Raw genomic sequence first — 56,958 nt, forward strand, 5'->3', positions numbered from 1 at the left:
GCAGCGGAAATTTCCGCTGCGGGGCATCCTCCGGGGTCAACGCCAGGTACGGCAGTAAGAAGTGGTACGTCTCGTCATCGACATCACTCGGGTACGCACGGCGATCCATCGCTCCAGTTTGCCAGCGGCAAAATCATCCCGCCAAACTTCGATCCCGTCTCAACTAGCCTCTAGAAAACCTGGAAGATCCGAAGTATCCCGCCCGCTGGACATCCACCCTGCTTGAGGACGTGCGGCGCGCCGAGACCGGCCTGCCCTGTGCTGACGCCTGGGTCACGCATCTCGTCATGGACGGCTGGCTGCACAACCACGAGCGGCTGTGGTTCGCGGCGTACCTCGTCCACTGGCGCGGTGTGGACTGGCGTGCCGGGTACGCCTTCTTCCGCGAGCATCTGCTCGACGGGGACATCGCCAACAACGCCCTGTCGTGGCAGTGGGTGGCGAGCACGTTCAGCAACAAGCCGTACTTCATGAATCAGGAGAACATCGAGAAGTACAGTGCGGGCCTCTGGTGCCGCACCTGCCGCGTACACTGCCCCTTCCGTGCAGACTACGCAACGCTGGAGACACGGCTGTTCGGCGGCCGCGCATGACCTCCCGCGCCGTGTGGATTCACGGGGACAGTCTCTCAGTGACGGATCCCGCGCTGAGCGCCTGCCCCGGCGCTCCGGCGCTGTTCGTGTTTGACCGGCCGTTCCTGGAGCGGGTGCCCGTGGCGTTTCCGCGCCTCGCGTTCATGTACCAGGGCGTCCGTGACCTTACCGCCACTCGCCTTGGCCCAACGGAGATCCGTGTCGGGGCGGTGGCGTCAGAACTCTGCGATTTCGTGACCGGACATCATGCCGCCGAGCTGCACGTTACGCGGAACTTCACGCCGGAATTCACGCACATCCTGGATGACCTCCGTACCGCCTGCCCTGACCTGAGGGTGGTCATCCACGAACCGGAACGCCTGACAGGTTATGACGGCGCTGTGAGGCGCTTCTTCGGCTTCTGGAAAAAGGTCGAGCATGAAGTCCTGCACGGCCCGACCGCCCCCAACTTCCCTGGGCGTAAGCACCACTAGAGGCTGAACGGGAAGGGATCGAAATGGTTGTGTTGCCGTAACTTGGCCCGCGGCAGGCGGAGAGCAGGGGGGCCTGAACTTCAGGCCCCCCTGCCGCAACGGTGAACCACGTCTGGAACGCTCCCACCACGGGTGTAACCCCGGAGTACGTATAGTGTCCTTTGGTCAGTTAGGACTACCGGTACCTTTGGCGACTGGTAAAGCATGAACTATGGTGTACAAAATGAACCATGAGAGCACCAGCACGCAAGTTGACCCACGCCCGTATCGTGCTTGCGGTGGATAAAAATGGCTCGGCTCACTCTGATGTGAATGCGGCAGATTTCCTGCACGTCAGTGCCAACACCGTATACCGCGTGCGACAACGGTTTGCAGAAGGAGGATTAGAGCACGCCTTGAACCATCTTCACCCACAGCACCTCAAGCCCCACACGCTGAACCCGGCGGCAGAAGCGCACCTGATCGCACTGGCGTGTACACACGAAGAGGGACAGGCACGCCTGTCCCTGCGCCTGCTGGCCGACAAGATGGTCGAACTCGGATACGTTCCGGCAGTGAGTCACGAGACCATCCGGAAAACGCTGAAAAAACGTCCTCAAGCCGCATCTGAAGGAACAGTGGGTGATTCCGCCGACTGAAAACGCCGGGTTCGTTGCGGTGATGGAGGACGTGCTGGATCTCTATGCTCAGCCACTGGATCCGCTCTTTCCGGTGATCTGCTTCGACGAACGACCATGTCAGTTGCTGGCGGACGTCCTGACACCCATCCCCTTGAAGCCGGGCCAGCCGCTCCGTGAAAACGACGAGTACGAACGTAAGGGGACAGCCAATCTCTTCGGCGTGCTGGAACCGCAGACCTATCTCCAGGACCTGCAGGCGGTGCGGAGCTTCAGCGTGGCTGGAACGCAGTTGATCCTGATCACCCAGTCGGGGAAGCGGCTGGTATTCATGGTGCCGACCCGGTAGCCAGATCCCAACAGCAGCGAGGGGACGAACTGCACGACTGGACTGAGGCCCTTCAAATGGACACTGACCAACAGCTGGCGGACCTGACATTCTGGTCTGCCCAGATGCTGGTGTACCGGCCTTCAAGAGAAACGGCCGAGCCCCTGGCATTCCGGATGCAGCAGACAGGCCTCTGGAACGCGCAGGGTGCGGCGGACTGGGGTCCGATCAGCCGAGCCAAGCACAGAAGGACATGAGATCGGGAAAAAAGTGAATGGATTCACGAAAGTGGCGGCTCAACCGCTTTTCGTTTCCATACCTCTGGCTGGCCGTCACACACCAGTTCGAGGGCCAGCTCGATACTGGCCACCTGCTGGGCCTCGAGCGCCTGGTACGCCACCTGCATCCGCCGCCTCGACGGGCCAGCGCCGCTGCTCACGTTCGCGCGCCAGCTCACCGAACAGGGCCTCGTAGATCTGGGCATGGCGGCGCAGGGTGACTCGCTCACCCCGAGCGCTTGGGCCGCTTAGGCAGGGGTGAGCAAGTCACCAAGCTCGGACACAAAGACACACTACATGAACTTCACCCGGCCTAACCCAAGCGCTCGCTTCCTAGGCATCCTTAACAGGAAAGCCCGCCGAAGCAAGTTTGGGCAGTGCTTAGTGATGGTTCTTCGGCAGAGTAAAACTGAAGGTTGCGCCTACATCCACCTGACCTTCGGCCATCATCAAGCCGCCGTGCCGGGTGATGATGCGCCGGGCATTGGCCAGGCTCATCGCGGCACCCTCAAAGTCCGTCTGCTGGTGGAGGCGCTGGAACATCGTGAAGAGCTTGTCCAGATACCTCTGATCGAACCCCACCCCGTTGTCACGCACGAAGACGGCCCAGGTCTGTTCCTGGTCCTCGGCCCACACCTCGATCAAGGCCTCCTGGCGCGTCCGGGTGTACTTCATCGCGTTGTCCAGCAGGGCCATGAGCACCCGACGCAACAGACCAACGTCGCCCAGGACCGTGGGCAAGGGTGCGACCTGCCAGGTGATCCGGCGTCCTGCATGACCCAGTGTCAGCTCCTCTCGGGCCACTTCGATCAGACGGCCCAGATCGACCTGCTGGGCCTGGAAAGGCTGCCGGGAGGTCCGGGAGAGTTCAAGCATCCCGTCGATCAGCTGGCTCAGGTGCTGCGCCGCCTCCCCAATCACCCTGAAGTAGCGCTCTGCCTTCTCGCCCAACGGTTCTGGGAGGGTGCGCCGCAGCAGGCCCGTAAAGCTCAGGATATGCCGCACCGGAGTACGCAGGTCGTGCGAGATCGAGTAGGTGAAGGCCTCGAGTTCCTCGTTGGCCGCCTGAAGCATGTCGCGCTGGGCGGTGAGCTGCCGGGCCTGTTCCGCCCGCTCCAGCGCCAATCCCAGGCTCTGGACGGCGGTGGTCAACAGCGCCCGATCGGCCACGTTCCACTCCCGGTGGCCGAACAGTCCTACACTAAAGACCCCTATGACGTCTCCCTGCACCACCACAGGCAGCGAGGCGACCGACACCAGAGGCTTCACCAGATCAGAAACGGCGTCGTGGACGGGATCGTAGTGGCTCTGAAAGTACGGCTGCCGGCTCTGCCAGGGCTGGTCTAGGGTGGGAATCTGTCCCACCGGGAAGCCGCGCTCACGCGCCGCCTGCCACTCGGGGCTGCCAACCTCGCCCCGGTGGGCCGTCAGCCGCCAGAGCCCGTTGTTGATCTCCCAGAAGGAAGCGTACCCGGAGGGCAACAGCGAGAGCACCAGGTCCATCACCTGTCCAATCAGGTGCGGTGGTCCGCCGGGCAGGGTCAGGTCTCGGGTCAGCGCGGCGACGCCCTCCAGCGCCAGCGTCTGCGCGTGGAGTTCGGCGTTTTGTTCCTCGAGGCGCCTGGACGCAGCGGTGCGCTCCAGGGCCTGGGTCAGACCGTGCCCGACAGAGCGCACCAGCGCCTTATCGGCTTCACCCCACTGCCGCACCCCTCTCAGGCCAACCGAAAGGAGGCCTTCGACCTGCCCCTTGACGATGAGGGGGTAGTTGCCCACCGTGCCGTACTCGTCGGTATGCGCCAGGTGTTCGCGCTGCGGGTCCCAGGCATCGGTGAAGACCGGCTGCCGGGTCCGCAGCGGCTCGGCGATCATGGGTGTCTGCGGTGGGAGGCCCGCGCGCATCAGGGCGAGCACCTCAGCATTGACATCGTTCGTCCACAAGCGCGCTTTCCACAGCTCGCCTTCAGGCTCGTAGTACCCAACACTGGCCTCAGGGAAGCGGCCCTGCAGGACCTCGATCGCCTGCCGCGCGATCGCCTTGACGTCAGTCTGGGTCCCGACGGCTTCTGCGAATGCCGCGAACGCTTCCCTGGCCCGGCCCTCGGCTTCCAGTTGCCGGGTGCGTTCCTGCAGCTGCTGGGTCTGGTCTGAGCGTTCCAGAGCCAGACCCAGACCACGGCCGACCGACTCGATGATGGCTTTCTCCTGTGCCGTCCAGTTCGGCCGGTCGATCCCGCTGGCGAACAGGGCATAGGGCTGACCCTCCCGGAAGTACGGCGTGATGCTCAAGGCACTGGCGTACCCCACCGACTGCTGGCGGCCCTGATCGTGCTCAGCGAAGGCCACCTGCCGTTCCTGCAGCGCTTCAGTGACCAGGGGGGCCTGCAGCGAGAACCCCTGCTGACGAAGCGTGCGCACTGCCGGCGGCGTGTTATCGGAGAACATCAATGGGTACGCGGTGTCACCTCGAATCAGGTAGAAGCCGCTCGTGGCGCCGCTGATGACATCTTGGACACCTTGCAAGGCAGCACGGGCCAGCACCTCAAGGTCGGTGCTGCTGGCGACCTCGGTGGTGAAGCGCACGAAGGCGGCCAGCGCCCGCTCGTTGTGGCTCACCTGGAGATCGAGGTGGTCCGCCCGCTCGCGCAGGCGCTGTTCACTCACCTGGAGTTGCTGTTCGGCCGTCTTGCGGGCGGTGACGTCGCGGGAGATCGCCAAAAGCTGCGTGACGGTGCCGTCCTCACCCCAGATGGGCGAGACCCGCACTTCCCACCACTTGGGCGTGCCAGCGAAGGTGAGGGCCGGACCCTCGAAAGTCGAGGTCTGACCCAACCTGGCGGCTTCGACAGCGGCTTCGACCTGAAGGCGCGATTCGCCTTCCCAGAAGCTCGGCCAAACAACATGCTGACAACGGCCGAAGTCGTCGACCTCCATGGTGGCCATCCCACCGGCGTTCATCGACAGCAGGTGGGCGTCAAGGTCGAGCACCTTGATGCAGTCCGCGCTGGCGTCGATGATGGCCTGAAGTTTGCGTCGTTCCTGGTGACTGGAAGGATCGCTCATCGGCTGAGGTCCAGTGTCTCTTCTTGCCTGCGGCGCTGCCCGTAAGCGGTGATCCAGTCGCGCTCCTCCTGGGCCAGGCGACTCCAACCGTCTGGCCTCTGCTTGAACTGGGTCATGTTCCTCCCCGTCGTCCGGTCAGCTGAAGTATGGGCCCGCCCTTGGGGAGGGTGAAGCCGAAGGTGGCACCCTGATTCACCTGGCCTTCAGCGAACACCTGACCGCCATGCTTGAGGATCAGCCGGCGGATACTCGCCAGCCCCACGCCGGTTCCAGGAACTTCCTGAACACTATGGAGGCGCTGGAACACGTTGAACAACCGGCCCTGATACTGCGGATCAAAGCCCAGGCCGTTGTCCTGGACGAACACGCCCCAAACCTGGCCCTGGTCTTCCGCCCAGATGCGGATGATGGCCGGGTCGCGGGTCCGGGTAAACTTCAGGGCGTTCTCGGTTAGCTGGGTCAGCACCTGCTTCAGGGCGTCCCAGTCCCCCTGTACCGAGGGTAGGGTCATAACCTGCCACTGGACGTTGCGGGTCAAGAGGTCTGGAAGCACAGCGTTGCGGATCTCCTCCATCAGCTCGTTCAGGTCGACCATCCGTGGCCTCAAGGGTTGCTGCGCAGCGTTGGAGAGGTCGAGCAGGGCGTCGATCAGGGTGTTCATCTGCGTCCCCGCCTGTTCCACCACATCGAGGTAGCGCGCACTCCGTTCGTCGAGCTTGCTCCCGAGGGCCGTGCGGGCCAGACGCAGGAAGCCGAGCATGTGCCGCACCGGGGTGCGCAGGTCATGTGAGACCGAGTAGGAGAAGGCTTCAAGTTCCTCGGTGCTGGCCTTGAGCAGGTCGCGCTGGACCGTAAGCTCATGGGCCTGTGCAGCGCGGTCCAGGGCCAGCCCCAGGCTCTGGACCGCTGTCTTCAGCAGCGCCTGATCCGCCGCGCTCCACTCGCGGTGGCCGAACAGGCCAATGGCGAAGATGCCCACCACTTCTCCCCGGACCATCACCGGCAGGGTCGCCACCGAGAGGAGATGACCAGTCAGATCGGGGACCGCATCCTGGACGGGGTCGTAGTGCCCCTGGAAGTACGGCTGCCGGGTCTGCCAGGGCCGGTCGAGGGTTGGAAGTTGACCCACTGGCAAGCCGCGCTCACGGGCCGCTTGCCACTCAGGACGCCCGACGTCGCCCCGATGCGCCGTCACCCGCCATTGCTCACCTTTGATCTCCCAGTAGGCGGCGTAGCCGGGGGGCAACAGTGACAGCACCAGGTCCATCACCTGACCGATCAGTTGCTGCTGTCCGCCGGGCAAGGTCAGGTCGCGGGTCAGCTCGGCAGCACCTTCGAGCGCCAGCGTCTGGGCGGAGAGCTCGGTGTTCTGCTCCTCCAGGCGCCTGGCCTGCTCAGATCGCTCCAGGGCCAGGTTGAGGCTACGGCCCACCGCCTGGAAGATCTCCCTGTCCCGCTCCGCCCAGATGGCCGAGGTGCGGGAGCCGATCATCAACACGCTTTCCAGCTCACCCGCTACAAAGTAGGGATAACCAGCTACGGCCTGGTAGATCCCCGACTCTTCGATCAGCAGACCGGTGTCCTTCCAGTGGTCGATGAAGGCGGCGGTGTTCTGTAACAGAACCTGGGCAATGCCGGAGTATTGCAGCCGGAAGCCTTGTTGTAAGGCCGGTATGAGGGCTGGATCCGCCGAGGGAGTCCAGGCGGTCACCTTGAACAGCTCCCCCTCACGCTTGAAGTAGGCGGCTTCCACTTCGCAGGTCTCCTGCAGCAGGGTGATGGCCTGCCGGACCAGCACCTGAACGTCAGTCTCGCTGCCCACCGCCTCGGTGAAGCGGGTGAAAGCCTCCAGCGCCGCGCGTTCCTCTTCGATCCGGCGCGTCTTGGCCGCCCGGTCCAGGGCCAGCTCCAAGCTGTGCACCGCCGTCTCTAGCACCACCCGGTCCACACTCGACCAGGCACGCTGATGGAACAGAGCGATGGCCAGCACGCCCAGTGGCTTGTCGCCTCTGTGCACCAGTAAGGTGGCCGTCGCCCCGATGTGCGACACCATGTCGGGCGCAAGGTCATCGGTATGGTGATCGTAGACGTCCTGGAAGTACGGCTGTCCGGTGGTCCAGGGGACCACCAGGTTGCTGCTTTCCGCGTACGGCAGGCCCGCGTCGATGCTGGCCTGCAACTCGGGCGAGTGCAGATTGCCGTGCTGCACCCGATTGAACCAGCGGTCGCCCTCGAGGACGTAGAACATGCTCGCTCCATCGGTGAGCATCGACAGCACCACCTCCTGGGCACGCTGGATCAGCAGGAGGGGATTGGTCGTGAGTGCCAGGTCACGGGTCAGCTCCGCGAAGGCCTCCAGCGCCTGGGTACGGGCCTGCAACTCGGCGTTCTGGAGCGTGAGCTGCTGGGCGGTCTCGCGGCGTTCCAGCGCCAGGTTCAGGCCGCGACCCACCGCCCGCAGCAGGCCCTTGTCCGCTTCGCTCCAGGCGGGGGTGTTGCGCAGGCCGACCGTCAGCAGCCAGTGCAGTTGACCGTCCACGATCAATGGGTAGAGGGCGGCGGCCGCGTAGTCTTCACTCGACGTCACCTGCTCCCGCTGGGCGTCCCAGGCGTCGGTGAACACCGGCTGGCGGGTCTGGAGGACCTGCGCAAAGATGGGCGTTCTGGCGGGGAGCCCTGCTGAAACGAGGGCAACAAGTTCAGAACTCACGTCCTCACTCCAGATCCTGGCCTTCCAGAGGTCACTCTCCAGTTCGTAGAACGCGACGCTGGCACCGGGAAACCGGCCGACCAGCACCTGGACCGCCTGCTCGACGAGCTCGACGAGATCGGTCCGGATGCCGACCGCCTCGGTGAAAGCCGCGAAGGCCTCCAGCGCGGCCCGTTCCTCTTCCAGCTGCCGGGTCCGTCCTGCCAGTTGCCGGGTGCGCTCTTCGACCCGGGCTTCTAGGGTTCGGGTGGCTTCCGCTCGGCCGAGCGCCACCGCGCACTGGGCGGCCAGGGTAAGCAGGAAGTGCTCCTCGTCCGAGGTGAAGTCATGCGGCTCCTTGAAGTCCAGGATAATCACACCGAGGGGCCGCCCACCCTCCAGCATCGGCAAGACGGCCGTGGCGACCGCCGCCACACCGCTGGTCTGGACTTCGAGTTCCGGATAGGCGGCCGTCAGGTCGCCGTGGTGGCTGAAGAACAGCGGCGTGTTCGACCGCAGCGCGTCTGAACCGGGGAGGTGAGCATCCAGGTCGCCGTCCTGCCAGACGCTGGCGTCGGCATAGCCACGCCGGGCAGCGACGGAGTATGCCTTGTCCTTCACCAACAGGACAGCTCCACCGAGAGCTCCGAGAGCATCCAGAGCATCACGCAGGACGACATCGAACACCTCTTCCTGTGTGCGCACAGCGACCAACGTCCGAGTGACCCCTTGGAGGTGGGTCATCAGCTGAGAAGCCGCGCGGTCAGGTGGAGGTGTGTCGGGCATACCGGTGCTTAGTCTAGTCGGTGTTTGGTTGTGTCTCAGGTGTGTACCCTCGCCGATGTCGTGTAGCCGCGCTCGCTTCGACCACCTTGGTCGAGCTCGGTAGAGTGCCTGGGGCTTAGAAGAGCCTGCTCTATGTCTTGAGGGAGGCCCGGTGCTCGTGTTTCTGGAGGTACATGCGCTGATCGCTGAGCCGCAGCAACTCCTCGGCCTCGTCATCGTCGTCTGGGAACGTAGCGATCCCAGCACTGACATTCGCATGGTCGAACCCGCTGCTCCTGAACTTCTCTAAGGCCACCTGGACACGGGCCAGCGAACCACCCACCGCCGCGCCTCCTGGATCGGCATGTTTCACGAGCATCACAAACTCATCACCACCGACCCGGAACAGGGCGTCCTCACCGCGGAAGGCGAGCCGCAGCGCTGTGGCAAACCCGACCAGCAGCGCGTCGCCGCGGTGATGCCCCTCACGGTCGTTCACCGCCTTGAGCCCGTCGAGGTCCAGTGAGATCAGGCTCAGCCCCGAACGGGTCTCAAAAGCCGCTGCCACCAGACTTTGCGCTGGGGCCTCGCCTGCTGCGCCGCGAGGGTGGCGTGGGCCAGTACCCGGGTAGAAGGGCTCCCCGGCTCCTGCACTGCCTGGGGAGGTGCGGCTGATGCCGTGGCGACGCGCAGCGCCCGCAGGCTCCGCCACTCCTCAACCACCAGCTCGAAGTAGAGGTCCGGCGGCAGGGTCACGTTCGGGATCGAGGCCAGGTCTTCCAGCACCTCGCTCGACCGGTTCTGGCAGTGGCTGACCGTCCCGCACCATCGTCAGGGCGGTCTCCAGACTCCCCACCAGTCCGCCAGCGAGCGCCTGTTGGGCGGCCTGTAAGCGCCGCACGGCCTCAAGCGGCCAGCGCCGCTGGTCGCGCTCACGGGGCAGGGGGCCGAACAACTCCTCGTAGAGCATGGCGTGCCGCCGCAGGGTCGATGCGCCCACCCCCAGGGCCTGGCTGACCTGAGAGGGGGTAAGAAGTGACTCGGCATCGGCCATATCAGGGCAAGTGTAGCGCTCATGGGCGCAGAGTGAGCGCCGCCCACGCGCTTAAGCGGCGACTAGGCGGCGCTCACTCTGCGCTCTTGGGCAAGGTGAAGCTGAAGGTCGCGCCTACGTCGGGCTGCCCCTCTGCCATCACCGTACCGCCGTGCCGAGTCACAATGCGCCGCGCGTTGGCCAGGCTGACCCCTGCGCCCTCGAAGTCGGCCTGATTGTGCAAGTGCTGGAAGATCGAGAACAGCTTGTCCTGGTACTGCGGATCGAAGCCCACGCCGTTGTCACGCACGAAGACCGTCCGGCTCCGGGCCTCTTCCTTGGCCCAGACCTCGATTAGCGCCGGCTGCCGGGCGCGGGTGAACTTCACGGCGTTGCTCAGCAGCGCCACCACCACCCGCCGCAGCAGATCCGGGTCCCCTGTCACCGTGGGCAGATCAGTCACCTGCCAGTTGATCTGCCGCTCGCCCACCACGGCACTGAGTTCTTTGCGGGCCGCTTCGACCAACCGGCCCAGGTCGACGCGGCCTGGGTTCAGTGGTTGACGGGAGGTGCGCGAGAGATCGAGGATGCCGTCGATCATCTGACCCAGGTGGACGCCCGCCGACTCGATGACCTGGAAGTAGTGCTCGGCCTTCTCGCCCAGCGGCCCCGGTAGTGAGCGGCGCAGCAGCGTGGCGAAGCCGGTGATGTGCCGCACCGGGGTGCGCAGGTCGTGGGACACCGAGTAGGCGAACGCCTCCAGCTCCTCGTTCAGGGCTCGGAGCTGATCGTTCTGGGCCGTCAACCGCCGGGCAGTCTCGGTGCGCTCCAAGGCCAGGGTGAGGCTGCGCCCCACCGAACGAAAGACTGCCTGATGGTGCGCCGACCAGTACGGAAGGCCCCTGAAGCCCAGCACGAACATCGCCTGAATGCTGCCGCTAACCCGCAGCGGGTAGGTGGCGATGCTCTGGTAGGCCTCGGTCTGGGGGATCTGGCCCCGCTCGGCATCCCAGGCGTCGATGAAGACCGGCTGCCCCGTGCGGACCGCGTCCGCGAAGAGGGGGGTGCTCGACGGCAGCCCGGCGGTGAGCGAGGCCAGCAGCGCCGGGCTGTCCTCCAGGTCGCGGCTGTAGTCCTTGAGCTTCCACAGGCCGTCTTCCAGGGCGTAGTAGCCGTTGGTGCAGTCCGGGAAGAGCACGCTCAGGACCGACTCGGCACGTGCCGCCAGGGCCAGCACGTCCGTCTCGCCGTCCGCCATCTCCGTGAAGCGCACGAACGCTTCGAGTTCAGCCGTGCGGTCCTGGACCTGGCGCTCCAGATCGCCTGAGAGCTGTGCCCGGCCGAGCGCAACGGCGCACTGGGCTGAGAGGATCTTCAGGAAGCGGCGTTCGGCGGGGATGAAGTCGTGCGGCTCGTTGAAGTCCAGCACGATGACGCCCAGGGCCTGGCCATCCAGGAACATCGGCAGCACGGCGTTGGCGATCGCGGCTAAGGCCCCAGTTGCGGCTCTCGAGTTCCGGGTAGGCGGCCTTCAGGGCACCGGCGTGCTCGAAGTAGCGCGCCTCGCGCATACGCACGATGTCCGAGATCAGCTGGTGGTCCTCGAGTGGGCCTTCCTGCCAGATGGTGAGCGTCACGTCCTCGTAGTCCTGACTCCCGGCGATCTTGAGCTGCTGATCGGTCTGGTTGACCAGCAGCACGATGCCCGCGACCGCGCCGAGGGCCTGCACCGCCGGCGTGAGGATGATCTCGATGACTTCCCGCTCGGTGGTGGTGGCTGCCAGCGCCTCAGTGATCTCCTGGAGGTACTCAGCAAGCGGCGAGAAGGGCTCTGGATCCGTACCGGGCGGCGAAGTCATCCCCTAAAGTACCGGCTACGACCGACAGCGTGCTGTTGGTCAACCCTTCAGACCTGCACGCGGACGCTCGTTTGCACCGGGACTGTCGAAGAGCACGCTCTACCTCCGGCCTGCGGTTCTGTGCTGCTGTTTCTGGAAGTACATGCGCTGATCGCTGAGCCGCAGCAGCGCCTCGGCCCCGTCACACTCATCTGGGAACGTGGCGATCCCGGCACTCACATCGACCTGGTCAAACCCGCTGCTCCTGAGCTTCTCTAAGGCCACCTGGACACGGCCCAGCGAGCCACCCACCGCCGCACCTCCTGGATCGGCATGTTTCACGAGCACCATGAACTCGTCACCGCCGACCCGGAACAGCGCGTCCTCACCGCGGAAGGCCAGCCGCAGCGACGTGGCAAGCCCGATCAGCAGCGCGTCGCCGCGGTGATGCCCCTCACGGTCGTTCACCGCCTTGAGCCCGTCGAGGTCCAGTGAGATCAGGCTCAGCCCTGAACGTGTCTCACGGGCCTCTGCCAGGCTCAGGAGCAGTGCGTCCTCCAGGGCGCGCCGGTTGCCCAGCTGGGTGAGCGGATCGGTGAGGGCCGCGTCACGCAGTTGCTCCATGGCGTGCTGGCGTTCGTGTGCCAACCGGACGCTCTGCGCCGCGGTCAGGAAGAGTTCCCGGTCATCTGCGGACCACGGCACGTTCTCCCCGACCCGGGCGATGATCAACACCAAGCCCCTGCCCGGGTTTCCTGCCGTCAGCGGGACGAACGCCAGCGCCTGCACACCCTCGTTCGCCAACGCCTCGATGCGCCCAGGGTGGTCCGGGTAGCGGTCGATGAACAGCGCCTCGTTCTGCTCGAGACTCTGCCAGGCCAGACTGTGCGACCGGGGCACCCGCTGTTCGATCAAGCGAACGAGTTCTGCGGACACCGCCGCGGTTTTGAACTGCACCTGGCGGATCACGACCTCACCGTCCACATGCGCCAGGGCCGCGAGGTCAAGCCGGGCCGGCCCTGCCATGATCTGAGCGGCCTGCCGGGCCGTGTCGTACAGACTGAGCGGCAGCTCGGTGAGCCGGGCGACCTGAGCCAGAGCCTTCGAGAACCGGAGCGCCTGGTCGAGTTCCAGGACGTACTGCGCCCGCCGAACAGCGTGCCCCAGGGTCATGGCCGTGGCTTCCAGTAGGGTCCGTTCCCTGGCGGTCCAGGGCCTGGGTGCCCCAAAGCGGAACGCGGTCAGGACCCCAACCTCTCCGTCCAGCTGACCGAACGGCAGGTGTGCCACGGCGCTCAAGCCAGCGTGCAGCATGACCGGTGACGTCGTCGGGCTGTGCGGATAGTCGTCGACGAATAGCGCTTCGTCGGATCCGAGGCGCTCCCAGAAGACACCGCCCTCTGAAGGCAGAAAGCGCTGGTGCCGGAACACCTCGAACTGGGGTGGGGGTGCTTGCTCACCGTGCAGGACCACCACCCGAACGCCCTGGGAGGCCGTGCCGAAGCTGATACAGATCTGGTCGGCACGGCTAAGCTGCTGAAGACGTCCAGCCACCCGTTCACTGATCAGGCGGGGATCTCCAGTGACGTCGAGCTCGCGGCTCAAGGTGAGCAGGTAGTCCACATCATCCGCGCGGCGCAGGGCCGCCCGGAGCTGTGCCCTGACTCCGGTCTGCTTTTGAGCCGTGCGGCCCGCGGGCCGCAGCTTCACGGTGCGTCCTGCCGAAGCAGCTGAACGAAGGCCATGACCACCACCGGGTCGAAGTGGGTGCCGGCGCTGCTCTGGATGTGTTCCAAGGCCCGCTCCCAACTCCAGGCCGCCCGGTACGGCCGGTCGCTGGTCAGGGCGTCGTAGACGTCCACCACGGCAAACGCTCTCGCTGTCAGAGGGATGTCCTTGCCCGAAAGACCAAGCGGGTAGCCGCTGCCGTCCCACTTCTCATGGTGGTACTGCGGGATGTCCAGCGCCGGGCGCAGGAACTTGATCGGTGAGAGCAGTTCCACGGCGTGACCCGGATGCTTTCTCATCTCCACCCACTCCTCGTCGGTGAGTGGCCCAGGTTTGAGCAGCACCGCGTCCCGGATGCCCATCTTGCCGATGTCGTGCAGCAGCGCGCCCCGCCTTACATGCACAAGCTGCTCCGACGGGATCCCCAGCTGCCGACACAGGGCCACCGCCATCTCGGTCACCCGTCTGGAGTGCCCCTCGGTCTCCTTATCCCGCAGGTCCAGTGCCTGTGCCCAACCTTCAATTGTCTCGTCGTAGGCCAGCCTCAGCTCCAGGTTCTTCCCCTCGAGTTCGGCGAAGAGCTGGGCGTTGTCCACCGCGATGGCCGCCTGGGCGGTCAGCATCTCGAATCGCTCCAGCCACGCCGCTGAAGGATGAAACGGTTCCCGGTGCAGCACCTCGATGACACCCAGCACCTTGCCCTTGGATAGCAGCGGCGCGCCGTAGTACGCCATCAGCCGCTCCCGGGTCAGCATCTCGCGCCACGCCGGTCGGACCATAGTGCTTTGCAGGTCCGGCACATTCATGGCCTTGCGGCTGAGCACCACCTCACCCGCCAGACTACTGCTGAGCCGCACGACAGCGCCCTGCAGCGGGGTAGTGAAGCCCCAGGTGCCAGCGTACTCGAGGCTCAGGGTATGGGGGTCGAGCAGCAGCAGCGTGACCGCGTCGGCGCTGAGTTGCTGTGCAACGTTGTTCATGATCATGCTCAGCGTCACCGACAGCTCCTGCGTCGAGGCGATCGCCTGATCGATCTCCCGCAGCCCCGTGACATGGCGCAGTTGTTGACGAAGTTCTTGGTTGAGCGCCTGGATCTCGCGCTTCGCCGCCTGACGTACGGTGATGTCCTGCGCAATCTTAGAGATGCCGATCACCCGGCCAGCCGCATCGAGGATCGGCGATACCGTGACGAACACCGGGATGCGGCGTCCATCTTTGGCGATTCGAATCGACTCGAAGGGTTCGATGCGCTCGCCCTGCCCGGCCCGGCTGAGCATCTCGGCTTCCTCAGCGTGAAGCTCCGGCGGGACGATCAAGGTCATCGGCTGATCGAAAGCTTCAGCCGCCGTGTAGCCGTAGAGCGCTTCGGCACCCGCGTTCCAGGCGCGGATGGTGCTGTCGAGCGTCACCCCCAGGATGGCGTCGTGGCTGGCCTCAACGATGGCGGCCAGGAACGCTTGATCTTCCTCAGCCACTTTGCGCTGGGTGACGTCGCGCGCGACACAGTACATCACCGGGTCGCCAGGCAGGATCACGGCCGCCCACTCCAACCACACCACGCTTCCGTTCTTGTGGAGGTAGCGGTTCTGAAAGCTGGTCGTTGCCTGGCCTGCGGTGATGTGTTCGTCCTCCTGCACCGTGATGACCCGGTCATCCGGATGGACGAAGTCGAGGTACGTGCGGCCGATCAACTCCTCAGGCGTGTAGCCGAGGATCTGCTGGCAGGCCGCACTCATCGTGACGAAGCGCCTCTCAGCGTCGATCGAGTTGATCAGGTCGAGCGACAGGTCCAGCGTCCGTTGCAGCTGGGTCGCGATCTGGCGGTAGCGCGCCTCGCTTTCTGCCAGGACCCGCTGTGACTGCTTCTCCGGGGTCATGTCACGGATCAGTGTCATGAGGCAGGCTTCCCCATTGATCGTCACTGGGACAGCCGACACGGTCGTGTCGGCCACCGCGCCGGACTTCAGGCGGAACTGCAACTCGCGGTCGAGGACTTTGCCCTGCTCCTGAAGCGTGCGCCTCACGTCTTGCGGTTCCAGCGGGTTGACCCAGAAGTTGAGATCGCGCGCGGTGCGCCCGATCACCTCCTCGCGGCGATAGCCGCTCTGACGCAGAAACTCGGGGTTGACATCGAGGCAATGGCCAGTGCTGAGCTGGGAGACGACGATGGCGATCGGGGCCGCCTCAAAGACCCTGGCGAAGCGCTCCTCACTGGCCCGCTGCTCTGCCTGCGCCTTCTCGCGCGCGGTGACGTCGTTAAGGAAGCCCAGGTAGTGCGTCAAGGTGCCAGAAGCGTCGTGGACCGGACTGAGGCTGAGTTCGTTGTAGAACAGCGTGCCGTCCTTATGGTAGTTGCGCAGGGTCACGGTCGTACTCCGCTGCTCGACCAGCGCCTGCCGGATCTCCTGGACGCCAGGCTGGTCGCGGTCCTGGCCCTGCAGAAAGCGGCAGTTGTGCCCGAGGATCTCGTCAGCTGTGTAGCCGCTGAGCGCCTCGAAGGCCGGGTTGACGTAGACGATCGGGTGATCGTGCTGGCGGGCATCGGTCATGACGACACCGACCGTGCACGCCGCGATGGCTTGACTGAGCAGCTGGGGGTCCGGTGCGGATGTGAGTGTAGGGGTCATGGCGTGCTCCTCGGTTGCCCCTCAAGCGTAGTGCCAGGTGAGTTACATTAATCTATCATGAAGGCATCAAAGCGAGCCGCTCACATAGAAGTTCGCCTAATGGCCAGATATTGTTGGCGAATTCAGGCTCTCAGTACAGCGAAACGCGAGGTCGGTGTCTGGGTGTGAGATCTCCCTTGCCGCCAAGCGATGACCCGTGCCGCATTGACCGCAACCGCAGTGACCACATGCTGGAAGTGCGTTTTGGCCAATCCACGGTACCGGGCTTGGCGCAGACCACATGATCGTGTGGTCTGCGCAATAGTGCCCTCTATTCCTGCGCGTGCTTCATAGACTTTTCCCAATCCCTGTGACTGTGCAGCACGAAGCGCTTCGTGCGCTTCGCGGGAATGCAGCTTGAGGCTTCTCGGGCCGTATTTCGCCCGCGTACACTGCGCTCTGACGAGGCAAGGCTGACAATCACGCACCAAAAAATGAACGGTCATCGCTGGTCGATCCTGTCGATCAGGGGTGGTTTGCCAGCTGGAAGAACGCTTGCCCTGTGGGCAAGTGACCTGCTGCGCGTCCCAGTCAATCGAAAACGCACGGTCGTTAAAGGCGCCTTCGACCTTCGTTTGCCAACTGGTATTTGGGCGTGGCGGCCCAATGAGCGTGATTCCTCGTTGATGACTCTCCGCAAATAGTCCTGCATTGACGTAACCGGAATCCACTAGATGCTGTTGCGGCTCCAGTCCTCCAGCAATCAAGGCTTGCTGAATCTCACGGGTCTGACTCACATCTTGACCTGTGGCGGGTGTCGTCAGTACGTGCGTGATGAGATGCACTTCGTTGTCGTCGCATGTTTCCGTCAGATGCGCCTTATACCCCAACCACCACATTCCCCGTTTGGTGCTGCCTCGCGCTTCTAATTCATAGGGTGAAACTGGTCGCTCGGCACCGGGAGGGAGCTCTGGGCCATCTCGAAGTCGTGCCTGGCCGTTCCAGCATTCGAAATGCTGCGTCCACACCAGATTCAGCGTTTGAACCAACGGTAATTCCCGCAGGCCCGCAGGGACGTTGATGGCGTCCAGAGCAGCCAGCAGTTGAAAACCATCATTCCCCACGGTCGTGGCATACGCAGTCCTGGCCGCTTGCCCTTTGGGCAAGCGAAAATCGAAGACCCGTCTGCCGTAGCGTTCAAACCACTCCGGTTCAGCCATCCCACGCGTCCAGTCTGGAGCCTGAGTGGCCAGTTCGTTGAGCGCTGCCCGCAGCGTCTCGGCGACCAATTCGAGGTGGTTGAGCGCACGAACGTGGGCGAGAACATGCGTAGAGTCGGTTCGCTGCCTGCCTTTCGCCTTGACCAGACCCTGCGCTTTGAAGTGGGCCAGCATCTTGTCCAACAGCAGGTGGTCGGCCTTCACATGAATCAGACGTGTCCGGAACTCACTGAGCACACTAAAATCGAAGCCGGGGTCGTCCAGCTCGAGTCCAAGGGCATATTTCCAGTCAATTCTGGCCCGCACTTGATCTGCCGCTTGCCGATCCGTGAGGTGCTCTAGAAACTGGAAAACGGTGACCAACGCCAGACGCCAGGGTGCCAAAGCACGCTGGCCCCGAACGGGAAAGAGATGGGCAAAGTCGACGTCGGTATAGAGTGCCCCGAACTTATCGCGTAGCCGCATGATGGTGTTACCTTTGCGGAACGCTGCCTGTGCAATTCGGGCCGTCATTTCGGGAATTTCGCCGATGGGCTGGGGATGCAGGCTCATATCCCATCATGCAGCTCGGTCATGAGATCCAGGCGAATTCGCCAACAATATCTGGCCATACTGCGAATTTTCTCTGCTACTTGGCCAGTCAGAAGCGAGTTCGACGAGCACCACAGCGGCGAGAGTTCGGGGTCAAATCGGAAGTGCGAACTTACACCTCGCTTTCCAACATGCCAGTCCCTGGTTGTGAAAATGACGACTGGAACAACGTTTAAGCCCTTAAAGTGCGTTTTGAAAGTCGCTCTGGTGGGGTTCAAAGGGCTGCGAACCGGCGGAGCATCAAGCGAATCATGACCGCACGTGTGCTGCGCACTCGGCCCAGCCCTTCCTGAGCTTCGTTCAGTTCGCCTGCATCCTCATGCTGCTCCGCCGAATTTCTGGATGATTCTTGGCGCTCGACAACTGCCCATCGTGCAGCTGCCAGGTTGCCGTCACCGTGCTGCGTTACGGCACAGAGCCTTGCGGTGACGCAGCGGTTACGCCCTGATTTCTAAGCTCCATTCAGCTTCGGGGCCGAGCCCGATTCCCTGCCTGAAAGGAGAACACCATGAACCGCAATCTGATGGGTGCCGCCCTAATCCTGAGTCTCAGCCTTGCCGCTTGCAGCGCCACCTTACCGCCTACGCCTGCCACTGATGCCTCCAGCGAGCTTGTGACACTCCAGGGCCAAGCGCTTCCAGCGGGGCCAGCCAGCAGCCAGGCCAACCTCAGCCTGAGCAGCCAGGTCAGCGCGCTAAGCCTGACCGCAGGAACGCCCACCAGTTTTACAGTCAACGTTAAGAGCAACAACGTGACCGGCCCTATCAAGCTGCATCTGAGCAGCCTGCCCATCAACGTCACCGCACCCGATGTGACCCTCCTGGCAGGCACGAAGAGTGCTGTGCTGACCCTCACCCAGACTGGCAAAAGTCCGGCCCGCACCACCACCTTACAAGTGCAGGCCAGCGCCAGTACGGTCAGCGCCTCATTGGGTCTGGCGCTGACCGTACTGGCCAGCGATGCAGGAGAGCCAGCCCAAGCTGCTCCTGACGCCCCAGGAAACACGCCAGGCGGTGACTTCGTTGCGCCCACGACTCTGAAGTTCACGCCCACTGACGGCACAGTGGGCATCAGTCACGACGCTTTCAAGACCACAGTGACCTTCAGCGAAGCGATGAACAGGGCCGCGACCCAACAAGCCTTCCAGATGATTGTGCCCAATTTTAACGCCTCCAAGCAAAGCTTTAACTGGAACGCAGCAGGCACCGTGATGACCATGACCTACAGCGGAGCAGTCCCGTATGGCAGCACGGTGTTCTGGGGCATGAGCAGCACCGCTGCTGATCTGGCAGGCAACAACCTCATCAACGCCAGCAGCATCGGCGGCACCTTCAGAATCGTTCGGCAAAAAACGGTCAAGCTGCTGAGTGACGCAGGTAAAGACCTAGACTCCATGTATCTGCCCACAGACCACGCGTTTTCTAGCGTGAATGGATTTGGCGATACAGAAGGGAACATCGGACAGATTGCCCATTCACCAACTTACACGGATCGCGCTTTTATTCAGTTTCCTTTGAAGAACCTCTCCGATCTTGGCGTGATGACCAAATTGAATTCGGCCAAACTCGGAATCGTTACCATTGCGGCTGACAACCATCCTGAAGATTTGGGAGGGGTGATGTTGGATCAACTTTCCACGCCGCTTTACTGGCAGGAGAGTAGTTTGTGGTTCGCCCCCATTATTAACGCGAGTCAGATTAACCATATATTGCCTGACGCTCTCCATCCAGGTGTCCACGAATTTGACATCACGGCAGCATTTGCGAGCAATATTAAGAACCCAGCTCAGTTTTATGGCCTGTCTCAGTGGCGCATTAAGATGGAACATGACGAAACCAGTCAGTCTATGTCAAAGGTTCTGAGGTTGGGTTTAGGCGGCAATGCAGACCTCAACAAGCGCCCTTATATTCAAGTGACTTACGAATACCCTTAATTCTATAAAAGTGACTGCTCAGCACATGAACGAGGCTTAATGTGCTGAGCAGTCACCAAATATCATCTTCATATCCATTATTTTTTAGAATTATCTGCATTCTCGCCTTCTCTTTCAGAGATATTCCATTTTTCGATACAACTGTATATACACGGTTTAGACACATAGCATAATCTTCACCAGTAGCGTAGCTTAACGATTCTGCCAAATTCCTATCAGACATTTCGTCGTAAAGTATAGAAATAATTGTATCAAATTCCATACTTGTAATATTATTAATTCCTATTCTTTTAAGCAAATCTACAATATTTGATATGTAGCTTGGAGGGTTAGAGCTGTGATTGTTTGACATATGCTTATCTTCCTGTGTCTGCTCAGCATGTTGACGCGTTGATTTTGATGCATTACAGTCATTCGACACAGTACAACCCCCTAAATGCTAGAAGGCGGGCATCAGAACGTCGCCAGCGAAGATGCTGACTAGGCCGTCCCATACCGATAGGCCCTGCTTCTGCAACGTCGCCACGTAGCTCCGGATCCGGCAGAACACCGCCCCACCCTGCTTCGAACGAAAGCCGCCCGAGATCTTGCGCTTGGCACACATCATCCGAATCCCCTGCTCGGCCAGGTTATTGTCGAACGGCATCCCCTCGTCATCCAGAAACCGCAGCATCTCCCGTTTGTACCGTTGACAGCGCAGCGCTACATTCCGCGCTCGGTTCTGCTTCACCCGACCTCGCTGCCCCTCCACCCGTTCCATCGCTGGGTTGGAGACCAACCCAGCCGTGACCAGCGCATCAAAGCGGGCCTTGAACGCGACGATGCTGTCAGCCGTCAGGATCTTGGTCTTGCGCTGGTGGTACACGAGTTGCAGCGCTTCGCGCAGCTCGCCCGCCCACCGCTGCTGGAAGTATTCGCTGAGTCCCCGCAGCTCGCGGAGCAGATGGGCGTTGCACAGCGCGTGATCCATCGGCAGTGCCAAGTACGTGCGCCACGCATCGTGCATCAACAGCCCCCGGTAATCAGGCAGCACACCCATGGCCACCAGCGCATCATGTCCACGGCTTTGATGATGCCCGTAGAGCGTGTACGACGCGCAGGTCACGATGTGCAGCCAGTGCAACTTGCCATTCACCTTGCTGCCCGTCTCATCGGCGTACAGCACCGGTTCAGCCCGCAAGGCATCCTTGAGCTGCGCCTCGAAGGCTTCGAGGCGCTCAGCCGCCAGGTTGAGATTTAGCACTACGGTGCCTTCACACGGGGCACTGCCGTACAACGTGCGGATGAGTTCTGCGGTGCGGGCCAGCGGGATGAAGTGCACGGTGTTCAACACGGTCGTCAACGCATGAACTCGAGGACCGTACTGCACCTGGCCCGGTACTGTAGTCGGAAAGACCGCCTGCTGACGAGCCGTGCAGCACGGGGAAATCTTGACCTCCGCCTGGTATTCCGTGACGTGCAGCCGTGCCTCTGGCAGGTCAAAGACCTGCCGAGCCAGTCGGTCCTGCACCGGCACTGCGTCCCACGCCTGACCACATCTACAGTGCCCAGTGACTGGGAGAACGATGACGTCATCCGGCTGCGTGCTCATTTCCAGCGTCTTCCCGATGTGACCCAGTTGAGCGCCCGAAGACCGGTCGGTCTTCATGCGCTCGCTTTGCGGCTTCCACGGTTTGTCGGTGCTTGGCGGGGCGCTTGAGGTCGTGCTGTCGGCCTGCAATTGTGCCTTCAAGTCCTGGACCTTGGCCATCAAGCGGTCACGCTCAGCCCTCACGTTCTGCAATTCTGCGGTCAGGATTTGGCAGTGGGGGCAGGCTGAGGGTTCGATAGCGCCTACTCTATCCCACTCTTTTCGGCAAGACCCCCCGGTGAGCAGTCACCTATAAAACATACTTTGACGACTCAAATTCCTGTGGATCCACAGGAATTTTTTCGACTCAAAGGGGAAGCAGAAAGAACACCACGAATGTTGTTGGTCTAAAGTGGCCCGCCTCCCAAGCGAGCCGGACTTCTGCCGGAAACGCATCGCTCAACCCCTGCTCCAGCGTCCACAGCAAGGCCTGGCCCACTGCTTCGAGCAGCAGGGCTCAGGACGTCTTTCAGCAGACGCGCCGGAAACCACTGGAACGGCTGCCTGCTCTTAAGGCGTCCTGGGCAGATGCACTGCTGGCAGGTCGCCGTCACCGTGCTGCGTTACGGCGCAGATCCTCACGGTGACGCAGCGGTGACGCAGCGGTTACGGCCTGATTTCTAAGCTCTGTTCAGCTTCGGGGCCGAGCCCGATTCCCTGCCTGAAAGGAGAACACCATGAACCGTACCCTGATTGGAGCCGCCCTGATCCTGAGTCTCAGCCTCGCCGCTTGCAGCGCCTCCACCCCGCCGGTGGTTATCCCTGATCCGATCGTCGATCCCGTGCCCCAGGCCGACTTCACCTTCAACCTGACCCCCGCCATGGTCAGTCTTCAAGCAGCCGGCACGGCAGAGTTGAGCGCCACCCTGCAGCGCAGCGGCGGCTTCACGGGTGCCGTGACTTTGACCCTGCTCAATCCGCCTGCGGGCCTCAGTGCGGCAGCCGTGACAGTTCCGGCTGGAGCAACCACCGCTAAGCTCAACCTTCAGGCGAGCAGTGCCAGCGTCCCTGGTGAAGACACCCTGACGTTTGCCGCCGACGCGGGAAGCCTCCACAAAACCGTGCAGGTCAAGGTGAAGGTGAGCGCCGCTCCCGTGCCAATGGGACAGGCGGCCCTGATGCTGGTCGCCACGCCAGAGAGCCTTAAACTCAAGGCCGGACAGCCCACCACCTTCGCGGTCAAGGTGACGCGCAGCAACTTCACTGGGCCAGTGAAGTTGCACCTGAGCAACCTGCCCGCCAACGTCACATCAGCCGACGTGGTGCTCGACGCGGGCCAGGACAGCACCGAGATGACGCTCACTCAGACCGGCAAGACTCCAGCAGGCAGCACGACCGTGCAGCTTCAGGCCACTTCAGGCACGGTCAAGTCTTCGCTCAACCTGCCGCTGACGGTGGAAAGTGCTGAGAGCCTGCCCACCGCGCCCACAGTGATCGCTGCCGACGCCCAGGTCTTCCAAGGGGTCGGCTTGAAGCTCAACCTGAAGTTCTCGCACGAGATGAGCGCAGACGCGGTCAAGGCCATCAGCGTGACGCCGGCGATTGACAGTTTTCAATGCGTGATCAACGGGTCAGCACAGTCGGATGTGCTGTGCAGTGGCGACCCGCAGTTCGATACCGCCTACACCCTGACGGTCAGCACTGCCGCCAAGGACAGCGTGGGAACACCGCTGGCTCAGCCGTACACGTTCAACTTCAAGTCGCCGCAGAAAGACGCCATCCCCGATCCCTTGCCGCAGAGCCTGACGCTCAGCAGCACCCCAGGAAGTCTGACCGTCAAGGCCGGCTCGCCGGCCTCCCTGACCGTCAAGGTGACGCGCAAGAATGTCAGCGGCCCGGTCAAGTTGCACGCCGTGAACCTCCCTGCCAATGTCACGGCACCGGACGTGACCATTCCGGACGGTCAGGACAGTGCCGCGATGACGCTGACCCAGACGGGCAACAGCCCGGCGGGCACCAGCCCCATTCAGGTGCAGGCCACGAGCGGGAACGTCAGCGCCTCGCTCAATCTCCCCCTGACGGTGGAGAATCCAGCGCCCGCTGCGCCCATCCCCCAAGTGATTGGGACGCTGCCCAATCCAGCGCAGCAGAAGGTGGACCCCGCCGGTCTGGGCGTGATGGTCAAGTTCTCGGAGCCAATGCAGGCCAGCGCCGCCCAGGCCATCAGTTTCTTCCCGGTCGTGGCGAACCTGAAGTGCAACGTCGTACATAACGAGTTCGAAGCCGTGTACTGCACGGGTGACTTTGCCGGGAACACCCTCTACAACGTGACGATGAGCACCGCCGCCAAGACGACATCGGGGGTGGCGCTGGCGGCACCGTACTATTTCTCGTTCAAGACCGCGCCCTTTGTCATCATCGTGCCGCCGTTCGGCGACCTCGTCCCGCCCAAAGTGACGGGCTTTACGCCGACCAATGGTGCGCTGGGCGTGAACCATGCGCCGCTGAGCATCACGGTGAACTTCAACGAGGCGATGGATAAGGCAGCGACGCAGAAGGCCTTTGAACTGGTGGTGCCGAACGTGACCGACAGCAAGAAGAGCTTTGCTTGGAACGCGGCCGGGACCGTGATGACCATGACGTACAACGAGGTCTTGCCGTACGGCACGACGATCATCTGGGGCATGAACAATATCGCCACCGACCTGGCCGGCAACCCCCTGGCGCAGGCCAGCAGTGTCGGCGGCACCTTCCGCCTGATGCGGCAAGATACTATGAAACTGTATAGCGAAAAAAACTTGAGTTTTGCCATGAGATATAATGTAGAACAGAAGGAAATTGAGCCAAATGATTCTACCGGTAGCGACTATAGGATTGGACGTTTTTCGGAAAATTTTGATGGCAGCGGCGACAGATATTATGAACGTGCCTTCTTTCAGTTCAATATGAGCGTTCTCCCTGATTATACTAAGATCGCCAAAATTAACTCGGCGGTGCTCAATATCTATACCGTCGAACGCGCCTTTTATAAGGATAATAGCCCTGAGCTTTTGGGAGATCTGGATGCGGTCAATATCAGCACTCCATTGATTGGCCAAGGTGTTCAATTATGGAATGCGCCAATCGCCAATTCAGGTCAGACTTTGCGGCATATTTATCAGAGTCCAGGGCCTTCTATCGGTTACCACTCTCTGGATATTACAGTGCCGTTTACCCATAACTTCAAGAACCCCGGTCTATCAGCTTTTATGTCGCAGTGGCGTATCCAACGAGAATTCGACAATTATCTATCAAGCCAGGACTTCAAATTCCGTGTAACGACAATTGGCTCACAAGAAGAGAGCGATATCAACAAGCGCCCATACATCCAAGTCACCTACGAACATCCCTGATTCTAAAGTCTGAGCACCTTTTCACGTAGAGAACCTTCTTTCATGTTCAAGAAAGAGGGTTCTCTCTCATTCCATTTGGATTCAAGGAGAGTTATGAAGAACGCTGTCAAGGTCTCTGGTCTGCTGGTCTTGCTGCTGGGTGCGTCGAGTGCACGGGCCTGCGCTGTCAATCCACACAAGATGTTCAACGGGCGTGTGGCCATTCCCAAGCCGCTGGTGCGTGAATGTGGCTACGCCTGGCAGCAGTGGCAAAAACACCCCGGTCAGGGCCGCAAGCTGCTCCACTGGGCCGAGATGTGGAGTGCCCCCGCCGCCGACGAACAAGACTTCAGCAGCTTGTTCACGCAACTGGGCTACCACAACACCGACAGGAAAATCGGCAGCACCGACGCGGTGTTCAAGGGCGTTGAAATCTACTTTGAGGGCAAGAAGCAATCGTTCATGGTCGTGAAACTGTTCTTTGTCGGCGACCGGGTCAACATGCTGATCGGCGGGAATTGATTCCGGCTTCCTCAAGCAACGTCAAAGCGGCACACCCAGTTTCGGGTGTGCCGCTCTTTCAGCGCTGCTCAACTCAGATGAGTGAGCGGCGAACCGGGGATGCTTCAAGTGCAGTCATACGCCGCGCAGCCTGCTGCATTGTCTCGGCCACCAGCCCATACACCGCTTCCCAGGCCAGCCGGACTTCCGCCGTGAAGGCGTCGCCCAGGCCTTGCTCCAGCGTCCACAGCAGGGCCGCGCCCACCGTGGCGTAGTGCGCGTCGGTCACGCCGTACCCCGCGTGGCGCTCACCGAGCCGTTGCAGGGCGGGCATCACCACCTCGGGCCTGTTGAGGTTGGCCACCGCCACCCCCAGCATCATCATCAGCTTGTGGCCCTGCGCCTGCATATTGCCTCGAAAGAGGGGCTTGAGGCTGGGATCGAGTTCGAACAGCCGGGCGTAAAACAGGTCGCTGGCGATTTCGGCGATCGGCTGCACCTGCGTGAAGGAGTGCTGCACCAGCTGAACCTGGTGGGCGTTCATGGCTGCACCTGGGAGACGGGCTGAACGATCTGAGTGGGCTGGGGCAGGGTACGGTGCATGGGGTGTTCCTCCTGCACCGAGCTTAGAAATTCAGCCGTAACCGCTGCGTCACCGGGCCTCCGGAGAACGACTCTGATTCCTTTCTACCGTTCTCCAGAGACGGAAGAGGAGAGCGTGAGGCACTTCTTGACCGCGATCTGCACGAGCAGCCGAACGATCTCAGTCATCTCAGGCCCCCGGCACGCGCACTCACGTTTCTTCCCAGCCGAGCGGCTCGTGCATCGTGATCTCGACAGAGATCGTGAATGTCTTGGTGCTGGTGCTCTCTAACGTCCGGTAGACCAAGTCGAGGTATTTGTTGAGTCGGAACAGCGGCGGCGTCATCTGAACATTCAAGAACACCACGTTGGAATCACCCTCTTGGATGACCACGACCCCGACGTCGCGGTCACTGACGATGATCTTCTGTTCTTGCAGGGCGAGGATGGCCTGAAGGGTGGCTTCAGGGAGGACCAGGTGCTGTTCGCTCACGCGTTCTCTCCTCCTTCAGCTCAGCGTTCTCTGAGTGGCACGACTTCAATCATTCTGGACCGCCAGCACCCCGCCCTTCCTTCCTATGCTCCCGTCGCCACTTGTGCTCTTCCCAAATGGCTTGGTACTCGAAGTCCCAGGAGAGGATCTTCTTCTGCCGGCGCTCAAACTCCTCAGCTTGGTCTCGAAGACGCTCGATCCGAAGCTGGATGATTTCGGCATCCGAGGGGTTCACCAGTTCACTGTGATCCATTGACGTGCTCTCCTGGTGCTCCTCAGTCATTCCAGACCGCTAGTGCCTGCGCTTCACCACGCCACCGTGCCCGGCCCTTTCTCCGAATGGAGCGCTGACGGTGAGGTGGGTCAACGGCGCAGCTCCAGTTCGGTGACCTGATACTGCATGGTTCTGGCCCCGATCTGGACTTGAAAGGTGTCTCCCTTCCGGCGGCCTTCCAGCTGGGCACCCACCGGGCTGGCCTGGGTGATCTGGGTCACCCCGTTGATCACGCCCCCGGCTTCAAACGGTGAGACCAGATGCACCCGCAAGGTGCGGCCTGACGCCAGATCCGTCAGTAAGGCCGTGCTTCCCAGCACGACCCGGCCTTGTTCGGAAGCGTCCTGGGTGATGACCTGGGCGTTGGCCAGCAGGTCTTCGAGCTCGGCGACCTGCGTTTCAAGTGCGGCCAGTTGCTCCTGCGCTTCGACCAGTCCGAGGTTTTCGGCTTCGTTGGCTTCCATCTGGTCGCGGACGTACTCGCGGGCTTCGTCCATGCGGACACGCTGGCGTTCGAGTTGCTGCTCCAGGCGCTGGTAACCATCCTGGGTCAGTTGTGGAAGGATCGGTGGTGCGTTCATGATCTCCTTTTCGATCTCAACGTTCCTCTCAGGGAGACGCCTCAATGGCCGAGCAACGTTGTGGACGTCGCCAAGCTGTCCAAGAGCATCCAGGTCTGTTGGGCGACTTCCAACGGCACGGCATCAGTCAACGCATGCGGTGCTCCCGTCAAGGTCACGCTGCGGACGCCCGGGAGCGTCGCGGCCAGGCGGGCCAGCGGCCAAGGAGCAACAACGGGGTCGGCCGTCCCGGAGATCAGCAGCAATGGCACGCTCAGATGGGCAGCCAGGGGACGGCTATCGCGCCCTTTGATATCGCGGGCCAGCTGGTAAAAACGCAGCGGCCCGGCGCGGAGGTAAGCGGCGGTTGCAGGCAGCAAGAAAGCGCTACGCTCACCCGGCATGTCGCGTAGCAAGCGGCCGATCTGAAGGCGTATCCGGGGGTTGGTGGGAATGCCGGTCGGTGAGCAGGCAATCAGGGGACCGGCGAGGGACGGGTAGCGTACCGCCAGATCGAGCATGACTTCTCCGCCAAGGGAGTGGCCCAGCAGCGCCGCGCCGCCCAAGCGATTGACCTGCAACCAAAGCGCCAGGTGGTCCGTGAGTTCGGCTGTGGAAGTCGGAAAGCTGAGGCGGCCACGCGAACGGCCGTGGCCGGGCGGATCGTAGGCGTAGACGCGGGAGCGGCGCGATAAGACCTGAGCCAAACGGTAATACATCCACGAAGCGCAGCCCATGCCGGGCAGAATCACCAGTGTCTGGGTGTGGGACTTGCCGTAGAGCCTGGCATGGGTCCGGAGTCCCCCCACCATGCTGAAGTGCGGGCACCCTCGATCAACAGGGCCGATAGCAGGTTCGTTCATGGGCGAGCGGTTTATATCCAGCCTCTTTTGAAAAGCAGAGCCTGCTGGTTGTGTCGGCATGAGCGGGCAGTGCCGAGGGTGTTCGCCCCCTCATTCCAGTTGAAGAAAATCATTCGTGGCGTTGCCTCATTTCGTTGGTGTGTTCCCGTCGCCACTTGTTCTCTTGCCGAATGGCTTGGCGCTCGAAGTCCCAGGAGAGGATGTCCATCTGCTGGCGCTCCAGCTGCTCAGCTTGGTTCTGAAGACGCTCGATCTGTGCCTGGATTGTTTCGGTGTCAGCAGACTTCATCAGGCCACCGTGCCGCGACTCTTCTTTTCTTTGATTTCCATGCAGGTGGCGCACAGGACTCGCAGGTTCTTTAGCACCGTTGCTCCACCCTGGTCTGTCGGGATGATGTGTTGAAAGGTAAGGGTATCCGTTGCGTCGCAATGACTGCATTGCGCTCCGTCGCGCTGCAAGACAGCCAGGCGCACGACTGCGGGAATTTGTGCATCCATGATCTGTTTATTCAGCGTCATCCCTTTTCTCGTCATGGCTTCGCTCATTGCCGGGTTGCTGAGCAGAGACAGACCGTTTCAAGAAGGTGACCAAACTGGTTTTTCATGCCCTCACGGTGCCATGCCTGGACTGACAATGGACTTTCGGCGACCTTTGGTTAATCATTCCAGACCGCCATGACGCGCTCACGCTTCGTCCCAGCCAACCAGCTCGTTTGACGTGATCTCGACAAGGACCGTGTACATCTTGGTGCTGGTGCCCTCTAGCGTCTGGTACACCAGGTCAAGGTACTTGTTGATTCGGAAGCGGCGTAGCGGCATCTGAACATTCAGCGTCACCACGCTGGAATCACCGTCTTGCGTGGTCGTGACGACAGGATCACCGACGATGAGCAATTGTTCTTGTAGGTCCAGGATGCCCTGCAGGGTCGCTTCAGTCAGAATCATGTGGTGCTCCATTCACGGCCCCCTCCCAGTGCCTTTAGTCATTCCAGACCGCCAGCGCTCGTGCTTCGACACACCCAGCATCCACATCACCATCTTCCTTTGATCACCATGCAGCTGGCGCACAGGAGTCGGAGATTGCTCTCTACCATGGCCCCGCCCTCAGCGAGCGGGGCGATGGCGTCCAATTCCAGGGATTCGGTCGCCCCGCAGTTGATGCAGCGTCCCTCGTCGCGCTGTAGAACGGCCAGCCGCACCACTTTGGGAATCTTCGCATTGATGGTTTGGTTGCGGATATTGGTGTCGGCTCTGGGCATCTCAGACACTTAACGCTGGACGGACTTCCAGAATGTCAGAAGTTGTACGGTGCTGTTCTGCTCAATCATCCCAGACCACCAGCACGCCGCCCTTTCATCATGCCCTCGCTCCAGCACACGCCCATCATCCAGGCTGCTCAGCCCATTAGACCTCCTGCGAAAGTCATTCTTCCATTCTTCTGATGGCCAGGTTTGACGTCCAGGACAGAAAGATTGTGGACCCACCGGGGATTTTCACAGGAGAATGAGGAAACGGTCAGACGTGCTTCTTACACTGGAACCATGCCCGGTGCTCCAGTTCCCACAAATGAAGCTGCACGTCTCCTCGACCTGGCGCGCTACCACGTCCTCGACACCGAAAAAGAAGAAGTCTTCGACCGCATCACGCGCCTCGCCTCCCAGCTCCTTCAGGTGCCCATCGCCGCCATCAACTTCATTGACGTTGACCGCCATTGGAACAAATCCAACGTCGGCTTTGATGTTCCCGAACTGCCCCGTGAAGCGTCCTTCTGCGCCTGGGCCATCCTCCGAGACCAACCCCTGGTCATCCCTGACCTCACGCAGGACGACCGCTTCGACGAGCATCCCGCCGTCACGGGCGAACACCACCTGCGGCTGTACGCTGGAACGCCCCTCCAGACCCCCAGCGGCCACCGCATCGGAACGCTGTGCATTATGGACACCCAGGTGCGGACGCTCAACGATGAGGCGCTCCACGCCTTGCAGGATCTCGCCGCACTCGCCACGCGAGAATTGGAATGGCGGGCGTTTGCTGTTTCTGTGCAGGGGCAGGTGAATGCCCGTGGTGAGTACGAAGCCGATCTGCGGCGAAGCCTCACGCATGCCCACACCTTGGACGCCATTCATGAACTCATGGATTTACCGCTCGAGCCTCAAGAAGTCGCGCTCCAGGCCGCAGCGCTGGTCGGTCAGGCACTCCACACCGATTGGACGGGGCTGGTCACCGTTGAGCAGGGCGTTCCTCAGACCCAGATCGTTCATGCCAGCGACGACCTTCACCCGACACTGCAGCAGTTGACCACGGATTTGAGCCAGACGCACAGCAGTGTCACGACAGGCCTGGCGGACCTGAACACGCCCTACTACGTGGAGAGCTACCCGGATCATCCCAGCGCGCTTCCGGAGGCCGTGGAGGCAGGACTGCGTTCCATGGCGTGGGTCCCCCTGGGCCGATGGCTGGGGACATCATTCCTGCTGATGACGGGACGGACCGGTCAGGCGCGCCGTCTGCCCTGGCGCAACAGCGACCGGGTGTTGTTGGAAGCGGCGGGCCGGAGTGTTCGGGCCGCCATCCTCCGCCGCGCCGCGCTGGACGCCGAGCGGCGCACAGCCCGTCAGGACGCCCTGACCACCCTGCTCAACCGCCGGGCGTTCGATGAGGATCTGGCGCAGTACTGGGTCGCGGGAACGCCGTTTACCCTGGTCATGATGGACCTGGACGGCTTCAAGGCCTTGAATGACACGGAGGGACATGCGCAGGGCGATAAGATTCTGCGCCTGTTCGGGCAGGGGCTGGTGTCCGAAGTGGATGACCGGGGGCAAAGTTACCGGCTGGGTGGCGACGAGTTTGTGCTGCTGCTTCCTGGGGAATGGGACGAGGCGGCCGTGTATGAGGTCACGGACATGGCGGTTCTAAACGCCCGCCAGGGAACAGTGCGTTCCATAGGAACAAGTGTGGGTATCGTGCAACGTGAGGAAGCGGGGAACGCCGCCAGGGTCGTCGAACTGGCGGATGCACGAATGTATGAGGCCAAACGTCGGCGCAAGGCATTGAGGACAGAGGCTTAACAACCAGAGCGCGTCGCTGATGCTCCGCACCATGCGAAGTGAGGTGGGCAACCAGCTTCATAGCCTGGTGTGGCTCATCGGGCTGATCTGTTCGGGCCACGTCACTGACTGCGCCTTCAGCCAGAACTGCACCAACCCCTCAATTTGTTCGACGAAGGTCGCGAAGCTCGCTGACTTGATGACGTAAGAACTGGCGTACAGGGAATACGCTTGAGCAATGTCACCAGTGTTACTGGAACTGGTCAGCATCACTACAGGGATGAGGCGAAGCCGTGCGTCTGCTTTTAGAACCTTGAGGACGTCGAAGCCGTTCATCTTCGGCATGTTGATGTCCAGCAAGATGACGTCCGGTACAGCTGCGCCTGACCGCTGCATGGCTGAGATGGCACTCTCCCCACCCTGATATCCAGTGAGCATGACGGGGCTCTCCAGCTGGGAAAAGCCCTCTTCAGCGAGAGTGAGATCCGTAGCGTCATCGTCGATCAACACCACCCGTAGTGGCCTGGTCATGGTGCACTCCTCGTCGCTTTCCGCTTGGCCGTATCGGGCTTCGACAACCTCTATAAACCGGCGTGACATACAGGAAGGTGTCGGGTGCACCCGAGCTGCCCGCAGATTACACTGCTCAATCCTTAGGGCTTGTTTTCGGCAAGGTAAAGCCGAAGGTCGCGCCCTGGCCCAGCTGCCCTTCGGCGAACACCTGACCGCCATGCTTGAGGATCAGCCGGCGCACGCTGGCCAGCCCCACACCCGTCCCAGGGACTTCCTGAACGCTATGGAGCCGCTGAAACATGTTGAACAGCCGGTCCTGATAGCGCGGATCGAAGCCCAGCCCGTTGTCCTGCACGAACACCCCCCAGGCTTCGCCCTGATCCTCCGCCCAGATGTGGATGATGGCCGGGTCACGCGTTCGGGTGAACTTCAGCGCGTTCTCGGTCAACTGGATCAGCACCTGCTTCAGGGCGTCCCAGTCCCCCTGCACCGAGGGCAGGGAATCGACTTCCCACTGGACATTGTGGGTCAACAGGTCAGGGAGGAGGCCCTTGCGGATCAGCTCCAGGAGCTTGTTCAGGTCGACCTGCTGCGGCCTGAAGGGCTGCTGCACAGCGTGGGCCAGGTCGAGCATGGCATCGATCAGGGTGTCCATCTGCCTCCCTGACTGTTCCACCACGTCGAGATAGCGAGCACTTTTCTCGTCGAGCCGGCCGTCCAGGCTTTGGCGAGCCAGGCGCAGGAAGCCAAGCATGTGCCGTACGGGGGTGCGCAGGTCGTGTGAGACCGAAGAGGAGAAGGCGGCGAGTTCTTCGTTGGCGAGCGAGAGCGCCCGGGTGCGGGCATCCAGCACGTCCCGTTGAGCGGTGAGCGCCTGCGCCTGACGTGCCCGGTCCAGGGCGAGGTCGAGGCTGCGGCAGACGGCGCGGAAGATGCGCTTGTCCCGCTCCGTCCAGGTGGCGGAGCGGCGCGTCCCCATGAACAGCACGCTCTGCAGTTCATCTGCCACGAAGTAGGGGTATCCGGCCACGGCCTGGAAAATGGCCGACTCCTCGAACAACAGAGGCGTCTGCTGCCAGTGGTCGATGAAGGCGGCGGTGTTCTGCTGAAGCAGCCTGGCGATGCCAGAGGTTTGCAAGGTGAAGCCGCGCTGTAAGCGCGGTAAAAGGGCGGCATCCGCTGAAGGATTCCACTCGGTGGCCTTGAAGAGCTCGCCCTCCCGTTCAACGTGGGCCACTTCAACATCACACGTTTCCTCCAGCAGGGTCATGGCTTGCCGGACCAGCACCTTCACATCGGTCTGGCTGCCGACCGCCTCGGTGAACGTCACGAAGATCTCTAGAGCTGCCCGCTCCTCTTCCAGTTGACGGGTGCGTTCTTCGACCTGGGCCTCCAGCGTTCGGAGGGCTTCCACCCGGCCGAGCGCCACGGCGCATTGGTTGGCCAGGATGGTCAGGAAGCGCCGCTCAGCGGCGGTGAAATAGTGTGGTTCCGTGAAGTCCAGCACGATGACACCCAGGGGCTGACCGTCCAGGAACATCGGCAGCGCCGCATTGGCGATTGCTGCCCGCCCGCCAGTGCGGCTTTCAAGTTCGGGGTAGGCGGCCTTCAAGGCACCGGCGTGCTCGAAGTACATGGCCTGGTGCATGTGTAAGATGTCCGCGATCAGCTGGTGGTCTTCAATCGGTCCTTCTTGCCAGATGGTGCGGGTGACGTCCTCGTAGCCCTGGCTCCCGGCGATCTTCATTTGCTGGTCGGTGTGGTCGATGCGCAGCACGATCCCGGCCACGGCACCGAGCGCCTGCACGGCAGGAGTCAGGACGATCTCGATGACGTCCCGCTCGGTATGGGTCGCTGCGAGTGCTTCGGTGATCTCTTGCAACCGCTCTGCGAGAGAAGAAAACGGCTCTGAGTCGGAGGCAGGCGACGAAGGCATGACTCACCGTAGAGGCTCTGCCCTCAATTTGCCGTTATCAGTCCTTAAGGCCATATGGGGACGGAGGTAAGAGTAACTTCATCTCCCCAAGAAACCGACTTGACTCCAAGGCCAGAATCAAAAAACCGCTTTTGATTCTGGCCGTTATCAGAGCGGCTCCTGTTGATTTCTGATGATATCGGCCTGCTCCTGAGCCTTCTCAGACATTCGCTCCAGGGCGTCGATCTGTGTCTCAGGAGAAGCACCGTTCACCTCAGTGATCTGCATGATGGTCTCTTCCCCTGTCGCACTCAGTGAATGAACTTCGCCGCCGGCCTTGGCTGCATCTGCAACATCGAGGTGAACGGTAGCGGCCTGGGCTTCATCCTCGGCTCGCTGGTAAAGCCCCTTCTGTCTCGCTGAAGAACCGTCTTGAGCCCGCTCGATCAACGCTTCGAGAGTGGCGATCTGTTCCTTGACTTCATCGCACCCGGCCTGCAAGCCTTCTCTTCCCTGGGTACGTATCAGCGCCCACAGTTTCAGGGCACGAAAACGGCGTCCCAGCGGGATTCCCCAGTCACGCAGATTCTTGACCTGGTTGTCGGCTGCGCTTTGCAGGTAACTCGGGTTGGTGCTCATCACCCGGATCAGGTGCTGCGGGTCACGGACGTAGTAGATGCTGGTGTCGAAGACGGCGCCCAGCCACTTGTGGGCGTTGACGACCAGTGAATCGGCGTTCTCTACACCTTCCCACATCCACCTGCACTCGGGAAGGAGCATGGCACTTCCAGCCATGGCCGCGTCCACATGCAGCCACAGCCCGTACTGCTGGGTGAGCGCACTGATCTTCTCAACTGGGTCGAGCGCGGTGGTGGTGGTTCCGACCGAAGCGACCACCGCGCAGGGTTGGCGGCCCGCCGCCAGATCCGCTTGAATGGCAGCCTCGAGCAGGTCCACGCGTAAGGCAAAGGTGCTGTCTGAAGCGACCACCCGCACGTTGCCGGCTCCAAATCCCGCCAGCATCGCCGCTTTGGATAGCCAGTCCACCAGCCTCTAGATGGGGGAGCTCTGCCACCTCAGAGATAGTCAGCAGCGCATGGGGTTGGTGCCGAGCGGTGGTCATGGCTCAAAATACCGCAAAATCCGCAAACTCTCGTTTGGAAATAATGCTGCGTGCCTGAAAGAGGTGATGGCAAACGGGAAAGCTGGGAGACGCAGCGGCTCATTCCAGAGCGATATTTTCAAAGAGGGTGCCCCTGGGGCGGTGGCGGACGCTATTGAGCATCTCGGGAAAGAGGTGGATCTAGCTGCGGCGCTCCTGCCTCAGCACGTGCTCGATGTGGGCATGGAAGCGCTGGCTGGACAGGACCAGAAGGTTTTCAGAGGCGTTGTTGGTGCTGTCGCCGTCGAGATGGTGGACAACCTCGCCGAAAAGCAGCAGGCGGCCCAGTCGCGCGGCGGCGCGGCGATGAGCGAGATCCATCTTGCCCGTCTGCTTGTTTCTAAGTCTCAGGTATTTTTGCGCTTGCGCACCACGGCACTCCCGTCGGGAAGAAGAGCCAAATCGAGTGGATGTTCACTCTTACCCTACGCGGCCCAGGGTGAATATCCTGGCGTTATATCCCTCGAATGTGCGTTTGAGTACTTTTACATCGGGAGCAACCGATCCATAGGCAGACAACCAAGATCCCATGCCCAGACCCCATAAGCTGAACTCCCCAGTGAGCGAACGACAGTTGGGTCGCCTTGCCAGTCCAGCTGAGCATCTGCCGTATTTCCCTTTTTGGCACACTGCATGACGTTTAAGCAGATAGACCGAACTCCGCTGGCACAAGCAGGAATCGGGAAATCAATCCGGGAACAGGCGCGGGTAAAGCAGATGGTCATCGCGTTTTTCCTCGTACATGTGCCCGCCCGAAGGCAGCGCAACGGCTTAAGCCAACTGCAGGATGCGCTGCACCTGACCGCCGCAAACGCACATCGGCGAGTCGCTTAAGGCTTACTTTGATGCCGTATGAACGACTTGGAAATCTAGGGTAAAGGCCCTGCCAAGTTCCCTTTAGACAAAGGGGGGATAGGAGCCTCACCGAGAGATTTAACTGGAGTCAGAACCAGTTGAGCGCCTGATCCAGGAGGAAATGCATGTTTTATCACGATAAGCAATTACAGTACACCGTCCGCGTCGATACGCCCAGTCCCGTTTTCGCCAAGATGCTTCAACAAGCCATCGGCGGTGTCGAGGGTGAAATCAGGGTCGCCTTGCAGTACCTGTTTCAGTCATTCGGGGCCCGTGGTCCCGCCAAGTACCGGGATATGCTGATGGAAACCGGCACCGAGGAACTCGGGCATATCCAGATGCTCGCCACAGCCGTCGCCATGAACCTCGAAGGCTCGCCTGCCTTCTTGAAAGAGGAGATGGCCAAGGCAGATCCGCTGCTAGCCGCCACCCTGGGCGGTATGGAACCCAGGCAGTTTCTCTCTGCAGGGATGTCAGCCCTGGCCGCCGATGCCAACGGCGTACCGTTCAATGGCTCGCATGTCTACGCCAGCGGCAATATCGCCGCCGACATGTATTCCAATGTGGCGGCAGAAGCGACGGGGCGGGTGCTCGCGTGCCGGTTGTTCGAGATGACCGACGATCCCGGCATGAAAGATATGCTGCGCTTCCTCATCGCGCGTGACACCATGCATCAGCAGCAGTGGCTGGCGGTCATCGAGGAATTGGGCGGGCATACAGGAACGTTACCGATCCCCAACAGCTTCGATCAGAGTCAGGAATTGACGGAAGTCAGCTATGACTTCTTCGCGACGGGGATTGACGGGGTGCAGCCTCCCCAAGGGCGCTGGACGAGCGGTACGTCACTCGATGGCAAAGGAGAGTTCCGCACACGTATCAATGTGCCGATGGGTGAGGAACCGAAGCTGGCGCCACCCATTTCAATCGGTTATGCGGAAACCCAGCAGATGGGAGAGAGCGATACCGAGACGGTCATCCGACCTCAGTAAGGAGAGGGTGAGATGAGGCCGTTGAAAGCTGTTTTTCCTGGGTAAGCTGACGCGTCTTAAGTAGCGTAGAGAAAGAAGAGGCGTACCACGTCGAGGTGGACCCGCCCGAAGGCAGCGTAATAGCCTAAGCCACCTGCGGGACGCGCTGCAATTAGCCACCGCCTCGCCTGAGACACACCTGTAAGATCACCTCCATGACCTGGACATGCCCCCCTCACCTGCTGAGGACGGCCCACAACAAAAAAAGGCCTCCTGCACGACCGCCGGAGCGGGTGCAGGGGGCTTCTCGTTGCGGACTTGAGACCCCGAGTGTTGGTAGAGAGCAGACCGGCTTCTTGGCTGACACCTCACGCGGACGGGTGGAGTTTCCCGACGCTCCTACAATGACGCATGCTTCTTGTGCCCTCGACATTGCTGCTCCTCTGGTTCACTGGCCTTTTCTCTCTTGTCCTCTTGGGGAGCGGCGCGTGGCTGGTGTGGGAGTGGTATGACAACTGGGCCGTCCACCTGCCCGCCAACCCCCGGTACCTGATCTGGGGCCTGCTGCTGCTCATCACGGCTTTCCTGGGTCGGCCGATCGTGACCCTTTTTGTCGGACGTCAATCTCGTCCTGGCGAGGAGCCTATGAAGCCACTGACAGGCGGCACCGTCCACCGGGTCGTGCGACCAGACGGAACACAACTGCACGTCGAGTCGTTCGGCCCAGCGGGGGCTCCTGTCCTGCTCTTGACCCACGGTTGGGGGTTAAGCAGCGCCGAATGGTGGTATGCGCGTCAGCACCTCAGTGAGCGTTACCGACTGCTTGTCTGGGATTTGCGGGGTCTTGGCCAGTCGGCAGGCCCGCACGATCACCAGTATGGTCTTGACCGGATGGCGGGTGATCTGAACGCTGTGCTGGCGCTGGCCGATGGGCAGCCGGTTCTGTTATGCGGACACAGCATCGGTGGAATGACCACGTTGACGTTCTGCGGCCTGTACCCGGAGGTCCTGGCTGCCCAGGTGGCGGGTTTGATCCTGACACAGACCACGTTCACCAATCCAGTTCAGACCGCGCTGGGTGCGCCTCTGAACCGTGTTTTGCAAGAACCACTGCTTCGTCCCCTGTGCCACTTGACCATCTGGCTCTCACCCCTGGTCCGGGTGATGAACGCCCTGAGTCTTCTCAACGGAAGTCTGACCTTGGCCAACCACCTTCTTCAATTCAAAGGTCAGGAAACCCGGCAGCAGCTCGGATTCACCACCGCCCTTCTCTTGCGGGCCAATCCGGCGGTGGTAGCACGCGGCATGCTTGGGATGCTGGAATATGAGGCCAGAGGCGTCTTGCCGGTGATCTCTGTTCCGACCCTGGTGATCGCTGCCTCGTCTGATCGGGCAACCCTCCCAGCGGCGTCAGCGTACCTCACAGCGCATATTCCAGGCGCTAAGCAGTTCATGCTCAGCCCGGCAGGCCACATGGGGCTGATTGAGCACCATGAAGCCTGGGCGAACGCTGTCGACGATTTTGCCACGCGGTGCTTCGAATCGGCAGCCTCCAAAACGCCGTCGGGGGTCAACGTTTAGAGAAGAGTTGACCGGCTGAATCAGCTCGGCAGGCCAGAGTCATGAGCGTTCGAAAAATACGAGTGCATCCTGCTGTACTCGTTTGGTGGGAGTCAGAAAAGGCTAGAGGCTGGTTGAGACGGGATCGTCGTTTGGCGGGATGATTTTGCCGCTGGCAAACTGGACGGATGGATCGCCGCGCGTACCCCAGTGATGTCGATGACGAGACGGACCACTTCGTACTGCCGTACCTGGCGCTGACCCCAGAGGATGCCCCGCAGCGGAAATTTCCGCTGCGGGAGGTGCTCAATGCGCTGTTGTGGATGAGTCGCACCGGAGCGCAATGGGACTTTCTGCCGCATGATCTTCCACCGGCCGAGGTGGTTCGCAGCCAAGCGAAGCGTTGGTTTGAAGCCGGGTGTTTCGAGAACGCTGTCCATGACTTGCGCCTGCTCAGCCGCGTTCAGCAGCAGCGCGGTGGTGAGCCCACGGCCATCATCATTGACCGCCGCACGCTGCAACGTACGCCGGAGCGTGGTCACCGCGCGGGATTTGATGGCGCAAAGAAGCGCAAAGGCACCAAGGTCCATCTGGCGGTGGATACGCTGGGTCACCTGTTGACGCTGACCACGTCGCCCACCAATGAACAGGACCGGACGCAGGTAGAGGCACTGTGCCACAACGCCCAGGAGTTGACCGGTGGGATGCTGGAAGTGGTGTTTGCCGATCAAGGTGACACCGGTGAACACGCGCTTGAAGCCACGCGCAAGAGCAACATTGAGTTGGTCGTCGTGAAGCGTCCGGACGCTTCACGAGGATTCGTGTTGCTGCCAAAACGCTGGGTGGTGGAGCGTTCGTTCGCGTGGTTGTCACGTTTTCGTCGATTGGGACGAGATCTGGAACGCCTCTCCTCGACCTTAGTCGGCTTTCATTTCGTCGCCACTTGCGTTCTGTTGTTGACGAAACTCAGGCCCTTCTTTGGATAGCCAATCCACCAGCCTCTAAGCTGGACTTTGGCCATTGACAGGGGGAGCAGGCTACTGCTCCCCCTGTCAAACTTGAGCATGTCAGTGCTTCCGAAGTGGTTCACCGGGGTCATGGAAGGATTCGCTCCGCTCTTTTCAGCACGGATCTGGCCACAGGTACAGCTTCTGGTGGTCGGGGCGCTGCTCTCTCCAGGGAAACGGACAGTGACAGCAGCGTTGCGGGTACTCGGATTGGCGGACGATCCGAGGTTCGGCACGTTTCACCGCCTGTTGAACCGCGCACGCTGGTCGAGCCTCCAAGCCAGTCGAGTCCTCCTCGGTCTGCTCTTGGCCGCCTTCGTTCCTTCAGGACCGCTGGTTCTCGGTCTGGATGACACCATCGAACGACGCACCGGAGCCAAGATCAGCGCCAAAGGCATTTACCGCGACCCAGTGCGGTCCAGCCGAGGACACTTCGTTAAGGCCAGCGGAGACCGCTGGCTGAGCCTGATGCTGCTCACACCCATCCCCTGGGCCAATCGCGTCTGGGCCTTGCCGTTCCTGACGGCACTCGTGCCGTCACAGCGGTACAACGAAGAACGCGGTCACACGCACAGGACCCTGACGGACTGGGCTCGGCAGATGCTGCGCGTGGTGCAGCAGTGGTGTCCTGGACGGCAGCTGATCGTGGTCGCGGACAGCGCATACGCGGTCATCAAATGGCTCTTTAACCTCCAACAGGGCCATCCGATCACGGTCATCACCAGGCTCCGCCTGGATGCCGCGCTTTACGAGCCGGCGCCCGAACGGCAACCGGGCCAGAAGGGTCGAACCCGACTCAAGGGCAACCGTCTCCCGAGCCTCGCCTCGCTGGTCAACGATCCAAAGACGCGCTGGGAGAGCATCCGCGTACATCGTTGGTACGGGGAGACCGACCGGGAGGTCGAAATCGTCTCACAGACTGCCGTGTGGTACCACGCTGGACTCCCACCCCTCCCCATACGCTGGGTGCTGGTTCGCGATCCCAACGGGAAGTTCACTCCCCAGGCGTTGCTCTGCACGGACCTGCTGCTCAGCCCAGCGCAGCTCCTGGAGTACTTCGTGCAGCGTTGGCAGCTCGAGGTCACCTTCGAAGAGGTCCGAGCCCACCTGGGCGTAGAAACACAGCGGCAGTGGACCGACCTGGCCATTGCCAGAACAACCCCAGCGTTGCTGGGGCTGTTCTCTCTCGTGACACTCATGGCGCACGAACGTTGGCAAGGCCGTGAACCTTGGGTTCGTCGTGCCGCTTGGTATGACAAAACCCTGCCGACCTTCGTCGATGCGCTCGCTGAGGTTCGGCGAGCGTTGTGGAAGGCGCCGACTTTTCAGATGTCTGCGCCAGGACGCGAGATGGTTCAAGTCCCGCTTGAATTTATCGAGCGCCTCGCAGACGCACTCTGCTACGCTGCCTAACGCTCCTCAATGGCTAAAGTCGAGCTCAGGATGTGCTGCTTTGCCCAGCTGAGGACGGCCCACCAACACAAAATGCCCCCGCTCCCGGCACTCGGCCAGCGCGGGGGCTTCTCGTTGCGGACTTCTGCTTGCAACCCCTAACCTACCTACAAGGCAGCTTCTCATCGTGAACGGATGAAAACCCTCACCACTGCCCCGAAGGCAAGAGCAGGTCACTCGTCTCCACAAGACGTTATGACTGCTGTTTGATGACCTCAACCTGTTCATGCACTTTCTCGGCCATGCGCTCAAGGGCCTCGATCTGATGCTGCGCCGAAGCGCCCTCCACCTGCGCAATCTGCTCGATGGCATCCTCACCAATCCCGCCTAGGAGTTGGAGCTGGCCACTGATCTCGTCTTGCACCGAGCGTTCTCGCGCCATCTGAACCTGCCCTTCGACCCGATCCAACGCCACTTGGTGGGCGGGCGATGGGTTGGCCTGCGCTTCCTTGATCAGGGCTTCGAGATCCTTGATCTGCGCTTTGACCTGGTCGCCAATCTTCGTCAGGGCGGCCACACTGATCTGCTCCAGTGGCGTCAGTGTGACGTTTTGCAGGGCCAGGGCAATCACATTTTCAAGTTGGTGGGCGATCGCGAGCTGTTCTTCGCTGGCCAGCCGTAACTCAGCCATCGCCAAATGCTGCGTCGCTGTTTCGCCCGGTTGATCGTCTCGCAAGGTTCGACCAAGCAATTCCAGTGCCTGGGTCATCGAAACTTGCTCTCGACTAACGGTGATCATGCGCTCCAGCGCGGCAGTTTGCTCCAGGCCAGCGGCACCGACATGTTCGCGGGCAGCGGAAATATGACGGGTATTGATGAGGCTGAGTGCACGGATTTCGGCCAAGGTCAGGGCAGGGTGCGGCAGCTCAGTCATTCATGCACTGTACTGGAATGGGAAAACGGAAAACGCCCCCGCTCCCAGCATTAACCAGGGCGGGAGCTTTTTTGTGTGGACTTGTGGAGTTTAGCGGGATTCGCCCGTGACATTCGGGGCGTGCGGCACCAGGCGGCTGCCGGACTGGGAGCAGGCTCCGAGCGCCACCAGGCCGGTCAGGAGCAACAGCATGCACTTCTTCTTCACGGCAGCCTCAAGTAGATCGGGCGCGTGCCGGTGGACGCCTTGTAGAACGTCACCGACCCTGCCTTGACCTGGCCCTGGTCGATGATGACCCGGTATAGCTTGCCAGCAGCCACGTCCGGCAAGGTGCAGCCGGTGTACCCGCTAGAGGCTAGTTGAGACGGGATCGAAGTTGCAGGCCCGGAACGTTTCAGCGTTGGCACCGGTGAGCGGTGTGATCAGTTGACTTGCCATAGGGCCTCCAGCCGGGGATACCAAGCACCCGGAGACGGCGTGCGGAATCACCCGTTCTATAGACTTCTACCTTAGCTCGACTTTAGCCATTGAGGAGCGTTAGGCAGCGTAGCAGAGTGCGTCTGCGAGGCGCTCGATAAATTCAAGCGGGACTTGAACCATCTCGCGTCCTGGCGCAGACATCTGAAAAGTCGGCGCCTTCCACAACGCTCGCCGAACCTCAGCGAGCGCATCGACGAAGGTCGGCAGGGTTTTGTCATACCAAGCGGCACGACGAACCCAAGGTTCACGGCCTTGCCAACGTTCGTGCGCCATGAGTGTCACGAGAGAGAACAGCCCCAGCAACGCTGGGGTTGTTCTGGCAATGGCCAGGTCGGTCCACTGCCGCTGTGTTTCTACGCCCAGGTGGGCTCGGACCTCTTCGAAGGTGACCTCGAGCTGCCAACGCTGCACGAAGTACTCCAGGAGCTGCGCTGGGCTGAGCAGCAGGTCCGTGCAGAGCAACGCCTGGGGAGTGAACTTCCCGTTGGGATCGCGAACCAGCACCCAGCGTATGGGGAGGGGTGGGAGTCCAGCGTGGTACCACACGGCAGTCTGTGAGACGATTTCGACCTCCCGCTCGAGGGGGGGTTCATTCCAGGTACGTTCCCAGGGGAACATCGTTCTTTTTCCCTAAGCCGAGCATGGTCGTGTAGAACCTGAGCGCCTTCTCCTGATCGTCCACGAACACACTGGTCACAGCAATTTTCGTATGTGATTACCGGGTGTTCTGTTCTCTGCGGTGGTCGAGCAGCATTTGGAAGGGATCCAGTCCGCGCAGGCAGGCGGTTTGGGTCAGGGACTTGAAGATGGCGAAGGCTTCACTGCCAGCGGTGGTCTTGCTGCACTGCGAGACCTTCCGGGCGATCACCGCTGGACGCAACGCTCGCTCAGCGGCATTGTTGGTCGGCTCGATGGACGGATCACCCAGGAAGCGCAGCAGATTGCTGCGCTGGTGATGCTTGACCAGGCCCTTCTGGAGCCGGAGATTTTCCTTGGAACGGCAGGGTTTCTGCAGACGCGTCTCGATCTGCGCAGTGAGCACCCGTCCCTGGCGTAGGTACTCCAACAGCGTGCAGTAGCCCTGATGGAAGCGTTGATACAACTGAAGCGCTGCGTGGAAGTCCTCCAGCAGCTTCTGTGGGTACGCACGCCCCCGTCCAGCGTGCTGGAGTTGCATGTTCAGAGCCTGTTTGCACGAACCAATGACATGATGCAAGCATTTCTGCTGCTTGACGTCCGCTAGGCTCACGTGGTCGTACGTGCTCAACCGATCGCTGCACAACGTGCCCGTGTACGTGGTGGGCACGAGTTCCTGCAGCTGAACGTGGGTATGGCGCGTGCGGATCTGGTACACCACGCTCTGAGGGGTCTTGAACACCTGTAACCATGCAGGCTGGCCGTGGACGCGCCACCCGGTGTCATCCTGGTGCACGTAGGGTTGGTGCTGTACGTCATCCCGCAACTGCTGGTACTGCTGCTGCGACACGTGCCCATCGCGGGTCACCCTCAACGCGTCTCTCGTCAGCGCACTTTGACTGACGCTCAGCCCCGTGGTCAGTTGCAGCACCTCGGGCACCTTGCGGACAGGAATGCCCAGATCATAATGCAAGCTGTGCGCCAGGCAATAGACCTCGGCACTCAGCCGGTGGGCACTGGCGCCGCGTTGGTCAGCCGCCACCTCTGGGTGACTCGCTCGCACGTCCCGACCGCACACCTCGCAACGTCCCACCTCCAGGTGGTATTCGGTCACTTGCGGCGGCGCTGCGGGCAGCGCCGTGATGAACGCGAAGTCCGTCTTGAACGGCCGCAACTCCCCGCCACACACAGCGGTTCTGCAGCGTGACGTCCACCACCCGGGTGACCTGTTCACGTGTGGGGCGCTGCTTGGACACAAACGGCCCTTGACCAGCGTGTCGACCCGGCGGTTTGGGATCCGCTTTGGGTACTTCGCGGCTGTAGGGAGCCACGTATTTTTTGCTCTTGCGTTCCAGCTCATCGATTCGCTTCTTGAGCCGATCATTCTCCGACCGGAGCGCTTCGTTCTCTTGCCGTAATTGTCGGTTCTCCGCCTCGAGGGCGTCGACGCAAGCAGTAAGGGTACTGGTGCTCTCCGGAAACTCCACCGTCTTCGGATCGCTCTCTCCAGCCACGCTTCACCGTAACCCGCCGACCGCCTCAGTGCCAGTACTCCCCGGTTTTCAGATACGCCAGAATGAACTGCATGACAGAGTCGCAAACGGCGCAAGAACGGGCAACGTTTCCTACGAGCGCTGCAGGCATTCTCCGGGCACGCTCCCTCTCAGCGGACTACAGTCATCTCGCTGGATCTCTTGGTTCAGGACTGCGTGTCCTCGATGTCGGGTGTGGGACGGGTGCTCTGACGGCAGGAATTGCGGAGCTGGTCGCACCTGGCGAAGTGATTGGTCTGGATGCGAATCCCGCGTTATTGGCTGAAGCGAACCAGACGCACCCGCACCTTCAGAATCTGTCGTTCTGCTCTGGCAACATCTATGCATTACAAGACCATGGGAACTTTGATGTCGTCGTGGCTGCCCGCGTCCTCCAGTGGTTGGAGCATCCTGTCCGCGCCATCGAACAGCTGGTTGGGAAGTTAAAGCCTGGTGGAAGGCTCTTTGTGCTGGACTATAACCACGTCAAGGCACAACTCATCCCGCCCCCTCCCCAGGAGATGCTGCATTTTCGTGAACGCTATTTGGCTTGGCGCGCTGAGGCAGGAATGGAGAATGAGGTGGCCGATTCCCTTGCCCAGTGGATGCAGGCGGCGGGCCTCATCGACGTTGAGGTGATTGCACAGCATGAGGTCACCCGGCGCGGTGAGGATGATTTTAATCGGCGCATCCGGTTATGGGGAGATGTTGCACGGACACGAGGACATCAGGTGGTGGCCGCAGGCTTTGTTTCTGAAGGAGAAAGGCAGGCCGCTGTCGAGCGATTTCAGGCCTGGACGGCAGAAACTGCGGAGGAACAGCACTTCTATCTTCTCAGTGTTGTTGGAACGAAGCCTGTACCTACACAGCACAGCAAGCATCGCGCTGAGTAGGTACGGAGACCGCTCAACCCGTCGTCTGGCGAGTCGCACTTGTTCAGCGGTCTCCGTGCCGCCTTGCGGATGAAGCCCAGCGCTTCGCTTCGTTGATGGCCAGCATCGGCCTGTTCGTACTGTGGCTGCCCTGGCTCGTGTGACGGCACAAACTGGTTAGGTCAGTGTGGAGCGTGTCAGGCTGCTCGGGGTCTTCACGGTCCAATTCGCTCAGTCCGACCCAGTCGCCGGTCGGATCCACAGCCACCATCAGACCATCAGAACGGTTGATTTTCTGAACATAGAGAGCAGAACACTCGGTAATCACATACCAATTTTCATGGTTCTCCTTGCTGAGGTACTGGCTGCTTGGGGCTGCGCCAACGTCCCACGACTGCAGCGCTGAGAGGCGTCGTGTCGAAATGTCGGAAACGCTCCTAAATTATGCATAAGCTTAAATAATTTTAGACTATTTAGCCTTGAGATAACAAAAACAAAGTAACATGAGTCACTAAACCCTTAACCTGACAGAACCGTCAGCACTGCTGGTCCTCTGGACCGAGCGCAGAAGAACGAGGACCGAACGATATAACCACCTTGGAGCGAGCGGACCGTCCCGAGCGTGGGGCTTGGCGTATGGGCGTGGGTACAGTTCGCCCAGGCCAGCTTCATTCTCCTGGCCTCCATGGCGGCTCACGCTAGAAGTCTAACGGGGATAAACCTCGGCCGTTACCATGCAAATTCAACCAGGCCGGCACGGCCTCCGCCGCCAGCGGGCGACTCAGCAGGTACCCTTGCGTGCGGTCGCATTCAAGCGCTTGTGTCAACTGCCACTGGACTGCGCTCTCTACACCTTCGGCAACCACCATCATTTCCATGTCGTGTGCCATGTCAACGATGGCCTTAACGATGCGCTGAGTCCGGGCGTTACCTTCAAGATCACGCACAAACGACTGGTCGAGTTTCAGGACATCAAATGGAAGCTGAGCGAGCGATTGCATGGAGGAATGCCCCACGCCGAAATCGTCCAGCGCTAGGCGCACGTTCAGGTCACGCAGTGCGCAGAGCTTTGCCTCGATGGCCTCCGAATACTGAAAGACCATCTGTTCGGTCAGTTCGAGTTCCAGCTGCTCGCCGTTCAGACCGGCGGCACGGAACGCGGCCTCGACCTGCTCGACAAATTCAGGGTGCTGTAGCTGTACCTGAGAGACATTCACCGCCACGTGCAGGTTCGGGTACCCACCGTCCTGCCAGGCGCGGAGTTGCCGGCACGCCTGGTGAGTCACCCATTCACCCAGCGGCAGGATCAGTCCATTGCGCTCCGCCACCGGGATAAAGACGTCGGGCGGCACCAGGCCCAACGTCTCGTGCCGCCAGCGCAGCAAGGCCTCAAAGCCCCAGAAGCGGCGTTGCGCGTCCAGTTGGGGCTGGTACATCAGGAACAGCTCGTTGCGTTCCAGGGCGCCTGGCAGGGCTGCAGCAATCTGCTGCGCCAACCGCTCTTGGTCCGTCACGATGGGTGAGAACCGTGCGGCAGACCCGCCGCCCGCATGCCGGGCGTTGTACAGCGCCAGCGCCGCATGCTTCTGGAGCGCCACCATGTCCTGCCCGTCAATTGGGAAGATGCTGACGCCTACGGACGCTGTTACAGGAAGTGGCACGGGAACTTCCATAATGGTGAACGGCTCGGTAAAGGCGTTCATCACCTGATTGACGACACGGAACGTGTGGTCTTCGTCTGGTACGTCTTCGGCGATGATTAGGAATGTCTCGTCGTCCCAGTGGGCAAGGGTGCTGATCGCCCCTGGTAGGTCCTGTAACCGCTGGGTTACCTGAATGGTCAGCGCATCCCTGAACTGAGCGGATGAAGCGCTCTGGGCGTCGTAGAGGGGATCAAGCTGGAGGAACAGCAAGGCGAAGGAAGTCGCCGAGCGCCGGGCATGCCACAGCGACTGCCGGATCCGGTCGTTCGCGAGGGGCCGTGTCGGCAAGCCAGTGCGGAGATCGAACAGGGTGTGACGTTGCAGTTTCTGAATCAGCCGCTCCTGCTGGATGGCGGCGGCAGCCTGATGGACCAGGGCTTCGAGCCACGCCACATCGTCATCCGTGAACGATGGTCCCCAGGGTAAGTTGATCAGCGTCAGTGTCCCAAAGACGTGGGCCTTCATCATGATGGGCAGCACAACGATATCGCCGCACACCGTTTCACGCCGGCGTTGCAAGGCCTCCGGACTTTCGCGCGGGTCGTCCTGCCCTGCATGTGAGCGGGCAACGCGCCGTTCACGCAGCACCCAGCCGGTCAGGCCGGCAGCCAGTTCCTGCCAGGTGGGCCGCTGCACGTGAACCGCACCGGCACCGCCCACCACAAAGTGCTCCACGCGTGGCATATCCTCACCCAAGGTGAGCAGCACCGCGCGGTTGACCCCCAGCACATTGACGACAGTGGTGACAACGCGGCGCAGCAATTCCTCTTCGCTCGGCCCGTCCGTCAGGGTGCGGGCCATGTCGTAGAGGGCCTGCGCGCGCTGCAGCGTCTGACGCTCGCCTGCGCTACCGTGTGGCTCAGTCATGGTCGTATGGTAGAGGGTAGCAGGGCCGCGCAGCGAGGACGAGCGCCGTCAGCCCTCTGGCAGAGGCGGCGACCAGCAAAATGCGTACAGCCAACCCATCAATACTTTCTTGCCAGCAGCCGTTCAGCTGCTGCACACGTGAAGCAGGTGTGAATCAGCGATTCCACACCCTCCACTCACTGTGAGACTGGCACTGCTGCTGATCACCTCCCCATGGCAATTTGGGTACCTTGCCATAGTGAGCTGAGTTCACCTCTGCCAACGAGTTTCTGGATGACCTTTAGTGGTCTGATTTGGAAGAACACTGGGAATTTTACCGGGAGCACCTTTTTTACTTTTGCATTGCCATCACAGTATTCGTTCTCATGTTCCAGATTTTTCTCCCAACATTTCTCTGAATCAGACCATTAGCTGTACTTTGGGGATATTCATTCCACTATGCATCTGTTGTCTGGCACGGCATTTTGTTCAAATCTCAAGATAAAATCCTGATTTTTCGAGGGTGATGACCGTGCATCAGGCAGCGCACGAACCTGAGTTCAGGCGATCACGGTGCTTCAGAGGAAGTGCGCCCTGGTCGCTTGGCGCCTGTTCTCGCCTGACAGCGAGTGTGTGAACCTGACAGGAGAAGAGCTCCGGGCCTATCGGGAGGGCCGGATCAGCGCCCGTGAGGATGGTCTGCTGGTGCCGCTGACCGGACAGTACCGAGCCCGCATCGCCATGTGGTTGATTGCTCCTGGTCGGACATGGCCGGAAGAAGAACTCCGCCTGCTGCGCCAGGTGGCCCATCTGATCGGAATCGAATACGAGCGCGTGCAGGGTCAACGCCACTTGGCAGTAAGGTCTTTGATGAGCGGCCCGGCGGGTTGATCGATGGGACGGGGGGCGTGGTGGTGCTCCTTAAGCTTTTCTTCAACAAATGCTGGGACAGACGCTGTCTGATGATGGACTCATCTGCTCTCAGTGTCCCCTTGAGGCCGTGCCCAACGCGGCCCAGCCAGCTTCATCAGATTGACAAGCACCGCCGACAGGCGTACCCTTTCTCTTACCAAACGCTTAAACTTGGAAGCCCTTCCGCAAGCAGGACCTAACCAACTGGGCAGCATCTGACCCGTTGGCGATTTCACACGGAGAATGACATGAAGAAACCCGCTCTTCTGATCGCTCTGACTGCTGCCTCGATGATGGGTGCCGCCCATGCCGTGACCGTGACCCTGACCTGCGCCGCCGTGGGTCAGGGACTCGAATTGTGCAAGGCAGGGGCCGCCCGCTGGGCCAAGGCCACCGGCAATTCGGTCAAGCTCTTTGAAAGCCCCAACCTCACCAACGATGCGCTCGGCCTCTACCAGCAGCAGCTCGCCGCCAAGAGCAGCGACATCGACGTCTACCAGCTCGACGTGATCTGGCCCGGTCTGCTGGAGCAGCATTTCGTTGACCTCAACGGCAAGGTGCCCGCCAACGAAATCGCTGCGCACTTCAAGGGCATCATTGCCGCCGACACCGTGGGCGGCAAACTGGTGGCGATGCCCTGGTATACCGATGCGGGCCTGCTGTACTACCGCACCGACCTCCTCAAGAAGTACGGCTTCACAGCGGCGCCCAAAACCTGGGCCGAACTGGCGACGATGGCCAAGAAAATTCAGGACGGCGAGCAAAAGACCAACAAGGCCTTTTCCGGCTACGTCTTCCAGGGCAAGAACTACGAGGGCCTGACCTGCGACGCGCTGGAATGGGTCGCCTCGTTTGGCGGCGGCACCATCGTGGACGATTCGGGCAAGATCACCATCAACAACCCGAAGGCCGCGGCCGCGCTCGACGCCGCCGGAAGCTGGATCAAGAGCATCAGCCCAGCGGGCGTGACCACCTACGGTGAGGAAGAAGCGCGCGGCATCTTCCAATCCGGCAACGCTGCCTTCATGCGCAACTGGCCCTACGCCTGGTCACTGGGCCAGGGCGAGGACAGCAAGGTCAAGGGCAATATCGGCGTGGCGCCGCTGCCCGCTGGCCCCGGTGGCAGCCCCGCCGCGAGCCTCGGCGGTTGGCAACTCGGCGTGAGCAAATACTCCAAGAACCAGGCGGCGGCCATCTCGCTGGTGCGTTACCTGTCCGGCCCCGCCGAGCAGAAGATTCGCGCCATCGAAGGCTCGTATAACCCCACCCTCCCGGCGCTGTACCAGGACAAGGACGTGCTGAAGGCCAACCCCTTCTTCGGCAGCCTCTACAATGTCTTCACCGCCGCCGTGCCGCGCCCTTCGGGTCCGACCAAGGACAAGTACAACCAGGTCTCGCAGGCCTTCAGCACCGCCGTCAGCGACGTGCTGAACAAGAAGTTGACCGGCAGCGCCGCCGTAGCGCAGCTCCAGACCGACTTGGGCCGCATCAAGGGTCGCGGCTGGTAAGCCCGTTCACCCAGGCCCACCGGGGAACGCCCGTGGATCATGGGCGTTCCCCGCTTTTCGGTTCAGCAACGGTTGTGTTCGCTGCCGTCGCCTGAGCGATTCGTCAAGGACGTGCAACTCATCGTCCTGCAGGTCCGGATCGCCCACAGCCAAGCGTTCTGTTCCTCGGGAGTGAGGAGTGACCACCTCGTCGAACACCCGGCCACCGCGAACCACGCTCATGTGCGTGAAGTTCCGCAGGGGCATGCCTCCAACCTCCAGGGTATGATGCAGCGCTGCTCCTCGGCGTCCAATTCCTCTGCCGGCACGGACTTGAAGCTCAGCTGAACCAGGTCGGCGTAGGTCTTGCGGACACCTCAGGCTTGATCAAGAGACGCTCAACCTCGCGGTGACCAACCGCTCAGGCGTACAGTGACGCCATGCACGGGCTGCGCGAACTCCTGCTGCCACTCGCCGTCCTGACGGATGCCAACGAACGCGACCGGGGCTTGATCGCCACCCTCGAGTTGGCGGCCTTGAGCGGGCAGCCCGTGATGCTGCCACCGAAATCTGGCCGGGTTAGTCTGCGGGTCAGGCAGGCCGCCATTCAGGCCAGCGAGCGGGCCCAGTTTTACCAGCAGTGCCGGGCAGAGCGGCCCACCATCCTCGACCAGGAAGCCCTAGAGAGCGAGCTGGAGTGGCCGCTCTGGGAAACACTGCCAAAACCGGGAGATTCCTTCGAGGACGCTGGGCAACACTACCGGTGTCTGGACATCTTACGGGAGAGCGACCCGGACGATTCCGGGGGGCATTCGCTGCTCCTCGTGCTGGCCGTCCCCAATGAAGAACCGGATTTACGCTGAGGGCCTCCTCCCCTCAAGCTGACTCAAGCCGCTCACGCCCGAAGCGACGCAAATTGACCGTGCCCTAAGTCTCAGCGCTGCACCATTTACCGCCCCCGGTGTTCAACCCACGACTGCCCCGGCTTAAACAGCGCGGGATTACCTCACAGCACCGTGTCCCCGGCGTGCTGCTCGCCAAGCCGCCCACGTCCCAGTCGATCACAGCGCCCAAGCCACCAACAACGGTTGAAAGAACAGACGGACCAGCCGGGCCTGATCGGTGTTGAGGCCAAAGGCATTCGTATGGGTCAAGTACTGCGAAATATTGCCCGGAAAGACCGCGACAAAGAAGGCGGCGACCACCACGCCGACAGTGAGGCGGTACCGGGGCAGCGCGATCAGCGCCGCACCGAGAGCGAGTTCGACCACCCCCGAGGTGAGCACCACGACGTCTGGGTCAAGAGGGAGCCAGGTCGGTACCTGCGCCCGGAAGGCCTGACGCAGAGAGGTGAGGTGACCCGTGCCCGCCAGCAGCAAGGCGCTGCCGAGCAAGAGCCGGGCGGCGTGTTGAATCCAGCTCACCTGCACACCGAGGGGGGCCGTTGACATGGAGACGCCTTCAGGAGAGGCAAGATGAGCGGGTCAGTCACGGCAGATCAGCTTACCCCGCGCTGGTTGAGGCAATACTGCCTGTTGAAGACCGTCGACGGCGATTTGGGTGTGGGCGGCGACATGTCACCGAAGCTTAGTGACTGGATCGGCCAGATCTGAGCGCACCAGTCGGAAGCTGGTTACCAGTCCCGGTTGACCGCCTTGCTCTTCCGGGCGTACTGAACGTAGATTTCCGACGTCTCGGTACTAGCATGGCGCAGATGATCCCTGACTGAGAGCAGATCGGTGGTCTCGTTGTAGGTCCGGGTGCCGGCAGTGTGCCGCAGGCCGTGAACTTCACGCCCCTCGTACCGCACGTCGGCCCGGCGGCACAGCCGAACGAGCGAATCCCGGATCCCGCTGCGACTGCGCAGCATGAGGACCCACGGGCCGAAGTTCGGGGTCGCTGCCAGCCAGATCTTCAAGGCCTGCTCAGCCCGGCGCGAGAGGCCCACCGACTGCCGCCGTCCACCCTTGCCCAGGATCGTGATTCTGGGCTGCTCGACGTTCAGATGAACGTCATCACGCCGCAAGGATGACATCTCCGAATTTCTCAACCCACAGTCCGCACCGAGCAAGACGTAGACGCGTTCCTGAGGATCAGCATGCTGGAGCAGCGTGTCGATCTCCGACTTGGTATACGGTGAGCGCTTCTCCCAACGCGGCGTGGGATCCGAAGCGCCGCGCACGTCGCTGAAGGGTGAAGCCTCGGTTGCCCCGGCCCACCGCAGCGCGGCGTACACCGCCCGGGCTGCCGCCAGCCGGACATTGACCGTTGAAGGGGAGTATTTCTGCCCTTCCAGCCAACGGGCGTAGGCACTGCCCTCGTCGGGACGAGGCCGCAGCAACGAGACACCAGCTGGCTGGGCCCAGCGTAGTAATGCTGCGAGTCCTTGCCGGTAACTTTCCAGCGTCCGGGGACTGACTCTGGCTCCCGCTCTCCCTTGTAACACCAGGCGGGCTTCGACAATGGCCCACAGTCCAGCAGCATCGTAATCACGGGCAGCAACCACAGTCCGGCGGCGGCGCTCGGCCGGATCAAGTTGGACCAGACGCTCAGCTGATCCCTCAAGGCTGACCGTCGCCAGAATCAGGTCGTAACTCACTGCGCCACTCCAAAAAGAGAGTGGGGCAAGAGAGGAACACACGTCCCCCCCTTCACCCCAAAGTGTCGTTTCCTTTTCATAGCGATAGATGCAGCCGGAGTGCAGCGTCCAGACGAGTCATCAAAGTGAGCGGCACCTGTCCCACTGGCGCTTTGCTCAGCCGAGCGAAGCTGATGGTGCGAATTTGCTCGGCCTGGGCTTTACTGTCCTGCTCAAGACCCGTCTCCCCTGCTGGCAGGAGGACCTGAAAGTCGTAGATGCGAGTGACGTTGCTGGTCAGCGGCACGATGGTCACCGCGCCTACGCCGAGTCGGTCGACCGTGCGGTTGAGGCTGTCGGCGCTGACGATCACCACCGGGCGGCGTTTGTCCGCTTCGCTGGGCCGGGCCGGGTCGAGGTCGGCAATATAGATGTCACCGCGCCGCATCGTGGCCTTCAAGTCCGTCGCCCACAACGACATCCCAGACTTCCGCTTCGTTCCTCTCTTCCCACTCGGTCAAGGCCTGCGCGTACTGGGCCTCGAGTGCCTGGTCACGCAGCAGCATGATGGCCTGAGCCACCACTTCCGACTTGGAGCGAATCTGGTGGTTCTCCTGATACTGCACCAGGAAATCCAGCAGCGGCTGCTCCAGACTCACACTGATCTTGCCAATCGTCATGACAATAATTTAGCAGAAATAAAGTAGGAAGAGAAGTAGGAAGAGCTTCAGTGAAAAGCTACGGCTTTACGCCTTAGAATCAACAGACGACATAACTGGTCTTATGTAAGGAAATCTGATGCTGAGCCAAGCCGGGAACAACCCCTCCCGGAAGTTCCCATTCGTGTCAAAAACCAGCCCACCCGGCTGCACAGTCGCCGGTGCTTCAGGCAAGCTACGGCCACAGGCGACAGGAAGCTCGGCGGAGTGAGCTGAACTGGCGTCCTGGCGAACTGAGGGCCGAGAGGAGCCAAGCCCTGGGTTTCTCCTGTACAGCCGCATAGCATGACTGAAATGCGCGCCGATAATTTCGTGTTCTGAGAAATGCGAAGGCGGACGCTGAACAGGCACAGTTCAGAGACCTGCTGTCAAAGATTATTCAATGGCAGACGAAGCCTGCCTGGATCTGCAAGCCCGACCAAAAAAGGCAAAGGGGCCGAGATCATAGTCACGGTCGGCACACCGTTGGCTGCACACAGTCGTAGCGCTTGCCACGGATGCGGGCACTCCACAACACTGCCCGCTTATACATTTTCGTTCCTCAGCTCAACCGCTCTTTGGGGTGACGGACAAGATAAAGAAAACGGCTGCGGCGATCAGCCTCGCTCAGCCAGAGGCGACTCTCGGCGACTGTTCCCTGGTAGAGTTCAAGCCTACCTTCCGCCTCGAAATCACCCCGCAACGCTTCGGCCGTATCAAGCGTACGTCGCCACAGGGAAGCTTCCTCAAGGGTGAAATCGGTCGTCGTGTAGGTCAAGTTGGCCTCCTGGAGTACCCGCGCCAGTTTGGTGTCGTCAGGTCCGAGCCTGTTCTCCTGACCTTCGGCAGCGCTCTGCGACCAGAACAGGGCCAGGCGACCACCCTGAGTCAGCAGCTCGACCATCCTTCCGATGGTATGCGAGAGATTTTGCGCGAAATACAGGGTATCGATGGCGATGATGGCCGTGAAGCTGCCTTTAGGCAGGTCCAGGACGTCCATGTTGCCCACGACATACTGCAGGCGGTCGGCTTTCCCTGAGGTACGGCGCTGAGCCGCCTCAATCACTGGCGGCGCGAAGTCGAGACCAACAAAGGCTGCCCCGCTGGTGTGCGCCAGGTACTCGGTGATGCGGCCCACACCGCAACCCACGTCCAGAACCTGATCCTGAGCACAAAGGTCCAGACTGTCCAGGAGCATTTCCAACTGCTGTTCATCCGTCATGCTGAACTGGGTGAGGTCACGTCCATACACCCGCTCGCAGAAGGTTGCGTACGTCCGGCTGGCGGCGATGCCAAGGAGTTCGTGTCCAAAACCCTCGGACATGGCCGAGGTGACGTAGGCTTTGCCACTTTCGGTGAGGGTGTAACGGTGCTCTCGGGCGAGCAACAGACCTCTCACGTGGAGACGGGCGAACAGCTCATCCCAGGGCAGGAGACGTTCTTCGAAGCGTTGCTCCCCCAGGGTCCGCAGTTCCTCGAAAGTAAAGCCCGCTGTCCCGGATCGGGTCGCCAAGGCTCTCAGAGCAAAAGCCAGTTGAAGGTCACTTTCCGTCAGCACTGCCGCAGTCTCGTCACGTTCAGTCACGCTTGTCGCTCCTGGAGACCATCGGAAGGGCTGGTCCTGGTCTTTACGGTACCAGGGCCAACGGTGGCGCTGCCTTGACGTGTGAAGGACACCGGGGGTACTGCAAGGAGCGCTGGCGGCGCTAAGGACTGAGATCACGGCACTGGACGTGCCAGTGATCGGCGCGACCCAGACCGCAGCGCGGCAACGGCTGCGGCTCCTGGCCAAGAAAGCCGGGGTCACCTACCGCGGCTGGCATGCCCTACGGCACTACGCGGGAACGCGGCTCGTGGCCCAGACCGGGAGTCTGGAACACGCCGCCCGGCACCTGGGCCACAGCAGCATCGAGACGACCCGGGTCTACGCCAAGTGGAGTGACCAGACACTGAATGACGCTCTGGCCGGCTGGTAAAGGAAGGCCCGGTGTCCAGTCCAGCTCCCACTGGTTGTGCGTCACCCAGCTGTCCTGCTAGGGTTCGGTCTCCTGAAGCTAACCTGACGGACCGGTGTCCCACTGCCCAGCAACCCAGGTGCCTGGTTCACCGGCCTGGAGCAGCGGGCCATAGAACCGGCGCAGGAGACTGAGCACCTCATCAAACGGTGGGGCGATCAATCCGGTACGTCGCAAATACGGTTTCCAGCGCCCAGCGAGCAGACCGTCCTCGCCAAACCCTTCAGACAGCACCTGCGCGACTTGATTCAGCGGCGTGCCCCGCGCTTCAAAGCTGCCGCGCAAGGACCGGCGCATGAGGTCAGCCTCGAAGGTCTCGCGCGGCAAAATGAGCTGGAGGTCGTAGAAGTCCTTCATGCGGGTGGTCGCTTCACCGAGTTCGGCGAAAGCGGCAAACTTCTCGGTGACGATGGTCTCAAGTGGGTAGACCGCCACCCGCACGGCCTGGTCCAGCAACAAGGCAGGAAAGTCGAGACGGGACGCTGCAGGTGTAATGACATTGCCGAACGATAAATCGAGCGGCAAGCTGATCTGCGATGACCCGAGGGTGGCGCGCAGGGTCAGCGCCACGCCGGAGTAGCGCAGTGTCTCATTGATGGTCCGGACTGTCACGCTGCCAGGATCAAACTGAAGGCCGTCGGCGAAGGGCACGCGGCACAGCTGCTGAAAGACGCTGAGCGCCTGGTCCAGGGTATTGGGGAGACCCCGGGCCGCCAGGTCGATATCTTCGGTCGCGCGGGCGATCTGACCGTAGCGGGCGAACAGGTTCAGCGCCCCTTTAAGGATGAAGTGCTCGGCGTATTCAGAAGCGCCCAGGCGGGCCAGCAGGCCCTGCTGAGCATAGAGCAGCAGCATCATGTTGGGGGGAATATTGGGGTAGCGCTGACGTTGAAGGTTCTTCAGGCGAGCCAGGATACTTGCCGCCTGGGCTTCAGTGGTCCTGGTCATGACTGAGCACCTCCAGGTCACGTTCGAGCGGTTTGCCGACGCCAAGCTGCCGGGCAGTGTTGATCAGCAGCTGCCGGTCAGCTGCCGGCGACTGAAGGTATTTTTTTAAGCCTTCCAGATACAGTTCGCGTCCGAAGCGCGGCGCGAAGCGCAGCAGATCGGCCAGGGTCTTCTCCGGCGTATAGGTGGCGAGTCCCCGGCCCCTCACTGGCAGCAGGGCCAAGCCGAAATCGTAAAACTTGGCGCTGAAGTAGAACAGCTCCAGTGGCATGGCCACGAAGGTGATGGCCCGGCGGTTGGCGGGTAGAGCGAACTGGAGGCGGTGAGGCCGGGTGGTGGTCAGGCCGTGCAGGTGGAGGGCACTGACCAGCGCGGGCCGGGCATAGGGATAACGCAGCTGGACTTCCAGAAGGTCAAGCCGCTCGGCCAGCACTGGGGATAGGGCACTCGGATCAGCGAGACGGTAGACCCCCCGTTCGAGCCGCTCGATCTGGCCTCCTTTAACCAGTCGGGTCAGTGCTTTGCGGGGAAAGCCTGCCTGTGTCGCTTCCAGGGTCGTGAGATGCCCGCCCCTGAGAGCCATGTACTGAATGAGGTTATGCATCTGTGTCATCTCTGCCCCGTAATCTAGGAGAAATATAACAGAGTTCCTAGATTACGGGGCAATATCAGAGAGGTGAAGGCGAGACCAGCTCCAACAGATCCAGACGGCTCACTCCCACCTCAGGCAGGTTAGACAGGCGGAGACTGGGGGGGTTTTCATACAGGGAGAAGTCAGGCACGACCGTCCTGGATAGAGAAGCAGTGTCCTGTCTCCAGTCTCTAGGATGAGCCTGAATCCAGGGAGGCTCGCTCATCCCGGGCCACTCTCAAGCTCTATATTTGTACTTAGTATAATTTGCATGATTTCAATCAATCATCTATTCATG

General features: G+C 61.3%; 56 protein-coding genes and 1 pseudogene. 19 read left to right on the forward strand and 38 right to left on the reverse strand.

All coding sequences use genetic code 11. From position 1 onward, the window contains the following. Positions 1-109, reverse strand: a pseudogene (locus GUI70_RS16750) (IS5/IS1182 family transposase); the annotation flags it as partial. A gap of 109 nt (positions 110-218) precedes the next feature. Here GUI70_RS16750 and GUI70_RS16755 point away from each other — a divergent pair. From GUI70_RS16755 to GUI70_RS16770, 4 genes are all read left to right on the forward strand, one after another. Next, positions 219-593, forward strand: a complete 375-nt coding sequence (locus tag GUI70_RS16755; protein WP_272952893.1) for an FAD-binding domain-containing protein — start codon at positions 219-221, stop codon at positions 591-593. Between the two features lie 38 nt (positions 594-631). Next, positions 632-1,066 (forward strand): baseplate J/gp47 family protein, encoded by a 435-nt coding sequence (locus GUI70_RS16760; RefSeq protein WP_161883465.1) that lies wholly within the window; start codon positions 632-634, stop codon positions 1,064-1,066. A gap of 251 nt (positions 1,067-1,317) precedes the next feature. After that, positions 1,318-1,704 (forward strand): helix-turn-helix domain-containing protein, encoded by a 387-nt coding sequence (locus tag GUI70_RS16765; protein WP_161883466.1) that lies wholly within the window; start codon positions 1,318-1,320, stop codon positions 1,702-1,704. Then, positions 1,688-2,032, forward strand: coding sequence for a hypothetical protein (locus tag GUI70_RS16770; RefSeq protein ID WP_161883467.1), 345 nt, complete (start codon positions 1,688-1,690; stop codon positions 2,030-2,032). The genes GUI70_RS16765 and GUI70_RS16770 overlap by 17 nt, the downstream gene beginning before the upstream one ends. 259 nt (positions 2,033-2,291) lie before the next feature. Here GUI70_RS16770 and GUI70_RS16775 read toward each other — a convergent pair whose 3' ends face one another. The 9 genes from GUI70_RS16775 to GUI70_RS16815 all read right to left on the reverse strand — a co-directional run bounded on the left by GUI70_RS16775 (position 2,292) and on the right by GUI70_RS16815 (position 17,783). After that, positions 2,292-2,495: a hypothetical protein gene (locus tag GUI70_RS16775; protein ID WP_161883468.1), complete on the reverse strand. Its 204-nt coding sequence runs from the start codon at positions 2,493-2,495 to the stop codon at positions 2,292-2,294. Between the two features lie 175 nt (positions 2,496-2,670). After that, positions 2,671-5,352: a GAF domain-containing protein gene (locus tag GUI70_RS16780; protein WP_161883469.1), complete on the reverse strand. Its 2,682-nt coding sequence runs from the start codon at positions 5,350-5,352 to the stop codon at positions 2,671-2,673. Positions 5,353-5,464: 112 nt separating this feature from the next. Next, a complete protein-coding gene (locus GUI70_RS16785) occupies positions 5,465-9,043 on the reverse strand; it encodes a GAF domain-containing protein (protein ID WP_306468314.1) in 3,579 nt (1,192 codons plus the stop codon). Next, a complete protein-coding gene (locus tag GUI70_RS16790) occupies positions 8,958-9,374 on the reverse strand; it encodes a GGDEF domain-containing protein (protein ID WP_161883471.1) in 417 nt (138 codons plus the stop codon). The genes GUI70_RS16785 and GUI70_RS16790 overlap by 86 nt, the downstream gene beginning before the upstream one ends. Before the next feature lie 147 nt (positions 9,375-9,521). Then, the gene (locus GUI70_RS16795; RefSeq protein WP_161883472.1) at positions 9,522-9,860 is read right to left on the reverse strand and encodes a MerR family transcriptional regulator; all 339 of its coding nucleotides are present in this window, start codon (positions 9,858-9,860) and stop codon (positions 9,522-9,524) included. A 73-nt stretch (positions 9,861-9,933) separates the two neighbouring features. Continuing rightward, positions 9,934-11,301: an ATP-binding protein gene (locus GUI70_RS16800; protein ID WP_161883473.1), complete on the reverse strand. Its 1,368-nt coding sequence runs from the start codon at positions 11,299-11,301 to the stop codon at positions 9,934-9,936. 496 nt (positions 11,302-11,797) lie between these two features. Next, a complete protein-coding gene (locus GUI70_RS16805; RefSeq protein WP_161883474.1) occupies positions 11,798-13,387 on the reverse strand; it encodes a sensor domain-containing diguanylate cyclase in 1,590 nt (529 codons plus the stop codon). After that, complete coding sequence (locus GUI70_RS16810; protein ID WP_161883475.1) at positions 13,384-16,032, reverse strand: PAS domain S-box protein; 2,649 nt, start codon at positions 16,030-16,032, stop codon at positions 13,384-13,386. The genes GUI70_RS16805 and GUI70_RS16810 overlap by 4 nt, the downstream gene beginning before the upstream one ends. 122 nt (positions 16,033-16,154) lie before the next feature. Then, on the reverse strand, positions 16,155-17,783 hold the full coding sequence (locus GUI70_RS16815; protein ID WP_161883476.1) for an IS1182 family transposase: 1,629 nt from the start codon (positions 17,781-17,783) through the stop codon (positions 16,155-16,157). A gap of 547 nt (positions 17,784-18,330) precedes the next feature. Between GUI70_RS16815 and GUI70_RS16820 the strand changes: the two genes are divergently transcribed. Next, a complete protein-coding gene (locus GUI70_RS16820) occupies positions 18,331-19,755 on the forward strand; it encodes an Ig-like domain-containing protein (RefSeq protein WP_161883477.1) in 1,425 nt (474 codons plus the stop codon). A gap of 52 nt (positions 19,756-19,807) precedes the next feature. Here the strand turns inward: GUI70_RS16820 and GUI70_RS16825 are convergent, their stop codons facing one another. Further along, positions 19,808-20,176 (reverse strand): hypothetical protein, encoded by a 369-nt coding sequence (locus tag GUI70_RS16825; protein WP_161883478.1) that lies wholly within the window; start codon positions 20,174-20,176, stop codon positions 19,808-19,810. A gap of 18 nt (positions 20,177-20,194) precedes the next feature. Further along, positions 20,195-21,550 (reverse strand): IS66 family transposase, encoded by a 1,356-nt coding sequence (gene tnpC, locus GUI70_RS16830; RefSeq protein ID WP_438503497.1) that lies wholly within the window; start codon positions 21,548-21,550, stop codon positions 20,195-20,197. 731 nt (positions 21,551-22,281) lie between these two features. On the opposite strand from tnpC, the gene GUI70_RS16835 reads away from it, so the two are divergent. Then, the gene (locus GUI70_RS16835) at positions 22,282-24,717 is read left to right on the forward strand and encodes an Ig-like domain-containing domain (protein ID WP_161883479.1); all 2,436 of its coding nucleotides are present in this window, start codon (positions 22,282-22,284) and stop codon (positions 24,715-24,717) included. 93 nt (positions 24,718-24,810) lie between these two features. Continuing rightward, positions 24,811-25,218 (forward strand): hypothetical protein, encoded by a 408-nt coding sequence (locus tag GUI70_RS16840; protein WP_161883480.1) that lies wholly within the window; start codon positions 24,811-24,813, stop codon positions 25,216-25,218. Positions 25,219-25,291: 73 nt separating this feature from the next. Here the strand turns inward: GUI70_RS16840 and GUI70_RS16845 are convergent, their stop codons facing one another. From GUI70_RS16845 to GUI70_RS16885, 9 genes are all read right to left on the reverse strand, one after another. Then, positions 25,292-25,741 carry a globin family protein gene (locus GUI70_RS16845; protein WP_161883481.1) on the reverse strand — a complete coding sequence of 150 codons (450 nt, stop codon included), beginning with the start codon at positions 25,739-25,741 and terminating at the stop codon, positions 25,292-25,294. Between the two features lie 249 nt (positions 25,742-25,990). Continuing rightward, positions 25,991-26,272 carry a hypothetical protein gene (locus tag GUI70_RS16850; protein WP_161883482.1) on the reverse strand — a complete coding sequence of 94 codons (282 nt, stop codon included), beginning with the start codon at positions 26,270-26,272 and terminating at the stop codon, positions 25,991-25,993. A 49-nt stretch (positions 26,273-26,321) separates the two neighbouring features. After that, positions 26,322-26,525 (reverse strand): hypothetical protein, encoded by a 204-nt coding sequence (locus GUI70_RS16855; RefSeq protein WP_161883483.1) that lies wholly within the window; start codon positions 26,523-26,525, stop codon positions 26,322-26,324. Positions 26,526-26,635: 110 nt separating this feature from the next. After that, positions 26,636-27,127 (reverse strand): GreA/GreB family elongation factor, encoded by a 492-nt coding sequence (locus tag GUI70_RS16860; RefSeq protein ID WP_161883484.1) that lies wholly within the window; start codon positions 27,125-27,127, stop codon positions 26,636-26,638. Positions 27,128-27,168: 41 nt separating this feature from the next. Beyond that, positions 27,169-27,969 (reverse strand): alpha/beta fold hydrolase, encoded by an 801-nt coding sequence (locus GUI70_RS16865; protein ID WP_161883485.1) that lies wholly within the window; start codon positions 27,967-27,969, stop codon positions 27,169-27,171. Positions 27,970-28,078: 109 nt separating this feature from the next. Beyond that, positions 28,079-28,258: an HAD-IG family 5'-nucleotidase gene (locus GUI70_RS16870; protein ID WP_161883486.1), complete on the reverse strand. Its 180-nt coding sequence runs from the start codon at positions 28,256-28,258 to the stop codon at positions 28,079-28,081. Beyond that, positions 28,258-28,503, reverse strand: a complete 246-nt coding sequence (locus GUI70_RS16875; protein ID WP_161883487.1) for an HNH endonuclease — start codon at positions 28,501-28,503, stop codon at positions 28,258-28,260. The genes GUI70_RS16870 and GUI70_RS16875 overlap by 1 nt, the downstream gene beginning before the upstream one ends. A 150-nt stretch (positions 28,504-28,653) precedes the next feature. Next, positions 28,654-28,914 carry a hypothetical protein gene (locus GUI70_RS16880; RefSeq protein WP_161883488.1) on the reverse strand — a complete coding sequence of 87 codons (261 nt, stop codon included), beginning with the start codon at positions 28,912-28,914 and terminating at the stop codon, positions 28,654-28,656. Positions 28,915-29,000: 86 nt separating this feature from the next. Further along, entirely contained in the window at positions 29,001-29,228 is a 228-nt protein-coding gene (locus tag GUI70_RS16885; protein WP_161883489.1) for an HNH endonuclease, read from the reverse strand. Between the two features lie 282 nt (positions 29,229-29,510). Between GUI70_RS16885 and GUI70_RS16890 the strand changes: the two genes are divergently transcribed. Beyond that, entirely contained in the window at positions 29,511-31,037 is a 1,527-nt protein-coding gene (locus GUI70_RS16890; RefSeq protein WP_161883490.1) for a sensor domain-containing diguanylate cyclase, read from the forward strand. Positions 31,038-31,094: 57 nt separating this feature from the next. Here GUI70_RS16890 and GUI70_RS16895 read toward each other — a convergent pair whose 3' ends face one another. The 4 genes from GUI70_RS16895 to GUI70_RS16910 all read right to left on the reverse strand — a co-directional run bounded on the left by GUI70_RS16895 (position 31,095) and on the right by GUI70_RS16910 (position 34,927). Continuing rightward, positions 31,095-31,547, reverse strand: a complete 453-nt coding sequence (locus tag GUI70_RS16895; RefSeq protein WP_161883491.1) for a response regulator — start codon at positions 31,545-31,547, stop codon at positions 31,095-31,097. A 115-nt stretch (positions 31,548-31,662) separates the two neighbouring features. Continuing rightward, the gene (locus GUI70_RS16900) at positions 31,663-33,411 is read right to left on the reverse strand and encodes an ATP-binding protein (protein WP_161883492.1); all 1,749 of its coding nucleotides are present in this window, start codon (positions 33,409-33,411) and stop codon (positions 31,663-31,665) included. A 201-nt stretch (positions 33,412-33,612) separates the two neighbouring features. Continuing rightward, positions 33,613-34,491 carry a pyridoxal phosphate-dependent decarboxylase family protein gene (locus GUI70_RS25040; protein ID WP_272952890.1) on the reverse strand — a complete coding sequence of 293 codons (879 nt, stop codon included), beginning with the start codon at positions 34,489-34,491 and terminating at the stop codon, positions 33,613-33,615. Positions 34,492-34,747: 256 nt separating this feature from the next. After that, positions 34,748-34,927, reverse strand: a complete 180-nt coding sequence (locus tag GUI70_RS16910; RefSeq protein ID WP_161883493.1) for an HNH endonuclease — start codon at positions 34,925-34,927, stop codon at positions 34,748-34,750. A 659-nt stretch (positions 34,928-35,586) separates the two neighbouring features. Here GUI70_RS16910 and GUI70_RS16915 point away from each other — a divergent pair. From GUI70_RS16915 to GUI70_RS16930, 4 genes are all read left to right on the forward strand, one after another. Further along, positions 35,587-36,450 carry a manganese catalase family protein gene (locus GUI70_RS16915; protein ID WP_161883494.1) on the forward strand — a complete coding sequence of 288 codons (864 nt, stop codon included), beginning with the start codon at positions 35,587-35,589 and terminating at the stop codon, positions 36,448-36,450. A 624-nt stretch (positions 36,451-37,074) separates the two neighbouring features. Further along, the gene (locus tag GUI70_RS16920) at positions 37,075-38,010 is read left to right on the forward strand and encodes an alpha/beta fold hydrolase (RefSeq protein ID WP_161883495.1); all 936 of its coding nucleotides are present in this window, start codon (positions 37,075-37,077) and stop codon (positions 38,008-38,010) included. A gap of 167 nt (positions 38,011-38,177) precedes the next feature. After that, the gene (locus GUI70_RS16925; protein WP_161883496.1) at positions 38,178-38,975 is read left to right on the forward strand and encodes an IS5 family transposase; all 798 of its coding nucleotides are present in this window, start codon (positions 38,178-38,180) and stop codon (positions 38,973-38,975) included. Positions 38,976-39,053: 78 nt separating this feature from the next. Then, positions 39,054-40,409: an IS701 family transposase gene (locus GUI70_RS16930; RefSeq protein ID WP_237724995.1), complete on the forward strand. Its 1,356-nt coding sequence runs from the start codon at positions 39,054-39,056 to the stop codon at positions 40,407-40,409. Positions 40,410-40,641: 232 nt separating this feature from the next. Here GUI70_RS16930 and GUI70_RS16935 read toward each other — a convergent pair whose 3' ends face one another. The 5 genes from GUI70_RS16935 to GUI70_RS16950 all read right to left on the reverse strand — a co-directional run bounded on the left by GUI70_RS16935 (position 40,642) and on the right by GUI70_RS16950 (position 43,612). Continuing rightward, complete coding sequence (locus tag GUI70_RS16935) at positions 40,642-41,322, reverse strand: hypothetical protein (protein WP_161883498.1); 681 nt, start codon at positions 41,320-41,322, stop codon at positions 40,642-40,644. 203 nt (positions 41,323-41,525) lie between these two features. Next, a complete protein-coding gene (locus GUI70_RS25045; protein ID WP_272952891.1) occupies positions 41,526-41,651 on the reverse strand; it encodes a hypothetical protein in 126 nt (41 codons plus the stop codon). Between the two features lie 208 nt (positions 41,652-41,859). Then, positions 41,860-42,306 (reverse strand): hypothetical protein, encoded by a 447-nt coding sequence (locus tag GUI70_RS16940; protein ID WP_202630508.1) that lies wholly within the window; start codon positions 42,304-42,306, stop codon positions 41,860-41,862. Between the two features lie 85 nt (positions 42,307-42,391). After that, complete coding sequence (locus GUI70_RS25265; protein ID WP_368733636.1) at positions 42,392-42,499, reverse strand: VOC family protein; 108 nt, start codon at positions 42,497-42,499, stop codon at positions 42,392-42,394. An 18-nt stretch (positions 42,500-42,517) separates the two neighbouring features. Next, complete coding sequence (locus GUI70_RS16950) at positions 42,518-43,612, reverse strand: IS66 family transposase (RefSeq protein WP_161883499.1); 1,095 nt, start codon at positions 43,610-43,612, stop codon at positions 42,518-42,520. 411 nt (positions 43,613-44,023) lie between these two features. On the opposite strand from GUI70_RS16950, the gene GUI70_RS16955 reads away from it, so the two are divergent. Beyond that, positions 44,024-44,863: a class I SAM-dependent methyltransferase gene (locus GUI70_RS16955; RefSeq protein WP_161883500.1), complete on the forward strand. Its 840-nt coding sequence runs from the start codon at positions 44,024-44,026 to the stop codon at positions 44,861-44,863. Positions 44,864-45,540: 677 nt separating this feature from the next. Here GUI70_RS16955 and GUI70_RS16960 read toward each other — a convergent pair. After that, the gene (locus GUI70_RS16960) at positions 45,541-47,412 is read right to left on the reverse strand and encodes a putative bifunctional diguanylate cyclase/phosphodiesterase (RefSeq protein WP_161883501.1); all 1,872 of its coding nucleotides are present in this window, start codon (positions 47,410-47,412) and stop codon (positions 45,541-45,543) included. Between the two features lie 612 nt (positions 47,413-48,024). On the opposite strand from GUI70_RS16960, the gene GUI70_RS16965 reads away from it, so the two are divergent. From GUI70_RS16965 to GUI70_RS16975, 4 genes are all read left to right on the forward strand, one after another. Beyond that, positions 48,025-48,282: a hypothetical protein gene (locus tag GUI70_RS16965; RefSeq protein ID WP_161883502.1), complete on the forward strand. Its 258-nt coding sequence runs from the start codon at positions 48,025-48,027 to the stop codon at positions 48,280-48,282. A gap of 269 nt (positions 48,283-48,551) precedes the next feature. After that, positions 48,552-49,811 carry an ABC transporter substrate-binding protein gene (locus GUI70_RS16970; protein ID WP_161883503.1) on the forward strand — a complete coding sequence of 420 codons (1,260 nt, stop codon included), beginning with the start codon at positions 48,552-48,554 and terminating at the stop codon, positions 49,809-49,811. Positions 49,812-49,850: 39 nt separating this feature from the next. Next, complete coding sequence (locus GUI70_RS24480) at positions 49,851-50,138, forward strand: hypothetical protein (protein ID WP_237724996.1); 288 nt, start codon at positions 49,851-49,853, stop codon at positions 50,136-50,138. A 92-nt stretch (positions 50,139-50,230) separates the two neighbouring features. Continuing rightward, positions 50,231-50,653 (forward strand): hypothetical protein, encoded by a 423-nt coding sequence (locus tag GUI70_RS16975; RefSeq protein ID WP_161883504.1) that lies wholly within the window; start codon positions 50,231-50,233, stop codon positions 50,651-50,653. A gap of 198 nt (positions 50,654-50,851) precedes the next feature. Here the strand turns inward: GUI70_RS16975 and GUI70_RS16980 are convergent, their stop codons facing one another. Beyond that, a complete protein-coding gene (locus GUI70_RS16980) occupies positions 50,852-51,241 on the reverse strand; it encodes a DoxX family protein (protein ID WP_161883505.1) in 390 nt (129 codons plus the stop codon). A 24-nt stretch (positions 51,242-51,265) separates the two neighbouring features. On the opposite strand from GUI70_RS16980, the gene GUI70_RS16985 reads away from it, so the two are divergent. Continuing rightward, complete coding sequence (locus GUI70_RS16985; protein WP_161883506.1) at positions 51,266-51,403, forward strand: hypothetical protein; 138 nt, start codon at positions 51,266-51,268, stop codon at positions 51,401-51,403. Positions 51,404-51,423: 20 nt separating this feature from the next. On the opposite strand, the gene GUI70_RS16990 is transcribed toward GUI70_RS16985, so the two are convergent. The 4 genes from GUI70_RS16990 to GUI70_RS17005 form a co-directional block, all read right to left on the reverse strand. Further along, entirely contained in the window at positions 51,424-52,389 is a 966-nt protein-coding gene (locus tag GUI70_RS16990; RefSeq protein ID WP_161883507.1) for a tyrosine-type recombinase/integrase, read from the reverse strand. 76 nt (positions 52,390-52,465) lie between these two features. Continuing rightward, the gene (locus tag GUI70_RS16995) at positions 52,466-52,828 is read right to left on the reverse strand and encodes a type II toxin-antitoxin system PemK/MazF family toxin (RefSeq protein WP_237724997.1); all 363 of its coding nucleotides are present in this window, start codon (positions 52,826-52,828) and stop codon (positions 52,466-52,468) included. Continuing rightward, positions 52,803-53,048: a DUF8778 family protein gene (locus GUI70_RS17000; protein WP_161883508.1), complete on the reverse strand. Its 246-nt coding sequence runs from the start codon at positions 53,046-53,048 to the stop codon at positions 52,803-52,805. Before GUI70_RS17000 ends, GUI70_RS16995 begins: the two co-directional genes overlap by 26 nt. A gap of 580 nt (positions 53,049-53,628) precedes the next feature. Continuing rightward, positions 53,629-54,651: a class I SAM-dependent methyltransferase gene (locus tag GUI70_RS17005; protein ID WP_161883509.1), complete on the reverse strand. Its 1,023-nt coding sequence runs from the start codon at positions 54,649-54,651 to the stop codon at positions 53,629-53,631. A 154-nt stretch (positions 54,652-54,805) separates the two neighbouring features. Between GUI70_RS17005 and GUI70_RS17010 the strand changes: the two genes are divergently transcribed. After that, positions 54,806-55,042 carry a tyrosine-type recombinase/integrase gene (locus tag GUI70_RS17010; RefSeq protein ID WP_237724998.1) on the forward strand — a complete coding sequence of 79 codons (237 nt, stop codon included), beginning with the start codon at positions 54,806-54,808 and terminating at the stop codon, positions 55,040-55,042. 78 nt (positions 55,043-55,120) lie between these two features. Here GUI70_RS17010 and GUI70_RS17015 read toward each other — a convergent pair whose 3' ends face one another. Both GUI70_RS17015 and GUI70_RS17020 read right to left on the reverse strand, forming a co-directional pair. Next, the gene (locus GUI70_RS17015; RefSeq protein ID WP_161883510.1) at positions 55,121-56,029 is read right to left on the reverse strand and encodes a nucleotidyl transferase AbiEii/AbiGii toxin family protein; all 909 of its coding nucleotides are present in this window, start codon (positions 56,027-56,029) and stop codon (positions 55,121-55,123) included. After that, positions 56,013-56,642 (reverse strand): type IV toxin-antitoxin system AbiEi family antitoxin domain-containing protein, encoded by a 630-nt coding sequence (locus GUI70_RS17020; RefSeq protein WP_161883511.1) that lies wholly within the window; start codon positions 56,640-56,642, stop codon positions 56,013-56,015. The genes GUI70_RS17015 and GUI70_RS17020 overlap by 17 nt, the downstream gene beginning before the upstream one ends. Between the last annotated feature and the right edge of the window lie 316 nt (positions 56,643-56,958).

The organism is Deinococcus alpinitundrae, assembly GCF_009982895.1.
GTDB lineage: Bacteria > Deinococcota > Deinococci > Deinococcales > Deinococcaceae > Deinococcus > Deinococcus alpinitundrae.

Coding starts and splice junctions, on each gene's coding strand:
- GUI70_RS16935 (WP_161883498.1), bottom strand. CDS start 41,322: ATGACTGAGCTGCCGCACCCTGCCCTGACCTTGGCCGAAATCCGTGCA.
- GUI70_RS16820 (WP_161883477.1), top strand. CDS start 18,331: ATGAACCGCAATCTGATGGGTGCCGCCCTAATCCTGAGTCTCAGCCTT.
- GUI70_RS17015 (WP_161883510.1), bottom strand. CDS start 56,029: ATGACCAGGACCACTGAAGCCCAGGCGGCAAGTATCCTGGCTCGCCTG.
- GUI70_RS16875 (WP_161883487.1), bottom strand. CDS start 28,503: ATGACGAGAAAAGGGATGACGCTGAATAAACAGATCATGGATGCACAA.
- GUI70_RS16955 (WP_161883500.1), top strand. CDS start 44,024: ATGACAGAGTCGCAAACGGCGCAAGAACGGGCAACGTTTCCTACGAGC.
- GUI70_RS16930 (WP_237724995.1), top strand. CDS start 39,054: ATGTCAGTGCTTCCGAAGTGGTTCACCGGGGTCATGGAAGGATTCGCT.
- GUI70_RS16795 (WP_161883472.1), bottom strand. CDS start 9,860: ATGGCCGATGCCGAGTCACTTCTTACCCCCTCTCAGGTCAGCCAGGCC.
- GUI70_RS16910 (WP_161883493.1), bottom strand. CDS start 34,927: ATGGATCTCGCTCATCGCCGCGCCGCCGCGCGACTGGGCCGCCTGCTG.
- GUI70_RS16985 (WP_161883506.1), top strand. CDS start 51,266: ATGAGCGGGTCAGTCACGGCAGATCAGCTTACCCCGCGCTGGTTGAGG.
- GUI70_RS16925 (WP_161883496.1), top strand. CDS start 38,178: ATGGATCGCCGCGCGTACCCCAGTGATGTCGATGACGAGACGGACCAC.
- GUI70_RS16860 (WP_161883484.1), bottom strand. CDS start 27,127: ATGAACGCACCACCGATCCTTCCACAACTGACCCAGGATGGTTACCAG.
- GUI70_RS16840 (WP_161883480.1), top strand. CDS start 24,811: ATGAAGAACGCTGTCAAGGTCTCTGGTCTGCTGGTCTTGCTGCTGGGT.
- GUI70_RS16880 (WP_161883488.1), bottom strand. CDS start 28,914: ATGATTCTGACTGAAGCGACCCTGCAGGGCATCCTGGACCTACAAGAA.
- GUI70_RS16775 (WP_161883468.1), bottom strand. CDS start 2,495: ATGCCCAGATCTACGAGGCCCTGTTCGGTGAGCTGGCGCGCGAACGTG.
- GUI70_RS16885 (WP_161883489.1), bottom strand. CDS start 29,228: ATGCCCAGAGCCGACACCAATATCCGCAACCAAACCATCAATGCGAAG.
- GUI70_RS16810 (WP_161883475.1), bottom strand. CDS start 16,032: ATGACCCCTACACTCACATCCGCACCGGACCCCCAGCTGCTCAGTCAA.
- GUI70_RS17000 (WP_161883508.1), bottom strand. CDS start 53,048: ATGACGATTGGCAAGATCAGTGTGAGTCTGGAGCAGCCGCTGCTGGAT.
- GUI70_RS16890 (WP_161883490.1), top strand. CDS start 29,511: ATGCCCGGTGCTCCAGTTCCCACAAATGAAGCTGCACGTCTCCTCGAC.
- GUI70_RS16865 (WP_161883485.1), bottom strand. CDS start 27,969: ATGAACGAACCTGCTATCGGCCCTGTTGATCGAGGGTGCCCGCACTTC.
- GUI70_RS16920 (WP_161883495.1), top strand. CDS start 37,075: ATGAAGCCACTGACAGGCGGCACCGTCCACCGGGTCGTGCGACCAGAC.
- GUI70_RS16785 (WP_306468314.1), bottom strand. CDS start 9,043: ATGACGAGGCCGAGGAGTTGCTGCGGCTCAGCGATCAGCGCATGTACC.
- GUI70_RS16855 (WP_161883483.1), bottom strand. CDS start 26,525: ATGGATCACAGTGAACTGGTGAACCCCTCGGATGCCGAAATCATCCAG.
- GUI70_RS16980 (WP_161883505.1), bottom strand. CDS start 51,241: ATGTCAACGGCCCCCCTCGGTGTGCAGGTGAGCTGGATTCAACACGCC.
- GUI70_RS16845 (WP_161883481.1), bottom strand. CDS start 25,741: ATGAACGCCCACCAGGTTCAGCTGGTGCAGCACTCCTTCACGCAGGTG.
- GUI70_RS16970 (WP_161883503.1), top strand. CDS start 48,552: ATGAAGAAACCCGCTCTTCTGATCGCTCTGACTGCTGCCTCGATGATG.
- GUI70_RS16870 (WP_161883486.1), bottom strand. CDS start 28,258: ATGAAGTCTGCTGACACCGAAACAATCCAGGCACAGATCGAGCGTCTT.
- GUI70_RS16895 (WP_161883491.1), bottom strand. CDS start 31,547: ATGACCAGGCCACTACGGGTGGTGTTGATCGACGATGACGCTACGGAT.
- GUI70_RS16915 (WP_161883494.1), top strand. CDS start 35,587: ATGTTTTATCACGATAAGCAATTACAGTACACCGTCCGCGTCGATACG.
- GUI70_RS16780 (WP_161883469.1), bottom strand. CDS start 5,352: ATGAGCGATCCTTCCAGTCACCAGGAACGACGCAAACTTCAGGCCATC.
- GUI70_RS16960 (WP_161883501.1), bottom strand. CDS start 47,412: ATGACTGAGCCACACGGTAGCGCAGGCGAGCGTCAGACGCTGCAGCGC.
- GUI70_RS16975 (WP_161883504.1), top strand. CDS start 50,231: ATGCACGGGCTGCGCGAACTCCTGCTGCCACTCGCCGTCCTGACGGAT.
- GUI70_RS17020 (WP_161883511.1), bottom strand. CDS start 56,642: ATGACACAGATGCATAACCTCATTCAGTACATGGCTCTCAGGGGCGGG.
- GUI70_RS24480 (WP_237724996.1), top strand. CDS start 49,851: ATGGGCGTTCCCCGCTTTTCGGTTCAGCAACGGTTGTGTTCGCTGCCG.
- GUI70_RS16815 (WP_161883476.1), bottom strand. CDS start 17,783: ATGAGCCTGCATCCCCAGCCCATCGGCGAAATTCCCGAAATGACGGCC.
- GUI70_RS16800 (WP_161883473.1), bottom strand. CDS start 11,301: ATGTTCCTGGATGGCCAGGCCCTGGGCGTCATCGTGCTGGACTTCAAC.